The organism is Modestobacter sp. VKM Ac-2979, from assembly GCF_026967995.1.
Classification (GTDB): domain Bacteria; phylum Actinomycetota; class Actinomycetes; order Mycobacteriales; family Geodermatophilaceae; genus Modestobacter.
Genome location: NZ_JAPVBO010000001.1, coordinates 791,186 through 847,679, shown reverse-complemented (window position 1 = coordinate 847,679; position 56,494 = coordinate 791,186). Strand labels below are relative to the sequence as shown.

Here is a 56,494-nt window from a genome sequence, read left to right as displayed (position 1 = left end):
TCGGGCCTGGCCACCGCCGTCCCGCTGCTGCTGTTCGCCGCCGCCACCCGCCGGGTGCCGCTGTCGACGGTCGGCCTGCTGCAGTACGTCACGCCGCTGATCCAGCTGGCCATCGGCGTCTTCGTCTACCACGAGCCGATGCCGCCGGCCCGGCTCGTGGGCTTCGCCGTCGTCTGGCTCGCGCTGGCCGTCTTCACCGCCGACATGCTGCGCAACGCGCACAGCAACCGGCGGGCCGCCCCGCCCCTGCCGGCCGGCGTCTGACCGCTCTCCACGGGATGCCGACGCGCCCGGGTCGCAGCCGCTCCGGAGCGGCTGCCACGCGGCTACCGTCGACGGGGTCCGGAACCCGGGGCCAGGTGCGCCTGGCCGACGCCCTTCCCTCGGAGGCACGACCATGAGCGACGACCCCGTGCAGCCCGTCGGGCCGACGGCGGACGAGCGCACGGCGGTGGTCGGGACCGAGCCCGGGACGGCGCAGGCGACCGCAGCGGACGGGGCTGCTGTGACGGACGGGACGCCTGGGGACGACACGGTTGCGGGTCTGCCCGCTCGGGAACGGGAGATCCTGGCCTTCGAACGTCAGTGGTGGCGCTTCCCGGGCGCCAAGGAAGCCGCCATCCGGGAGCGCTTCGGAATGACGTCCACCCGCTACTACCAGGTGCTCAACGCCCTGATCGACCGTCCGGAGGCCCTCGTCGTCGACCCGCTGCTGGTGCGTCGGCTGCGCCGGATGCGCGCCGGGCGGCAGCGTCAGCGCTCCGGCAGGGTCCTGGGCACGGACCTCCGTCGCGACTAGCCTGTCTCACTGTGGGGAGGCATGTGGCGCCGTTCGGTGAGGGAAGTCCGTCCGAGGCGACCCCGAGCCCGGGGCGTCGACGCACCGACCCGCCCGTCGAGTCCGCGCGTCCGTCCGAGGCGGCTCCCCGCTCGGTGACCCCACGCGCGCCCCAGCGGCCCGCGCCCGACAGCGACGCGGCGATGACGCTGCCCCGGCAGAGCCGGGCCGAGCGCCGGCGCGAGGGCCTGCTGCCGGCGGGCGAGGACCCGTTGCTCCGCCGGCCGGCCGGCCGGCCCAGCGCGCCGCCCCCCGTCGGTGGCCGGCGACGCACGGACCAGGCCCCTCCGGCCACCGCCGGGGAGCGCCCTGCGGTCGCCGGCCCCCGGACCCCCGCACCGCGGCCGATGCCGCCGGTCTCCGGCCCGTTGACCGCCGCCACGCCGGCCGCGCCCGTCCCGCTCAGCTCCTCGCCGGGCGCGCCCGCCTTGGAGCCCCGCACCGCGCCGCCGGCCGCCCGCCCCGCGCCTCCGCCGTCGGGTGGCCGGCGTGCGGAGTCCACCGGCTCGACCGTGGCCCCGATGACGACGGGCATGCCGAGCTGGGCGGCCGAGCCCAGCGCACCACTGCCGGACCTCACCCAGCGCGTCTCCGGCTCGGTGCCGGCCGAGTCGGCCTGGGGCGCCTCCGTGGCCACCCCGGCAGCGCCCGTGGCTCCGCTGCGTGAGCCGCTGCTGCCCGCGCGGGGGAGCAGCGCCGCCGGGCGGACACCCACGCCCACCCCGGCCGTGCCCCGGCGCGCCGACGTCCGCACCCCCCGAGCCGAGCCCGAGACGGGCCCGGGGCCGGCGTCCACTCCTTCGCGGCGGGCCGTCGACGTCCCGGTGGGTGGTCGGGCCGCGGCCCGGCTGGAGCGGCAGGCGGCCGAGGCGGCGCGGAAGAAGGACGGCCGGCGCAGTGCTCCGCCGGCCGGTCCGGAGGCCGCGCCGGCCCGGTCCGGTCCCGGCCGTGTGGAGGTGCACCCCGACGAGGTCCCGCGGGGACCGCGCCGGGGCGTGCAGGGCCTGCTCGCCGTCGTCGTCCTCGCGCTCGTCGTGCTGGGCGTCTGGTCGTTCACCGGACCCGGTACCGCGGAGACCTCCGCACAGACCCCGCTGCCCACCGCCAGCGAGCCGGCGCCCGCCGTCGCCCCGGTACAGGAGAGCGCGCCGCCGGCGGAGGTGGCGGCCGAGACGCCGGTGGGGCCGGTGTTCGCACCGGTCACGGTGCTGAACAGCACCACCATCACCGGGCTGGCGGCCGACGTGGGCGAGCAGTTCAGCGCGAACGGCTGGGAGGTGATCGGCACCGCGGGCTCACCGGTCAGCGACGTGGCGACCACCACTGTGTACTACAGCGAGGGCGACACGGTGCAGCAGCAGGCCGCGGCCCAGCTGGTCGAGCAGTTCCCCGACGTCAGCGGCCCCGTCGCGCGCTACTTCGAGGTGCCCGGCGTGGCCGAGCCCGGCCTCGTCGTGGTCGCCACCGGCAACTGGCGGCCCTGACCCGCCGGTCCCTGGCCGGCTCGCGGAACCAGGAGACGGCGCCGTCCGTTGCCGCCCACGTGCGCACCGCTCCCGGGCCGGCGCGGATCGGCTCGCGCCTCGGCGCCCAGCCGGTGCTCGCCGCCCTGATCGTCCTCCTGCTCGCCCTGCCCGTTCTCACCGTCGTCCTCGCCGGCACCGACCAGCCTGCCCGGGCCGCCGAGGCCGTGACCACCGAGGAGGCGCGCGTCCCCTCCGGTGCGGGCGCCGACGCCGTGGAGCTGGACACCACGCTGTACCTGCCCGACACCGCCGGCCCCGCGCCGGCCGTCCTCCTGGCCCACGGCTTCGGCGGCAGCAAGCAGTCGGTCGCGGCCGACGCGCGCGTGCTGGCCCGCCGCGGGTTCGTGGTGCTCACCTGGTCCGCGCGGGGCTTCGGCACCAGCAGCGGGCAGATCGGCCTCAACGACCCGCGCTACGAGGTGGCCGACGTCAGCACCCTGATCGACCTGCTCGCGACGCGGGACGACGTCGTCCTCGACGCCGCCGGTGACCCGCGGGTGGGCGTCGCCGGCGCCTCCTACGGTGGCGCGGTCTCCCTGCTGGCGGCCGCCTACGACGAGCGGATCGACGCGATCGCGCCGCAGATCACCTGGAACTCGCTGACCACGGCGTTCTTCCCCGACCAGGCCGCCGTCGTCGCCGACGCCGGGACCCCCGCCGCCGTGCCGCGCACCGACGACGCCGGGGTGTTCAAGCGGACCTGGGCCGGGTTGTTCTTCGGCAGCGGATCGCTGCCCACCGGTGACGGGCGCCCCGGGGCCGGCGGCGACGGTGCCGCGTCCCTGGCCGACGACCTCGACCCGGCCGCCGTGCAGGCGCTGACCTGCGGGCGCTTCCGGGCCGACATCTGCGCGGCCTACGAGACCGCGGCCTCGACCGGCGAGCTCACCCCCGAGGTCGCCGCTGTCCTGGAGCGGAGCAGCCCGGCGGGCGTGCTCGACCGGATCACCGCCCCCACGCTGCTCCTGCAGGGCACCCAGGACTCGCTGTTCGGGCTGGGCGAGGCCGACGCCAACGCCCGGGGGATCGCCGCCACCGGCACCGACGTGCGGATGGTCTGGTTCGCCGGCGGCCACGACGCCTCGCCCTCCAGCCGGGTCACCGCGGAGCTGCGGGACGAGGTCGCCGACTGGTTCGAGGTCCACCTCGCCGGCGCCGACGGCGACACCGGCGGTTTCCGCTACCCGGCCCCCACCGGCCTGGGCAGCGGGGTCGGGCGGGTCCAGGGCGGCTCGCAGACGGTCTCCGTCGACGAGTACCCCGGCCTGGCCGACGGCGAGCCCGTCGAGAGCCGGGCGGTCGAGCTGGCCGGCCCCACCCAGCCGGTGGTCACGCCGGCCGGCGGCAGCCCGGCCGCGCTCACCACCATCCCCGGCCTCGGCTCTGTCGGCGCCGCGCTCGCCGGGACCACGCTGGAGATCCCGGGGCAGTTCGCCGCCTTCGCGAGCCTGGAGCTCACCGAGGCTCTCGAGGTGGTCGGGGCGCCGACCACCACCCTCGCCGTGTCGGCGCCGGACGGGACGGCGACGATGTTCGCCAAGCTCTACGACGTCGCCCCCGACGGCACGACGACCCTGCCCAGCGGACTGGTCGCGCCGCTGGAGCTGACCGGGATCTCCACGGACCCGGCCGCCCCGACCGAGGTGCCGGTGACGCTGCCGGCGATCGTCCACCGGTTCGAGGCCGGCCACACCATGCGCGTGGTCGTCTCCTCCACCGACCAGGCGTACGCGCTGCCCGCGTCGTCGGAGGTGTCGACGGTCGGGCTGGCCGAGGGGGCGGCCCTGGCCGCGCCGGTGGTGCCCGGCGAGGTGCAGGCCACCGCCGGCTCGGCCCGCTGGTGGGTGCTCCTCGCCGTCCTCGCCGTCCTCGGGCTGCTGGGCTGGCTGGCCGCCGTCCTGCTCGGCCGCCGCCGGCGCCGGCGCGTGTCGGTCTCCGCGCCCGACGGGGAGGACGTGCCGCTGCGCTTCGAAGGGGTGACCAAGGCCTACGGGGACGGGTTCGTCGCCGTCCGCGACCTCTCCTTCGAGGTGCGCCGCGGCCAGGTGCTCGGCCTGCTCGGCCCCAACGGGGCGGGGAAGACGACGTCGCTGCGGATGCTCATGGGCCTGATCCGCCCGACCGAGGGGCGGATCGAGGTGTTCGGCCACGCCGCCGGTCCGGGCGCCCCCGTGCTCTCCCGGCTGGGGTCGTTCGTGGAGGGCACCGGCCTGCAACCGCACCTGAGCGGGCGGGACAACCTCACCCTCTACTGGGCCGCCACCGGCCGTCCGCCGGCCGACGCGCACATGGAGGAGGCGATCGAGATCGCCGGGCTGGGCGCGGCCCTGGACAAGCGGGTGCGCAGCTACAGCCAGGGCATGCGGCAGCGGGTGGCGATCGCCCAGGCGATGCTCGGCCTCCCCGACCTGCTGGTGCTCGACGAGCCCACCAACGGGCTGGACCCGCCGCAGATCCACGCGATGCGCGACGTGCTCCGGTCCTACGCGGAGACCGGTCGCACGGTGATCATCTCCAGCCACCTGCTGTCGGAGATCGAGCAGACCTGCAGCCACGTCGTGGTCATGGCCAAGGGACAGAAGATCGTCCAGGGCACGGTCGAGGAGATCGTCGGAACCGGGGGAGCGGTGCTGGTCGGGCTCGCCGACCCGGCCGACACCGACCGGGCGGTCGCCGTCCTGGCCGGGCTGCCCGGGGTCGGCGAGGTGGAGCGGAGCTCGGAGGGCCTGGTCGTCGACCTCGGCCCGACGACCCGCGCGACCGCGCTGACCGCGCTGGTCGAGGCCGGCATCGGGGTCGACCAGCTCACCCCGCGCCGCCGGCTGGAGGACGCGTTCCTGTCACTGGTGGGGGAGTCATGAGCACGGACACGACCAGGGTCGGGGCCACCGCGCCCGCCCCGCAGGCCACGGGGGCGGCGGCCGGGTACCGGCCGGAGCGGACGCTGCGGCTGGGCGTCGAGCTGCGCCGTCAGTTCAAGCGCCGCCGCACCCTCGGCGTCTTCGCGCTGATGGCCGCGCTGCCGCTGATCCTCATCGGGGCCCTGCAGCTGGGCGGCACCGAGGAGGCGGAGGAGAACAGCCGGATCAACCTGGTGGACGTCGCCTCGGCGAGCGGGCTGAACCTCACCCTGTTCACCCTCTTCGCCACCACCGGCTTCTTCCTGGTCGTCGTCTTCGCGCTGTTCTTCGGCGACACCGTGGCCAGCGAGGCCTCCTGGGGATCGCTCCGCTACGCCCTCGCCACACCCGTGCCGCGGGCCCGGCTGCTGCGGCAGAAGTGGCTGGCCGCCCTCGTCCTGTCGGTCGGCGCGATGGTGCTGCTCGTGGTGGTCGCGGTGGTCGCCGGCGGGATCGCCTTCGGCTTCGGCGACGTGCAGACCCCGATCGGGGTCGCGCTGGACCAGGGGACGGCGCTGCTCCGGCTGGCCGGGATGGTCGGGTACCTCGCCGTGCACCTGCTCGTGGTGGGCACGCTGGCGTTCTGGCTCTCCACGGTCACCGACGCGCCGCTGGCCGCGGTCGGCGGGGCGGTGTTCAGCACGGTCGTGTTCGCCGTGCTGGAGCAGGTCGAGCAGCTGGGCGGGATCCGCGACTGGTTCCCGACCGCGTTCAACTACGCCTGGACCGACCTGCTGCAGACCCCGGTCGACTCCGGCGACCTGTTCCGCGGCGTGGTCCAGGGGCTGGTCTACTCGGCCGTCTTCACCGCGCTGGCCTTCCGGCACTTCGCCCGCAAGGACGTCACCTCCTGAGCGACGCGGCGCGCTAGCCGAGAGAGGCCAGCACCGCCTGGGCCCAGCCCTCGCCCATCGGGGCGTCGGTGACGACGGCGTTGGGGACGGCGTCGAGCCGGGCCGCCATGCCGTCCACGGCCGCCCCGTTCGCGGTCACCCACAGTCGGCCGACGGCCGGGGCCATCTCCAGGTCGCTCACGCTGTCGCCGACGGCCACGGCATCGGAGGCGTTCAGGCCGCGGCGCGCGAGGTCCCAGGTGATCGCGGCGCCCTTGGAGATCCCGCGCGGCATCAGGTGGTAGACGTGCGGCGGCAGGGCCTCGGCGTCCAGCGTCATCCGGGCGGTGGCCGGGACCGCACCGTTGTCGTTCAGCGTCAGCCAGCCCCACCCGCGCTCGGCCAGCCAGACGTCGACCGCCGCAGCGTCCACCCGGCCGCGCAGCAGGGCGTCGGCGGAGTGGGTCGCGTGCCAGGGCTCGTGCCACTCCAGCCGGCCGCGGTGCGCGGCGACCAGCGCGTCGACGATGCCGAGCTCGGCGAGCACGTCCATCGGCGTCCGGCCGGCGAACTGCTCGGGCAGGTCGCCGGTGAGCAGGTGGGTCTCCCGGCCGCCGTGCCAGCTGACCAGCGAGCCCAGCTCGGCGATCGCGCCGTCGACGGCGAAGATCCGCCCGGCCTCCAGCAGCTGGGCGTGGGTGCGGCCGCTGACCAGCACCAACGCGACACCGGCCCGGTGCAGTTCGAGCAGCGCAGCGGCGGGGGAGGCGGTCAGCTCGCGGTCGGCGGTGTGCCAGAAGGAGCCGCGCGGCCCCACCATGGTGCCGTCCAGGTCGGTGTAGACGATGCGGGTGGCCACCGGCCCATCCTGGCGGTGCGTCGCGGGCGGGCGGCCCCCGGGTAGAGTGATGTGCGTTCCACTCATCCAGAGGGGCAGAGGGACACGGCCCGTTGAAGCCCCGGCAACCGCGGTCTGCGCGTATGCGCAGCGTGAGGTGCCAATTCCGTCCCGCGCGGCTCGACGGCCCGGCGCGGGGAAGATGAGGAGGTAGTCGTCGAATGACCCTGACCGCTCCCGGTTCCGCCCAGGCAGACTCCACCGCCGGTGGACAGATCACCCCCAACCCGGCCCGTGGCCTGGTCTGTCGCAACTGCGGCGCCACCTTCGGGCTCATCGCCGAGCACGCCTGCGCGGAGTGCTTCGGCCCGCTCGAGGTCGACTACGACCCCGAGCTCATGCGCGCGGTGACCCGCGAGGAGATCGAGGCCGGGCCGCAGAACATCTGGCGGTACGTCGCCCTGCTCCCGGTGGGGCACGACCCGGCCTCCCGGGTCAGCCTCGACCCGGGCATGACCCCGCTGGTGCGCGCCGACCGACTGGCCGCCGAGCTCGGTCTCACCGGTGGGCTCTGGGTGAAGGACGACTCGGCCAACCCGACCCACTCCTTCAAGGACCGGGTGGTGAGCCTGGCCGCCACCGCGGCCAAGAGCTTCGGCTACACGAAGATCGCCTGCGCCTCCACCGGCAACCTGGCCAACTCCGTCGCCGCGCACGCCGCGCGGATGGGGCTGCCCTCCTTCGTGTTCGTCCCCAGCGACCTCGAGCCCGGCAAGATCACCCAGTCGGCGGTGTACGGCCAGGCCCTGGTGGCCGTCGAGGGGTCCTACGACGACGTCAACCGGCTGACCAGCGAGCTCGCCGAGACCGACGAGTTCGAGGACACCGCCTTCGTCAACCAGAACGTCCGGCCGTACTACGCCGAGGGTTCCAAGACGATGGGCTACGAGATCGCCGAGCAGCTGGGCTGGCGGATCCCGGCCCAGGTGGTCATCCCGATGGCGTCCGGCTCGCTGCTCACCAAGGTCGACAAGGCCTGGCGGGAGCTGGTCGCGGCCGGCATCGTCGCCGACACCGAGTGGAAGGTCTTCGGCGCCCAGTCCGCCGGCTGCGACCCGATCGCCACCGCGTTCGACAACGGCTGGGACGTCGTCAAGCCGGTCAAGCCCACCGGCATCGCCAAGTCGCTGAACATCGGCAACCCGGCGGACGGCCCGTACGCGCTGGACGCCATCCGGCGCACCGGCGGCTCGGTCGGCCGGGTCGGGGACGACGAGATCGTGCAGGGCATCCGGGACCTGGCCCGCACGACCGGTGTGTTCGCCGAGACCGCCGGCGGGGTGACCACCGCGGTGCTGCGGCAGCTGGTGGAGAAGGGGCTGATCGACCCCACGCAGGAGGTCGTCGTCCTCAACACCGGCGAGGGGCTGAAGACCCTCGACCCCCTGCTGCCGGTGGTCGGCCCCTCGCACCACGTGCAGCCGTCGCTGAAGTCGCTGCGCGAGGCCGGCCTCATCGCCTGAGGGAGGGCCCCTGCCGGGGCACGGGACGCCGCCGCGGCAGCACCCGGACGGGTGTATGGCGTGGTCAGGACCGTGACCTGGGACACCCCCTGCTGTACCGTTCCGCGCGGTTCGAGTTCCACGTTCGTGTTCGGCGGGCGGAAGAGCGAGACCCGGCCCCTCGAGTCTCAAGGGGCCGTCCGCCGCATGAAACGTGGGAGCACACGTGGCACAGGGCACCGTGAAGTGGTTCAACGCCGAGAAGGGCTTCGGCTTCATCGCCGTCGACGGCGGCCAGGACGTCTTCGTCCACTACTCGGCCATCCAGATGGACGGGTACAAGAGCCTCGAAGAGGGCCAGCGGGTCAGCTTCGAGGTCGTCCAGGGCGACAAGGGCCCGCAGGCGGACGCCGTCCAGAGCGCCTGAACCGGTCAGCACCACGAGGCCCGGTCCCCGGTCGGGGGCCGGGCCTCGCTGCGTCCTGGGCCCGGGGCCGCCGACCCCCCTTCTTGCACTCGCCTGGGTCGAGTGCCAGACTTTGGGCTGGCACTCGGGCTACCCGAGTGCCAGCCAGGTCGGAACGGTGAGGCACCGGGACGCGGACCGCAGGAGCGTTCGCAGAACCGGTGTCGTCCGTCGCGGGCGCCGGACCTGACCAGCCAGCGATCCACGCATGGAGGACATCACCACATGGCCAAGATGATCGCGTTCGACGAAGAGGCGCGCCGCGGACTCGAGCGGGGCATGAACACCCTCGCCGACGCCGTCAAGGTGACGCTTGGCCCCAAGGGCCGCAACGTCGTCCTGGAGAAGAAGTGGGGCGCCCCCACCATCACCAACGATGGTGTGAGCATCGCCAAGGAGATCGAGCTCGAGGACCCGTACGAGAAGATCGGGGCCGAGCTGGTCAAGGAGGTCGCCAAGAAGACCGACGACGTCGCGGGTGACGGCACCACCACCGCCACCGTGCTCGCCCAGGCCCTCGTCCGCGAGGGGCTGCGCAACGTCGCCGCCGGCGCCAACCCGATGGCCCTGAAGAAGGGCATCGAGAAGGCCGTCGCCTCGGTCTCGGAGTACCTCCTCTCGACCGCCAAGGACGTCGAGACCAAGGAGCAGATCGCGGCCACCGCCTCGATCTCCGCCGCTGACCCCGCCATCGGCGAGCTCATCGCCGAGGCGATGGACAAGGTCGGCAAGGAAGGTGTCATCACCGTCGAGGAGAGCAACACCTTCGGCCTCGAGCTCGAGCTCACCGAGGGCATGCGCTTCGACAAGGGTCACCTGTCGGCCTACTTCGTGACCGACACCGACCGCATGGAGACCGTGCTCGACGACCCGTACATCCTGGTCGTCAACAGCAAGATCTCGACGGTCAAGGACCTGCTCCCGCTGCTGGAGAAGGTCATGCAGTCCGGCAAGCCGCTGGCGATCATCGCCGAGGACGTCGAGGGCGAGGCCCTCGCGACCCTGGTGGTCAACAAGATCCGCGGCACCTTCAAGTCGGTCGCCGTCAAGGCCCCCGGCTTCGGCGACCGTCGCAAGGCCATGCTGGGCGACATCGCGATCCTCACCGGTGGTCAGGTCATCAGCGAGGAGGTCGGCCTCAAGCTGGACACCGCCGACCTGTCGCTGCTGGGCCGGGCGCGCAAGTTCGTCACCACCAAGGACGAGACGACCATCATCGAGGGCTCGGGTGACGCCGACCAGATCCAGGGTCGCGTCAACCAGATCCGCGCCGAGATCGAGAAGTCGGACTCCGACTACGACCGCGAGAAGCTGCAGGAGCGCCTGGCCAAGCTGGCCGGTGGCGTCGCCGTCATCAAGGCCGGCGCCGCGACCGAGGTCGAGCTCAAGGAGCGCAAGCACCGCATCGAGGACGCGGTGCGCAACGCCAAGGCCGCCGTCGAGGAGGGCATCGTCGCCGGTGGTGGCGTCGCTCTCGCGCAGGCCACGGCCGTCGCGTTCGACAAGCTCGAGCTCGAGGGTGACGAGGCGACCGGTGCCAACATCGTGCGCGTCGCGCTCGAGGCCCCGCTGAAGCAGATCGCCATCAACGCCGGCCTCGAGGGCGGCGTCGTGGCGGAGAAGGTCCGCAACTCCGAGACCGGCTGGGGCCTCAACGCCGCCACCGGCGAGTACGTGGACCTGATCGCGGCCGGCATCATCGACCCGGCCAAGGTCACCCGCTCGGCGCTGCAGAACGCCGCCTCCATCGCGGCGCTCTTCCTCACCACCGAGGCCGTCATCGCCGACAAGCCGGAGAAGAACGCCCCGGCCATGGCCGGTGGCGGCGACGGCGGCATGGGCGGCATGGACTTCTGAGTCCACACCGCTCGGCGTCCCGCTGAGCACTGCACCACCAGCACTGCCCGGCAGGGGCGGTCCGCTTCGGCGGGCCGCCCCTGTCGGCGTTCCCCGGCCCGGCGACGGCTGCCGGCCGGTGATCACCACGGGCTGAGGGCTGCCTCCCGCCAGCGGAGGCAGCCCTCAGCCCGTGGTCGTCGTGGGGCCGGCTCGGCCGATCGACCCGCCGCCGTCCTGGGTGCTCGGCCGCAGCTAGCCCGGGTCGCCGATCGCGGGGCCGTCGAGGTCATGGCCGTTGGTGCGCATCCGGGTCCGCAGCTCGGTGAGCCGCTCCACGACCAGCTCGCCGGCCCACTGAGCCTCACCGAGGCCGGCCAGCACCCAGGACGGCGGCTGGCCGAGCTTCCCGCTCAGCGCGCTGACCTTGCCCACCGCCAGGACGGCGAGCGTCTGCTGACTCGCACCCGCGTCGGGCTCGCCGGTCCGGCCCCGGGCCCGGTCGGCCTCCGTGCGCGCCGGGTCGCCGTCGTCGTAGCTGCGGAACGGCCGTAGCGGCGACCACGGGAGCAGCCGCCAGACCCCGGCCTGCACCAGCCGGCCGACCCATTCGTCGAAGCCCAGCGCACCCCAGTCCAGCCAGTCCTGCAGCGAGCCGTCGCCCTCGTCGGCCTGCGCGGCGACGTCGGCCAGGCCGATCGCGGCCGCCCGCTCGTGGTCCATCTCCACCGCGTCGTCGGTCAGGGTCAGGGCCCCGCAGACCGCCAGGTCGAGGATCAGCCCGCCGCGCACCACGTGGTCGTCGAACGTGAGACCCCGGGGACGGCCGCGCCGGTTCAGGCACAGCGCCGCCAGCCGGGTGGCGGCCAGGTCGGGCAGCTGGTCGCTCACGTCCGGTTCGGGGCGAAGCAGCAGAACTCGTTGCCCTCGGGGTCGGCCAGCACGTCCCAGTCGATGGTCCCGGCGTCGGGCTCGTCGTCCGGTCCGGCGTCCCGGTGGCGGACCAGGGTGGCCCCGTGGGCCAGGAGCGCCGCGGTGTCGCCGACGACGTCGTGGTGCATGCGGTTCTTCACCGTCTTGCCCTCGGGCACCGGCACGACCCAGATCAGCGGACCAGCGCCGGACCGGTCGACGATCGGCACCGGCCAGTCCGTCGGCCGGACCCAGCCCTCCTCGTCGGGCTCGACGTCGTCACGGCGGACGTAGCCCATCGCCGTGCACCACCAGTCGGCCAGCGCCTGGTGGTCCACGGCGTCGAGGCACAGGTCCTTGAAACGCGCGGGGGAGTCGCTCATGGCCGAGGAGGGTAGGCGGCTGCGGTGACGGTGGTGATCGGGACCTCGGGCTGGCAGTACCGCGACTGGCGCGGCCGCTTCTACCCGCCGGTGCTGCCGCAACGACTCTGGCTGGAGCACCACGCCGAGCACTTCGCCACCGTCGAGAGCAACAACGCCTTCTACCGGCTGCCCGAGAAGGCCACGTTCGAGCGGTGGCGGGACCGCACCCCGCCGGACTACCGGTGGGCGGTGAAGGCCTCCCGCTTCCTCACCCACCTCAAGCGGCTGCGCGAGCCGGCCGAGCCGGTGGCCCGGCTGATGGACCGTGTGGCCGGCCTGGGCGACCGGCTGGACGTCGTCCTGCTGCAGCTGCCGCCCACGCTGAAGGCCGACGTCGAACTGCTCAGCGAGTGCCTCGGCCAGTTCCCGGCGGGCACCCGGGTCGCGGTGGAGCCCCGGCACGAGAGCTGGTGGACCGACGAGGTCCGCGGCCTGCTCGAGCGGTACCAGGCCGCGCTGTGCTGGGCCGACCGCGCCGAGCAGCCGATCGCACCGCTGTGGCGCACCGCCGAGTGGGGCTACCTGCGGCTGCACACCGGAGCCGACGGCTGGGGCTACCGGCCGGAGACGCTGCAGCTGTGGGCGCAGCGGCTGGCGGAGACCTACGGCGACGACGACGTGCTCGTCTACTTCAACAACGACCCCGGCGGTGCGGCCACCGTCGACGCGGTCACCTTTGCCGACGCCGTCCGGGCCACCGGCGGTACGCACACCCGGGTGCCGACCATGGCCCAGGCCAGCGGCGCGGCCTGGCCGCCCAAGCCGCCGCCCAAGGCGCCGAGGACGCCCAGCCGTCAGAGGGCGGCCGGGTCCTCGGCGAAGGTCACGCCCAGCTGACCGGCGGCCTGCTCGAGCACCGACTGCACGGCCAGGGTGTCCGCCAGCGGCATGACGGTGCTCTCGGTCCGCCCGGCCCGCAGGCACTCGGTGACCTCGATCAGCTCGTGGGAGTAGCCGCCACCGAGCTGCGGGAGGGTGATCTCCTGCGCGTCCGCCCCGGCCCGGTGCAGCACGATCGTCTGCGGGTGGTGGAAGCGGGGGAGGACGTCGATCCAGCCCGCCGTCCCGAACACCCGGGCCTGCCCGGGCAGGGCGTTGCGCAGCGAGGTCATCAGGGCGGCCGAGCGGCCGTCGGCGTAGCCGAGCAGCAGCGAGGCCTCGGCGTCGACGCCCGTCTCGAACAGCGAACCGGTGGCGGTCACGGTGTCCGGGTCACCGAGCAGCATCTGGGCGAAGGAGACGACGTAGACGCCGAGGTCGAGGAGGGCGCCGCCGCCGAGCTCCTTGGCGAACAGTCGGTCGGTGGGGTCGAACTCGCGGGACACGCCCAGGTCGGCCTGCACGGAGCGCACCTCACCGATGGCGCCCTCGGCGATCAGCTCCCGCGCCCGGACGACGGCCGGCTGGAACCGGGTCCACATCGCCTCCATCGCGAAGACGCCGGACGCGCGTGCTGCGTCGACCACCTCCGTGGCCCCGGCGACGGTCGCGGTGAACGACTTCTCCACCAGCAGTGCCTTGCCGGCCCGGATCGCCCCGAGCGAGACGGCGTGGTGCTGCGGGTGCGGGGTGGCGATGTACAGGACGTCGACGTCCGGGTCGGCCAGGATCTCGGCGTAGGAGCCGTGCGACCGCTCGATCCCGTGCCGACCGGCGAAGGCCTGCGCGCGGTCCAGCGAGCGGGAGGCGACGGCGACCGCCCGCGCGCCGTCGACGTGCGCGAAGTCCTTCACCACCTGCTCGGCGATGCGGCCCGGCCCGACGACTCCCCAGCGGATCTCCTCAGTCACGCCCTGACCGTAGCCGGGGCACACTGTCGGGGTGGCACTGCTGATCGACACCCCCGTGTGGCCGTGGCGGGGGCGGCGGTGGTCGCACCTGGTGAGCGACACCGACTACGACGAGCTGCACGCCTTCGTCCAGCAGCACCTGGAGATCCCGCGCCGGGCGTTCCAGGGTGACCACTACGACGTCCCGGAGGAGCTCTACGCGCGGGCGGTCGCCGCCGGTGCGGAGCCGGTGGACTGCCGGGAGCTGCTGCAGCGGCTGCTCGCCGCCGGCCTGCGGGTCAGGAAGACCCGGGCCGCCTCGTCCTAGTAGGTCTCCTCCGTGGTGGACCGGCGGACCGGCTCGCCCTCGTGGCCCTCGGTGCGCACCACGCGCCGACGGCGCGGAGCCCACACGGCCAGCTCGACGACGATGGCCAGGGCACCGGCGGCCATCAGGATCCAGCCGACGACGTCGAGGTCGATGCCGCTGACCTGCGCACTCACCGCGAAGGTGAGGACGGCGCCGATGGCGAGCAGGAAGATGCCGGTTCCGAGACGCATGAGGAGCTCCTCTGTCTGGCGACCGGTCCCCTGCGGGGGTCATCGGGACGATGACGGGTCGCCGGGCAACTCTGGGTCACCGGACGGGTACGCGCGACTCCCTCGTCACCCGATCGGGTCAGGCCGAGCGCGCGCGCAGCAGGGTGAGCTCGGCGGTCAGGTTGGCCCGGGCGAGCTCGGTCCACCGCTCGGCCGCCACGGGCACCCGGAAGAGCTCCGGCAGGGCCAGCAGCTGCTCCAGCACGGCGATCCGGCCGGTGGTGAACTCGTCGTCGGAGAGGTGGCCGTACTCGGCGCGCACCGCGGAGGCGTAGCCGGCGTAGGCCGCCGGGGGGCTGGCCAGCACGGCGAGGTCGGCGTCGCAGAGCACCGCGCCGTTGGCGTCGTCCGGCTCGGGGTCGTGCCCGGCGGTCAGCAGCACCAGCCGCTCGACCTCGGCGACCGTGGCGTCGTCCACCAGCCCGAGCAGCCCGATCCGCGCCCGCGCGGCGCTGACCTCCTCGTTGTCGCTGCGCTGCGGGTCGTAGGCGATGTCGTGGTACCAGGCGGCCAGCCGGACGGCGACCGGGTCGGCGGCGTGCCCGGCCAGCTCGTCGACGATGCCGAGCACCGCCGCCAGGTGCGCGAGGTCGTGGTAGCTGCGGTGCGGCTCGGACCAGGCGCCGATGACGGCGGCCCACTCGGTGCGCGAGGTGGGGGAGTCGTCGACCAGCGCCGTCCACGCGTCGAAGTCCACCCCGCTCATGCGCCGGAGTCTGGCACGCCGTCGGGCCGGCCTGGCCAGTCGTCCGGACTGAGGGCCTCGCCACGTGTGTCGGGCCGGAGGGCGCGGGTACGGTGGACGACGTCCGGGCCGGGCGACCTGTGTCCCCGGGCTCCACTAGATAACTGCCGCCGTGGAATACCGCTCCGACTCCGGTCGGGGGCTGGAGCCGCGGATGTGCAAACCGCCGCGAGGCGACCAGCGCCCGGTCCGGACCCACCACGCGAGAACGGCCCCTCTCCTTCGACGGAGAGGGGCCGTTCTGCGTTCTCCTACTCGGTCTCGCCCAGCAGCCAGCCGTGCTCGCCGGCCAGCGCGTTCGCCGCCACCGGACCCCACGAACCCGGGGCGTAGGAGTGCACCTCGGGGCGGTGGTCCAGCACCGGCTGCAGGGCCCGCCAGGTCTGGGCCAGGCCCTCGCTGGTGGTGAACAGCGAGCGGTCGCCGACCAGCACGTCGTGGATGAGGGAGACGTAGGGCGCCAGCGGCCGGCCACCGGGCACCTTCGACAGGTCCAGGGAGACCCGCGCCGGGGCCATCGCCAGGTCCGGGCCGGGGCGCTTGGCCATGATGTCCACGTCGAGCTGACCGGCACCGGCCAGGGACAGCGAGATCACGTTCCCGTTCGGCGGCACCTCGTGGACCGGGCCCTTCGGGCGGTGCAGCACCAGGCTGACCCGCTGCTGCTTGTCCGCCAGCCGCTTGCCGGTGCGCAGCAGGAACGGCACGCCGCGCCACCGGCCGGAGTCGATGAACAGCTTGGCCGCCACGAAGGTGTCGGTCTGGCTGTCGTCGGGCACGCCGTCCAGCTCCCGGTAGCCCTCGAACTGCCCCAGGACCACGTCCTCCGGCGCGAGCGGGCGGAAGTGCTTCAGCACCGACTCACGCGCGGAGAGGATGTCGTCGGCGGAGAAGCTGACCGGCGGCTCCATGGCCACCTCGGCGGCCACCTGGAACAGGTGGGTGACCAGCATGTCCAGCGTCGCGCCGGTGGCGTCGTAGAAGTCGGCGCGGTCGGCGACGTCGAGGTCCTCGGGGACGTCGATCTGCACCTGGGCCACGTGCTCGCGGCTCCAGATGTGCTCGAACAGCCCGTTGGCGAACCGCGCCACGTGCAGGTCCTGGGTGCCCTCCTTGCCCAGGAAGTGGTCGATCCGGAAGACCTGCTCCTCGTCGAACACCGAGTGCACGACGCCGTCGAGCTCGCGGAAGCCCTCCGGGGAGTCGCCGAAGGGCTTCTCGTAGACGACCCGGGAGCCCTCGGCCAGCCCGTGCGCGCCGAGGGCGTGGGTGTAGTCGGTGAAGGCCTTGGGCGGCAGCGAGAGGTAGTGCACCAGCTGGGCGTCCTCGCCGAGCTCCTTCCGGGCTTCGGCCACGGCGTCGACGAGCTGCCCGGGGTCGTTGGCGGTGAAGCCGCCACCGGCGAACCGCAGCCGGCCGCAGAACTCCTCCCACGGGCCCTGCTCCGGGTCCGGCCCGAACTCCTCGAGGGCGCCGCGCACGTGCTCGACGAACTCCTCGTCGGTGCGCTCGCCGCGGCCGCTGCCGATGAGCCGCCAGTCGTCGGGCAGCAGCCCGTGCTGCGCGAGCTCGAAGAAGGCGGGCAGCACCATCCGGCGGGCCAGGTCGCCGGTCGCGCCGTAGAGCACGAAGACGGTCGGGGTCAGGTCGTTCGTCGTCCCGGTGTCAGGCACGGGGGCTCCTCTCGGGCACGGGCCGAGCTCCGCGGGGCGGTCGCTCGGTCCTCGTCGGCCCGTGCGCCGGTGCACGGTGTCCTGGTCGTGTGCCCACGGCGCGTGTAGGCGCACCCGCGCCATGGGCATCTGCCTTGCATGAGACCACGCGCAGCGCTGCTTTGTTCCGTGGGTGCGACCGCACTGTTGCTGACCGGCTGTGGCCAGGACGACGAGGTCGAGCCCGTCCCCGCGGTCACCACGACCTTCGCCGAGACACCGGGCAGCACCGAAGCCGAGCAGACGACGAGCCCGGCGGCCACCGGCGACGCCGCGCCGTGATCTGGCGCTCGCGGCGTGTGACCCGATGCGGCCAGGGGCACCAGCCAGGCATGACCTCGTACCGCCGGGCCCGGTGGGCCCTCCCCGTCGCCGTCCTCCTGCTGTCCGCCTGCGGGGACGGCGAGGGCGCGCCGGCCGGTGACGCACCGGCGTCGTCGCCGGCCACCGCGGGGGAGACGACGATGGCGCCGGGCGGGGAGTCCGGCAGCGGCACCATGGCCGACCTGGAGTTCGAGGACCAGACCGGCGACGGTGACCGCGTGGTCGTCGGCACGGTCAACGCACCCGGCGGCGGGTTCGTCGTCGTCAGCGCCGGGGACGAGGTGCTCGGCTCCACGCAGGTGCAGGTGGGCACGACCTCCGACGTCGAGGTCGACCTGGACCCGGCGCTGACCGCGGACACCGACCTGACCGTCACCCTCTACGCGGACACCGACGCCGATGGGGAGTTCGACCCCGACGTCGACGAGCCGGTGCCCGCACCGGTGGACGCCACCGACGACGACATCGCCGACGTCGACGACGTCGTCGAGGAGGACGCCGAGTACACGGTGGGCTGACCGTCCACCTGAGGCCCCTCAGACGCCGGCCGGTCCCGGGGCGGCCCGGGACTGCGTGGTCGACCGATGTGCCGGGCACCCCCTCAGGACGACCGTTCTCCTCGTTCGACCCGGACGACACGAGGAGACGGTCATGGCGATGCACTACCCGAACCCGGCACTGGAAGCAGAGCTCGCCTACCGGCAGGAGCTGGTCCGGGCGGCGTCCCGGCGCGACGGGAGCCGCCGCGGCTCCTGGTTCGGCACCCGGCGGCGGCCCCGCTGAACGGCCCGGCGTCGCTGTCGGTGGTCTCTGCCACGATCGGCGCCGTGCCGCGCTGGGAGGAACCCCCGCTCATCGGCCGGGCCGACGAACTGGCCCGGCTGATGATGCACGTCGACCGGGCGGTCGAGGGGCGCCCGTCCGCCGTCCTGGTCGCCGGTGACGCGGGGGTCGGCAAGACCCGGCTGCTCGACGAGCTGGGCCGCCAGGCCACCGCGCGCGGTGCCCGGGTGCTCACCGGGCACTGCGTCGACCTCGGCGACGTCGGGCTGCCGTACCTGCCCTTCGTCGACCTGCTGCGGCCGGTGGTCGCCGACCCGGAGCTGGCGCCGGTGCTCGCCCGCCACCCGGTGCTGGCCGGCCCGCTCACCGGTCGGCCCGGCGCCGAGGTGTCCGACAGCGCGGCTGCCGACCTCGGCCGCTCGCTGCCGCGATCGGCGCTGCGCCCGCCGGACGACGACGGACGCCTGCAGCTGTTCGAGTCGGTGGCCGCCCTGCTGGGCGACCTGGCCGCCCAGCAGCCGCTCGTGGTGGTGCTGGAGGACCTGCACTGGGCCGACCGGTCCAGCCGGGACCTGCTGCGCTACCTGCTGGCCCGGCTGGTCGACCGGCAGGTCGACGAACCGGTCACGATCATCGCCTCCTACCGCGCCGACGACCTGCACCGCCGGCACCCGCTGCGTCCGCTGCTGGCCGAGCTGGTCCGGCTGCCCGGTGTCGAGCGGCTGCAGCTCGACCCGTTGCCCGACGCCGAGGTGGAGGAGCTGGTCCGCCGGCTGGCCGCCGACGCCGGTGGGGCGTCCGTCGAGGACGTCGTCGCCCGGGCCGAGGGCAACGCCTTCTACGCCGAGGAGCTGGTCGCCGCGGGGCGGGCGGGCGAGGTCCTCCCGGGTGGGCTGTCCGACGTCCTGCTGGCCCGGGTCGAGCAGGTGAGCCCGGCTGCTCAGCAGGTGCTGCGGGTGGCGGCCGTCGCCGGTCGCCAGGTGCGGCACGAGCTGGTGGCCGCCGTCTCCTGGAAGAGCCCGGAGGAGACCGAGCAGGCGCTGGCCGAGGCGGTGCACCACCACCTGCTGGTCGTCTCCGACGACGGCCGCTACCGGTTCCGGCACGCGCTGCTGCGGGAGGCCGTGCTGGCCGACCTGCTGCCCGGGGAGCGGGTCCGGCTGCACGCCGCCGTCGCCGCGCACCTGGCCACCCGGCCGGAGGCGGGCACGGCGGCCGAACGGGCCCACCACCTGCGGGAGAGCAACGACCTGCCCGGTGCGCTGAGCGCGTCGCTCGAGGCCGCGGACGCCGCCCGCCGGGTGGGCGCACCGGCCGAGCAGCTGCAGCACCTGGAGGCGGTGCTCGCGCTGTGGACGGCGGTGCCCGATGCACCCGAGCGGGCCGGCCGCTCGCAGTGGGCGGTGCTGCTGGACACCGCGGCGGCGGCCCGCGCGGTCGGTGACCTGCACCGGGCCGTGGCGCTGCTCCGCTCGGCCCAGGAGCTGCTGGGCGCCGACGGTGACCCGGAGGCGCGGGCGCGGGTGCACTACACGGCGGCGCAGGTGCTGGGCCGGATCGAGGAGGCGGCCGAGGCCCATCGGGAGAGCAGCGCGGCGATGCAGCTGGTCCCGGCCCAGCCGCCCTCGGTGGTGCGCACCTGGGCGGCGGCGACCCATGCCCGCACCAGCTACAGCATGGGGCTGGTCGCCGAGGCGGACGCAGCGGCGGAGGAGGCACTGGCTGCCGCGGACGCCCTGGGGCTGGACAGCGCGTGGGCCGACACCGCCGTCTCGCTGGTCCGTGGCTCGGGCACCGGTGACCGGGTCGCCGTCCGGGCGCGCTTCGCGGAGGCCCGGGCGCGGGCGCAGCGGTCCGGTGACGCCGACGTCGAGATGCGGGTGTGGTTCAGCCAGGCGGTCACCGCGCACGACGCCGGCGAGGTGGCCGAGGCGCTGGAGCACGCCACGGCAGGGCTGGCCCGGGCCCGGGCGCTGGGCGTCGAGTGGTCGTTCTACGGCGCCGAACTCCGGCACCTGGAGGTGCTGACCCGGTACGTCCTCGGCGACTGGGACGGCAGCCTGGCCGCCGCCGACGCGCTGGCCCGGGTGCCCGACATGGCCGCGCACGTGCGCGCCGACGGGCTCCTGGTGCTGGTCGGGCGGGGCGACCCGCGTGCCTCCGAGCGGCTGGGCTGGGCCCAGGGGCCGGCCGCCCGCTGGGACAACCACGTGCTGTTGATGCTGGCCACGGTGGCGGCGGAGATCGAGCTGGCCGGCCAGGCCGGGGACGCGGCGACGGCCGGGGAGCGGGCCCGCTGGGCCGATGGCCGGCTGCGGGAGCTGTGGGGGGAGGAGCGGCTCGCCTCGGTGCGGCTGGTGGCCACCGCGCTGGCGGCGGTCGCCGACGCAGCCACCTCCGCCCGCCGGTCCGGGGACGAGACGGCCGTGGCCCGCTGGGTCGCGGAGGCCGCGGAGCTGGCCGAGATCGGCCGGTCGGCGGCCGAGGTGCAGTACCCGTTCGGGATCGAGGCGCGCGCCTGGGGCACGCGGCTGGCGGCCGAACTGGCCCGGGTGCGCGGCGAGACCGCGGTGGAGCTCTGGCGGCAGGCGGTCGCGGAGTTCGGGTACGGGCACGTGTACGAGCAGGCGCGCTCCCGGTTCCGGCTGGCCGAGGCGCTGCTCACCCTCGACGACCGCCCCGGCGCCGCCGCCGAGCTGGCGGCTGCGCACGAGGTGGCCGTGGAGCTGGGGGCGGTGCCGCTGCGGACGGCGATCGAGGCGCTGGCCCGCCGTGGGCGGCTGGAGCTCCCCGGCGTGCTGACCGTGGCGACCACCGTGTTCACCCCGCGCGAGACGGAGGTGCTGGCGCTGGTCGCGCGGGGCCGCACCAACCGGCAGGTCGGTGCGGAGCTCTTCATCAGCGAGAAGACCGCCAGCGTGCACGTCAGCAACATCCTGGCCAAGCTCGGCGCCTCCAGTCGCACCGAGGCGGTCGCCCTCGCCGCCGCCCGCGGCCTGCTCCCCTCCCACAGTTGATCATCGGCGAACGGCTGCGCCCGGCGGCGTGTCACCCAGCCGTTCGCCGATGATCAACGCGCGATGTCCGTGTTCGGCCGGGTGAAGCGGGCGCGGAGCCGCTCGACCCACTCGTCGAGCACGTTCGTGCGGTCGGTGGGGCCGGCGGGCGCGGCCGGCATCAGCAGCCAGAGCACCAGGTAGAGGGCCACCCCCGACCCGCCGGCCAGCACCAGCGCGGCGAAGCCGGCCCGCCAGAGCAGCACGTCGATCCCGGTGTGCCGGGCCAGCCCGCCACTGACGCCGCCGAGCCAGAGGTCGCTGCGGCTCCGTCGCAACGGCGGGCGCACGTTGTCGGTGCCCGGGGTGGGGGTCGGGGTCTCGGTCTGGACGGTGGCGTTCTGGACGTTCTCGGTCATGACACGAGCCTGCGCCCGGCGGCGTCCCGCCGGCATCGGGGAACCCCCGGATCCGCCCCTGGTCCTGCAGCTCAGGGTCGCGGGGTGCGGGGCGACCCGGCCGTGCCGGCGTCCTCCCGTCTGCCGCTGCTCGATCCGCCCCGTCGCCCCGCCGATCTGCGTCGAGTGACAGCAGAGCGGGCTTCCCGGCTCTGGGATCCCCGCTCAGCTGTCACTCGGTGGCGGCAGCGGGGACTTGCCCGGACTGCGGAGGACGCGACCTCAGAGCATGGTGCGGAGGCGCTCGCGGCGGGCGCGGAGGACGTCGACCGACGCCGAGGCCGACGGGGGGCCGGGCACGGACTGGCGGAGCTGGGTGTGCACCACGGCCTGCGGCTGCGAGGTCTTCGCCGCGACCCGGTTGACCAGCCGGTTGATCTCCCGGCGCAGCTCGGCCGCGTCGCGCCAGGAGCGGCCGGCCTCCTCTTCCTCGGGGTGGTCCTCGACGACCATGAAGTCGTCGTCCCCGCGGGCGTGCGAGGCGGCGATCCGGATGCGCAGTTCGTCGTCCCGCTTGGACAGCAGTTCGGCGGTCTGCGCCGGCGTCAGCAGCCCAGGGATGCCCAGGTAGTCCTCCGCGTCGGCCTCCAGCGGCGTGACGGCGCCGGTGCCCTCGCCGGTGTGCGCCGTCCCGCTGTGCAGCACGTGCGCGAACCGGGCGTCGGCCTCCAGCGCCTCCCACTGCTTCATCTCGCCCTCGCGCGGCTCCCGCGGCGGCAGGTCGAGCGCCTCCAGCTCCTCGTCGGGCTGGCTCTTCGGCGGCGGCATGACGTGGTTGCGCTGCTCCTCCATCGACGCGGCCAGCGACAGCAGCGGGCGCACGGCAGGGAGGAAGACGGTCGCCGACTCGTGCGGCGCGCGGGCACGCACGACGCGGCCGACGGCCTGGGCGAAGAACAGCGGCGTCCGGTAGGAGGTCATCCAGGCCAGGACGGCGGCGCGCGGGACGTCGACGCCCTCGGAGACCATCCGCACGCAGACCGCGATCCGGGCGCCGCCCTTGTTGAACTTCTCGATCTTCTTCGACGCCTTGGGGTCGTCGGAGAGGATCAGCTCCGGTGCCTTGCCGGTCACCCGGCGCACGATCTTCGCGTACTCGCGGGCGTCGTCCTGGTCGCTGGCCAGCACCAGGCCGGCGGCGTCGGGCATGCCGCCCTCCTCGCGGAGGTGGGTGATCCGGTCGTCCATCGCGGCTATCACGTGCGGCACCCACTGGCCCTTGGGGTCCAGCGCGGTGCGCCACGCCTGCATCTCCACCGACCGGGTGCCGGCCTCGCTCAGCGACGCGGCGACGACCTCGCCGGCGGAGTTCCGCCACCGCGACGTGCCGGTGTAGGCGGCGAAGACGACGGGGCGGACGACGCTGTCGGCCAGCGCCTCCTTGTAGCCGTAGGTGAAGTCGGCCGTCGACATGAGGCCGCCCTGGCCCTCGAACCCGTCCTCCACGTACTTCACGAACGGGATGCGCTCGTCGGCCTTCGTGCGGAACGGCGTCCCGGTCAGGCAGAGCCGGCGGGCGGCGCGGCCGTAGGCCTCCTCGACCGCCTCACCCCAGGACAGGCCGTCGCCGGCGTGGTGCACCTCGTCCAGGATCACCAGCGTCTTGACCGTGGTCGCCCGCGCCGAGTGCAGCATCGGCTTGCCGGCCACCTGGGCGTAGGTGGTCACGTAGCCCTGCGTGCCGGCGCGCACCGGGCCGACGGCGTTGGTCAGGTTCGGGTCGAGCGCGATGCCCATCGCATCGGCGGCGTCGGCCCACTGCATGCGCAGGTGGTCGGTCGGGCAGACCACGATCACCCGGGCGACCTCGCGCTTGGCGAGCAACCGGGCGGCCAGGGTCAGCGCGAACGTGGTCTTCCCGGCACCCGGGGTCGCGGTGACCAGGAAGTCCTTCGGGGACTCCTCCTCGTACTTGCCGAGGGCCGCCTGCTGCCAGGCCCGGAGCGGTCGGCTGTTCGTCTGCGGGGCCCGGGCCGCCGCCTGTATCGCAGTCGCCATGTCGGGGCCCATTCTGGTCGGCGGGGGAGCAACACGCCCAACCGGGTGCCTGCGGCGCGCCCCCTCCGGCAGGGCGTATGGGGCTCGGCCGCCGGGCCGCTGAGCTGCACGTTCGCCGTCCTGGCCAGCTGGTTGTGGTGCTCGTCATGCTCGGGTCGGACCGGCTCGTCACGCCCCGCCCGCCCCGTCGCCCCCAGGTGACCCGGCGGCCCTGGGAGACACCGCGGTGACCGATCGGACCGGCCCGTCCCTGTCCGGGCCGACCTCTCCGCGGGCGGTGACGGACCAGGTGCGGGCCGGCCGCTGGCCCGGTGCCCTCCAGGTCACCCCGGACGACCGGCGTGACGAGCTGCTCATGTCCCTGACGCTGACGGAGGCGCCCGGCGCGTCGTAAGGTGGGGGCGGCCCCTTGACCAGGAGGCCCCTCGGCGCGGATCCGGGCGGGACACCCCCCGCCCCCCAGCGCCGCCTTCCCCTCGCTGCGCCGCGCCTCCTGGAGCCCTCGTGTCTGCTGCCGTCCTCGCCCCGCCCGTCCTCGCCCCGCCCGTCCCCGCGCTCGCCCAGCGGCTGACCGGGGTCGCCAGTTCCCCGGTCCGCGAGCTGCTGGCCCTGCTCGACCGGCCGCAGGTCATCTCCTTCGCCGGTGGCCTGCCCGCCCCCGAGCTGTTCGACCTGGACGGCGTCCGCGCCGCCTACGACGCCGTGCTCTGGAGCCCGAACGCCCGTCGCGCCCTGCAGTACGCCCCGACCGAGGGCGACCGCGGCCTGCGGGCCCGGGTGGCCGGCCGGATGACGGCGCGCGGCATGTTCAGCTCCGTCGACGACCTGCTGGTCACCTCGGGCTCGCAGCAGGCCCTCACCCTGCTGGCGACCGCGCTGGTCGACCCGGGGGCGGTCGTGCTGGTCGAGGACCCGACGTACCTGGCCGCGCTGCAGTGCTTCCAGCTGGCCGGCGCCCGGGTCGTGCCGGTGGCCACCGACGGGGACGGCATGGACCCGGACGCGCTGGAGGAGGCGATCCGGCGGGAGCGGCCGGCGCTGGTCTACCTGGTCCCGACGTTCGCCAACCCGACCGGCCGGACCATGCCCGTCGAGCGTCGCGCGGAGGTCGTCGCACTCACCGCGCGGCACGGGGTCTGGCTGGTCGAGGACGACCCCTACGGCGAGCTGCGCTACCGGGGTTCCGACGTCGCACCGCTCGCCGCCCAGCCGGGCGCCGACGGCCACGTCGTCCACGTGGGCAGCTTCTCCAAGATCGCCGCTCCCGGGCTGCGGCTGGGCTGGCTGCGGGCGCCGTCCCGGCTGCTGCCGGCGCTGACCGTCGCCAAGCAGGCGGCCGACCTGCACACCTCGACCATCGACCAGGCGGCCGCGGCGGCCTGGTTCGGCACGGCCGACGTGGAGACCCACCTCGCCCGGCTGCGGAGCGCCTACCGGCGGCGCCGGGACGCGATGGTGGACGCGCTGCCGGCGGCCCTGCCGGCGGGCAGCACCTGGACCGAGCCGGACGGCGGCATGTTCGTCTGGGTCCGGCTGCCCCGCGGCGTGGACACCGCCGAGCTGCTGCCCCGGGCCCTCGCCGCCGACGTCGCGTTCGTGCCGGGGGCCGCGTTCTACGCCGGCGTCCCGGACCGAGCCACGCTGCGGCTGTCGTTCACCACGCACACGCCGGAGCGGATCGCCGAGGGCATGACCCGGCTGGGCACCGTCCTGCGCGGCTGCTGAGGCCGCGGCCGATGGGGAACGCCCCGTTGCTGGGTCCCGTGACGGGGTCCCGGCAACGGGGCGTTCCTCGATGCGGCCCCCTCGCAGGGGCCGGCCCGAGCGGCGCGAGGGGGTCCTCGTTCAGTCGGCGGGCTCGTCGACCCAGTCGGGGCCGTTGACCTCGCCCGGTCCGGCCAGGTCGGCGGCGTCCACGATCGTGTACGCGTAGCCCTGCTCGGCCAGGAACCGCTGCCGGTGCGCGGCGTACTCGCTGTCCAGCGTGTCCCGGCTGACCACGGTGTAGAAGTGCGCCTGCCGGCCGTCGGCCTTGGGGCGCAGCACCCGGCCGAGCCGCTGGGCCTCCTCCTGCCGGGAGCCGAACGTGCCAGACACCTGCACCGCGACCGCGGCCTCGGGCAGGTCGATGGAGAAGTTCGCGACCTTGGAGACGACGAGGGTGCGGATCTCGCCGGTCCGGAAGGCCTGGAACAGCCGCTCCCGCTCCTTGTTCGTCGTCGACCCCTGGATCACCGGGGCGTCGAGGGCAGCGCCCAGCTCCTCCAGCTGGTCCAGGTAGGCGCCGATCACCAGGGACGGCTCGTCGGGGTGACGCTCCAGCACCCGGCGGATCACCGGCAGCTTCGACTGCGCGGTCGCCGCGATCCGGTAGCGCTCCTCGGGCTCGGCGACCGCGTAGGTCATCCGCTCCTCGTCGTCCAGGCTGACCCGCACCTCGACGCACTCGGCCGGCGCGATGTGCCCCTGCGCCTCGATGTCCCGCCACGGGGCGTCGTAGCGCTTGGGCCCGATCAGGGAGAAGACGTCGTCCTCGCGCCCGTCCTCGCGCACCAGCGTCGCGGTCAGGCCCAGCCGGCGCCGGGACTGCAGGTCGGCGGTGAGCCGGAAGATCGGCGCGGGGAGCAGGTGCACCTCGTCGTAGACGATCAGGCCCCAGTCCTGGGCGTCGAAGAGGTCCAGGTGCCGGTACTCGCCCTTCCGGCGCGTCGTGATCACCTGGTAGGTGGCGATGGTGACCGGCCGGATCTCCTTGCGCTCCCCGGAGTACTCGCCGATCTCCTCCTCGGTCAGCGTGGTGCGGGCGATGAGCTCGCGCTTCCACTGCCGGCCGGAGACGGTGTTGGTGACCAGGATCAGCGTGGTCGCCTTGGCCTCGGCCATCGCCGCGGCGCCGACCAGGGTCTTCCCGGCGCCACAGGGCAGCACGACGACGCCCGAGCCGCCGGCCCAGAAGCCGTCGACGGCCTGCTGCTGGTAGTCGCGCAGGTGCCAGTCGGACTGGTCGAGCTCGATCGGGTGGGCCTGCCCGTCGACGTAGCCGGCGAGGTCCTCGGCCGGCCAGCCGATCTTCAGCAGCGCCTGCTTGAGCCGGCCCCGCTCGGAGGGGTGGACGACGACCGAGTCGGCGTCGATGCGCGCGCCGAGCATGGGGGCCACCCGCTTGCTGCGGACGACCTCCTCCAGCACGGCCTTGTCGGTGGTGGTCAGCGTCAGCCCGTGCACCGGGTGGTTGGCCAGGGTCAGCCGGCCGTAGCGGTCCATCGTGTCGGCGATGTCGACCAGCAGGGCGTGCGGCACCGGGTAGCGCGAGTACCGGACCAGCGCGTCGACGACCTGCTCGGCGTCGTGGCCGGCGGCGCGGGCGTTCCACAGCGCCAGCGGGGTGACCCGGTAGGTGTGCACGTGCTCGGGGGAGCGCTCCAGCTCGGCGAACGGGGCGATCGCCGCCCGGCACTCCTTGGACGACGGGTGGTCGACCTCGAGCAGCAGCGTCTTGTCCGACTGGACGATCAGGGGGCCGTCACTCACGCGTGCGCATCCTCTGTTCGGGGGCTCCGGCGCAGACGTGCGCGCCGGACTGTCCACGGTAACGCCGGAGGACGAGGTCCCCTTCCGCGCCGGGATGTGGGCCGCATTGCACGCTCTCCGAGTCCTTCGCACGCGGTGCAGCACGTGCAGAGCGCACGGAGAGCGTGCGATCCGCCCCGGTCAGACCCAGGCGGTGCGGCGCAGCGGCGGCTGGCCGCCGCCGGTCTTCTGCAGCAGCACCTGGTTGACGCCCATGTCCCCGGCCTCGAAGGCCAGCGCGCAGGCGGCCATGTACAGCCGCCAGACCCGCGCGCGGCCCTCGCTGGAGGCGGCGACGGCAGCGGACCAGTTCTGCTCCAGCAGTCGTACCCAAGCGCGCAGGGTGAGCGCGTAGTGCTGGCGCAGCGCCTCGACGTCGAGCACCTCGAGGTCGGCGGACTCCAGCAGACCGACCGTCTCGCCCAGCCCGAGCAGCTCCCCGTCAGGGAAGACGTAGCGCGCGATGAAGGTGTCCGGGTCGGGGGTGGTCGTACCGGCGTTCCAGTTGATCGCGTGGTTGAGCAGCCGGCCGCCGGGGCGCAGCAGGGCGCGCAGCTGGGCGACGTACTCGGGCATCTGGGCCCGGCCGACGTGCTCGGCCATGCCGATCGAGCTGATCGCGTCGAAGGGCTCGTCGTCGACGGACCGGTAGTCCTGCACCCGGATGTCGATCCGGTCGGTCAGCCCGGCCTCGGCGACCCGCTTGCGGGCCATCCGGGCCTGCTCCTCCGACAGCGTGATCCCCACGACCTCGGCGCCGTACCGCTGGGCTGCGTGGATGGCCATCGAGCCCCAGCCGCAGCCGACGTCCAGCAGTCGCGCGCCCTCGGTGAGGCCCAGCTTGCGGCAGACCAGGTCGAGCTTGGCCTCCTGGGCGGCGTCCAGCCCGGTCTCCGGGGTGGCCCAGACGGCGCAGGAGTAGACCATCGAGGGGCCGAGGACCAGCTCGTAGAAGTCGTTGCCGACGTCGTAGTGGTGGGAGACCGCTGCCGCGTCGCGGGACCGGGAGTGCCGTCGTCCGGCCCGCCCCAGGTCGACCTCCTCGGCCGGGGGTGCCGGTTCGGGGCCGATGGCCCCCAGGGCCACCGCTGTGCCGAGCAGGCCGAGCCGCTCGCGCCAGGTGGGCGGGGCCATCGGGCCGGTCTCGGCCAGCCGGCCGGCGGAGCGCAGTGCGGCGAAGGTGGCGAAGACGTCACCCTCGATGTCGATGTCCCCGGCGACGTAGGCCCGGGCCAGACCGAGCTGGCCGGGTGACCACACCAGCCGCCTCAGCGCCCGCCGGGAGCGGATCGCCAGCACCGGTGCGCCGGGCGGACCGGCCAGGGAAGCGTCCCAGCCGCGCAGTCGCAGGGGTGGCTCCGCCGTCCCCAGCACCGCACCCAGTGCCGCTGCCAGCCGATCGGCGACCGTTCGCTGCCTCGTCATCTCCACGCTCCTCAGCCGTGGCGGCAACCAGCGGGCCTCCGGGGACCTGCAGCCCGGCAGCTGGTTGCACATGCCAACTGATCCGCGCAACGCCGGGCGGGTGGTTGATCATCCCGGACTCACCCGATCAAGGGAACAGAGATCAGGACGGCGCGGCCGCGTCCTCCGCGCCGACCAGGGCGACCGAGGTGATCCGGTGGACGGCGAAGGTGCGGCTCTCCCCGCGCCCCTCGTCGAACCCCTGCAGGAACCCGCCGGCCAGCGAGACCGGCTGGACGACCCGCTGGCTGCCGCTGCCCTGCGCGTCGACGTAGCCCAGCCAGACGGCCAGGCCCTCGCGCACGGCCCGGCTCAGCAGCTCCAGCGTGCTCGCGGTGGTCACCCCGGGCACCTGGCGCACCGGTTCGGTGCGCCGGGCGGCGAGGGCGGCGTCCCCGGCCCGGATCTCGCGCACCGTCGCGGCGACGTCGTCCGGCGCGAGCGGGCGGGGGCCGACTGCAGCCACCGTGCCAGGACGACGACCGGCCGCCCGCGGGGGCGCCTTCGGCCGGGTCAGCACCGCGCCACCGGAGGACTCCCCGGCCGGCGCGTACCCGGCGGCCCGCAGCACGGTGAGCACCTCGTCGGCGCCGAGCCCGCTGACCAGCACCCCCGGGGCCAGTCGGCGGAGCTCTGCGCCGGCGGTCCGCCGGTCGCTGAGCACCTGCGAGACCAGGCCGTGGTCGTCGGAGCGGACGTAGCACTCGATCGCGCCCACCCGCAGCCGCCCGTGCTGGCGGGCCACGTCGTCGATCAGGAACTCCAGCGCCTGCGGCACCGGCGTGCGCGAGGCGCGGGTGAAGAGGTCCTGCAGCTCACCGGCCGACCAGCCGGAGTCCAGTGCCCGCCGGATGCTCCCGTCGGACACCCGGTACACCGTCGCCCCGCCCGAGGACTCGACGTCGGCGACGACCGCGAGCGTGGCGGCCAGCTCGGCCACCAGCGGACCGGGGGCGATCAGCGACAGGTCGGGCTGGGCGAGCACGTGGTCGACCGGGGCCGGCAGCAGCCCGCGCATGGCGTCCGCGGCGTCGTCCTCCCCGCCGGTGAGCAGGGCGCGCCCGCCGCTGCTCAGCACGCCGCCGACCAGCACCCCCAGGCGTTCGGCCTCGGCCAGCAGGTCGGGGACGGGGGCGAGCCGGTCGGCCCGCCGCGGGGTGCGCCAGCGCAGCAGTGCCACCAGCTCCGGGGCGGTCAGGCCGTGCCCGCGAGGGAACTCGGCCAGCACGCCCAGCGCCGAGCGCCGCAGCGTGGGCGCGGTCTGCCGCACGACGTCGGGGGACAGCACGTTGACCGCCTTGCCGGCCACGTCGCGCTGGCCCACCAACGAGATCAGCCGGACGCTGGCCAGCCAGCCGGCGGCGAGCAGCGCCCAGCGGTCGGCGAGGTCCTGCTCGCGCCACGCGTCGTACCCGCGGGTCGGCAGCCACTCGTCGCGCTGCGCGCCGCCGACGTCCAGCAGGCCGGCGGCGTGCGCGACCTCGACCAGGAAGGCGAGGTCGGCCTCGCCGATGCGCAGCTCCTTGGCCAGCCGCTTCTGGTCCCGCACGCCGAGCCCGCCGCTGCGCAGCAACCCGGCCGGTTCCTCCTCCAGTGCGGTGAGCACGTCGTTCACCCGGCTGAGCACCTCGAGTGCGGCACCGGCGGCCTGCCGGTCGGCGATCGCCGGGTCCCGCTCGCTGACCTCCGGCTCCGGACGCAGCCTCGGGGGGCCGAGCGGGCGGTCGCCGCGCAACGCCAGGCCGATCTCGCGGGGCAGCTCGACGTTGACCGCGTCGATCCGGGCCAGCAGCCCGGCCTGCAGCAGCCGGCGGGCCGGGCTCAACGCCCCGTCGCTGCTGTCCGGGAGGTGGCCGACCGGGCGGTCGCCGGCCAGCCGCTCGAGCACCGTGCGCTCGTCGGCGGCCAGGTCGGCGAGCGTGCCGGGCAGGTCGCGGGGGAGGGGGACCCGCAGGTCGGTGGCCCGGCGGCCGAGCCCGGCGGGGTAGCGGACCGCCCGGCGCACCGGCTCGGGGGCGTGCAGGTCGGCGTCGCCCCAGAGCAGCGCCCGGCCGGTCAGCGTCTCGACGGCGGCGTCGACCACCTCGGCCGGCACGTCGGGCAGCAGCCCGGGCAGCTCCGTGCGCGGGACGCCGTCGGTGGGGGAGAGCAGCACCGCATCGAGCACCTGCAGGGTCGCGGCGTCCAGCTCGTCCAGCGCGCGGTCGACCGAGACGGGCACCGCGAGCCGGGTCGCCAGCCCGACCACGTCGGAGGGGGCCGGGCGCGCGACGTCGGGCCGGGCCACCAGGAGGGTGCCCAGCTGCTCGTCGGTGCGGGTGCGCAGCCAGGCGGCGAGCGTGGCGGGCTGGTCCGTGGGCATCCGCTCCACGCTACGTCGGCCGGTGCCGGTGCTGCTCCCGCGGCCGGTGCAACTCACTCGCCCGGTGGGGCGGGCAGTGGCTAGCGTCGCGCCCGTGGAGCCCCGACCGCCGTCCCGGGCTGTGCTGTCCGCCTTCGGGTTGAGTGGGGAGCCGGTGCTCCTCACTGGCGGCCAGGGTGGCACCTTCACCGCCGGTGACGCGGTGCTCAAGCCGTCCACCGATGCCGTCCTCGACGAGTGGACGGCCAGGGTGACGACCGACCTGACACCGCACGGGTTCCGGGTCGCCCGTCCCCTGGCAGCTGGGACGGCTCACGTCGTCGATGGCTGGACCGCCTGGGAACGGGTCGCCGGTGAGCACCGTCTCCACGGCGGGCCGTGGCGGGAGGCCCTGGCCGTGGCCGGCCGCTTCTCCGCGGCGCTCCGGGCCGTCGACCGGCCGCTGCCCGAGCTCCCCGACACGGTCTGGAAGCAGGCCGACCGGATGGCCTGGGACGAGATCCCGCCGGCCTGGTGGGGCCCGGGGACGGAGGTGCTGGACCGGCTGCAGGCACGGAAGCGGCCGGTTGCGGCCGCCGAGCAGCTGGTGCACGGGGACCTCGCCGGGAACCTGCTCTGGCACCCGGCACTGCCGCCGGCGGTCATCGACCTCACCCCGTACCGCCGTCCCGCCGGCTACGCCAGCGCCCTGCTCGTGGTGGACGCGGTGGTCGCGTACGGGGCCGACCCGGGCCTGGTCGACGAGGTCGCCGACCGGGCTGACTGGGACCAGCTCGTGCTCCGTGCGCTGCTGTTCCGGCTGATCACCGACGACCTCTTCCTCCGCGAGTCGGCACCCGGGGGACCGGCCTCGGGGAGATGGGGTGAGCGGGACGTCCACAGGCGCATGGCGTGCGCCCGGCCTCTCCTCACGTGGCTGGACGGCTGAGTCGACAGGTGCGGTGGCGGGCTCTGTCACCATCCCGGGGTGCCCGCGCTCGACGACCCGCAGACCCGCACCGACCTGGCCGCGCTCCGGGCGGGTGCGCTGCGCTGGCTGGCCGGTGGTGTGGTCGCCGTCGCCCTGGGGTGGCTGATGGGCGCCGCCGTCATCCGGATCACCGCCGACGGCGGGGCGCGGCCGCCGTTCGCCGGGCTGATGGTCGTGCTGCTCGCCGTCGGCGGGCTGGTCGTGGCCGTCGTCGGGCTGGGCGCCTGGCTGCGCGCCCGCCGGTGGACCGCCGCCCTGGCCCGGGTGCCCTGGCAGCACGGGCGGTTGCGGATCGCCGGCCCGGCGCTGCTGCAGGTCGAGCCGGCCGGGTACGACGAGCTCACCGACGAGCCGCTGCAACTGCAGCTGATGTCCACGGCGGTCTGGCGCACCCGTGCGGTGCAGCGGCTGGACGGCGCCGAGGTGCGCTACGCCGAGGTCTCCCCGCGGGAGTGGCTGCTCACCGCCGACGGTGCCGGCACGGTCTACGGCGCCCGGCGGGCCGGCCGGCGCTGACCCCTCCCAGCGACACGGTGACCCCGTGGCGTGCGTGAGCCGGGTGCGACGCGGGAAGATGACGACGGAGACACCCGGGCAGCACTCCCTGGCCCGGCAGAGCAACTGGAGGCGTCATGTCCAAGCGCAAGGCGAAGCACGCCCACCTGGTCGAGCCGACCTGGGGGCAGTCGAGCGGCGACGGTCCGCCGGTGACCGAGCTGGTCAGCGAGATGGCCGGCGGTCTCTCCCCGTTCGGTGAGGACCACGCCTTCCCGCTCCCGCCGGAGCGGCTGCGCTACGCCCACCCGGTCGACAAGCCCAACCGGGCCGGCCTGATGGCGGGCGAGGGCCGGTGACGGCTCCCGCGCTGCCGTCCTACAGCAGCGGCACCTCGACGGTGCCCCTGCTGGGCGACACGATCGGGGACGACCTCGATCGGACGGCAGCGCGGGTGGGCGACCACGAGGCGCTCGTCGAGTGCGCCACGGGCCGCCGCTGGACCTACCCCGAGCTGGTCACCGAGGTCGACGCCTGCGCACTCGGCCTGGACGCCCTCGGCGTCGCCAAGGGCGACCGGGTGGGCATCTGGGCGCCGAACTGCGCCGAGTGGGTCTTCGTGCAGTACGGGACGGCGAAGCTCGGTGCCGTCCTGGTCAACATCAACCCCGCCTACCGCACGCACGAGCTGTCCTACGTGCTGCGCCAGGCGGGCATCTCGGTGCTGGTGGCCGCGCCGGAGTTCAAGGGCAGCGACTACCGCGCCATGGTCGACGAAGTGCGCGGGGACTGCCCCGACCTGCGCGAGGTCGTCTTCCTCGGTGACGAGGAGTGGACGCAGCTGCTGGACACCGGCCGGGCGGGCGACCGGGCCCGGCTGGCCGAGCGGGCGGCGCAGCTCTCGCCCGACGACCCGATCAACATCCAGTACACCTCCGGGACGACGGGCTTCCCCAAGGGCGCCACGCTCACCCACCACAACCTGCTCAACAACGGGTTCTCCGTGGGCGAGGGCTGCGGCTACACCGAGGCCGACCGGGTCTGCATCCCGGTGCCCTACTACCACTGCTTCGGCATGGGGATGGGCAACCTGGGCTGCACCTCGCACGGCGCGACGATGGTCATCCCGGCGCCCGGCTTCGATCCCGCGGCGACGTTGCGGGCGGTGCAGGACGAGCGGTGCACCTCGCTCTACGGCGTCCCCACGATGTTCATCGCCGAGCTGGCGCTGCCGGACTTCGCCTCCTACGACCTGTCCAGCCTGCGCACCGGGATCATGGCGGGCTCGCCGTGCCCGGTCGAGGTGATGAAGCGGGTGGTCGAGGAGATGGGGATGGCGGAGGTGACCATCTGTTACGGCATGACCGAGACCTCGCCGGTGTCCACCCAGACCGCCGCCGAGGACGACCTGGAGCGGCGGACGTCGACCGTCGGGCGGGTGCACCCGCACCTGGAGGTCAAGGTGGTGGACCCGAACACCGGGCTGACCGTCCCGCGCGGGCAGACCGGTGAGTTCTGCACCCGGGGCTACTCGGTGATGCTGGGCTACTGGGACGAGCCGGAGAAGACCGCCGAGGTGCTCGACGCGGCCCGCTGGATGCACACCGGCGACCTGGCCGTGATGGACGACGCCGGCTACCTCAACATCGTCGGGCGGATCAAGGACATGGTCATCCGCGGCGGGGAGAACGTGTACCCGCGCGAGATCGAGGAGTTCCTCTTCACCCATCCCGACGTCGTCGAGGCCCAGGTGATCGGCGTCCCGGACGAGCGCTTCGGCGAGGAGTTGATGGCCTGGGTGCGCCTGCGGGCGGAGGCCGAGCCGCTCACCGCGGAGGGGCTGCGCGCCTTCTGCGCCGGCAAGCTGGCCCACTACAAGGTGCCGCGGTACGTGAAGGTCGTCGACGCCTTCCCGATGACGGTGACCGGCAAGGTGCGCAAGGTCGAGATGCGCGAGACGTCGATCGACGAGCTGGGCCTGCAGGCAGCAGCCGCGCACCGGTTCGCCTAGCCGGCCGCCCGCTCCCGGCCCGGAAAGAGGTGGCCGCGGGGTGGCCGGCCGTGGTTAACCTGGCGGGCGCGCAGCCCACCGCGGCTGCCGACGCCACCGGCCGCGACGGCCGGGACCAGGAACGACTGACTGAGGGATCGACGTGCCCAGCGGCAAGGTGAAGTGGTTCAACGCGGAGAAGGGCTTCGGCTTCCTCGCCCACTCGGACGGCCCGGACGTGTTCGTGCACAAGGACGCGCTGCCCGCCGGCACCACCGAGCTCAAGCCCGGCCAGCGCGTGGAGTTCGGCATCGTCCAGGGCCGTCGGGGTGACCAGGCGCTGCAGGTGCAGGTGCTCGACCCGTTGCCGTCCGCGGTCGCCGGCACCCGGAAGAAGCCCGACGACCTGGTGCCGATCATCGAGGACCTGATCACGCTGCTGGACGGCGTCTCGGAGGGTCTGCGGCACGGGCGTCACCCCGACAAGCCGATGGCCCGCAAGGTCGCCGCGGTGCTGCGCGCGGTCGCCGACGACCTCGACGCCTGACGGCGGACCCCACTGCCCCCCGCCACTCGCAGGCCCGCGGCGGGCTCCTGTAGCGGGGCCGTCAGCCGGCGGGGCTGGTGGTCGTGTCGGCGCGGATGAAGCCCACCGGCCAGGCGCCGGAGAGCCCCTCGCAGGCGTCGGTGTCGGAGTCCTCCACGATCACCAGGTAGTAGGTCGGGGGGACGACGTCGGAGGTGTTGATGTCGTCGAGGACGGCGGTGCCGGCCGGCACGTCGATGTCGCCGATCCGCTCCTCGAGCCGCTCGTCGAACACCTGGACGCTCCAGCCGGCCTCGGCCACCACGTCGGGCACCTCCAGCACGATCTCGGTGTCCGGCGCGACCTCCAGGTACGTCGGCTCGGTCCGGTAGCGCTGGCCCTCCCCGTCCAGGCAGTACTGGGTCGGGTCGACGGTGATCGGGTCACCCCCGGCCTGCACGGTGACCGAGGGGGCGGTCCCGCCGTCGTCCTCGGCAGTTCCGCCGGAGCTGCTGGAGTCCCCGCACCCGGTGAGCAGCAGCACCCCGCTCAGCAGTGCCGTCCCCGATGCCCGTGCTGCCCCGTTCACGCTGTTGCCTCCCGATCGGTGGTGCGGATGACGCGGCGGCTGCGCAGGCTCCCGAGGGTGCGGCCGACGGCGAGCACCGGCAGCGCCGCAGCCGCGGTGGAGCCCCGTCGGCCGGTGGTGGCCGGCGCGATCCCCAGCTCCCCGCGTGCGCGGGGTGGGGGAGTCGGGCACACGCCCATGGTGCCGCAGCCGCCTGTGCGCGCGGCGGGGGGAAGACGCCTCCCTGGCCGGGACGCCCTTGCCGTCATCGGCGACAATGGGGGACGTGTCCGACTCAACTCCTGCCGCCGCGTCCCCTGGCTCCTCTCCCGACGAGGTGCTGGCCGCTGCGGTCGAGCAGGCCCGGGCCGCCGCGATCGAGGTGGCCGGTGACCCGGCGGCGGTCGGCGAGCACCTGGGGGTGACCCCGGAGGCGCTCGGTGAGCAGGCCGACCCCGCGCTCGGCGTCGTCGGCACGCACTCCTTCGCCGCCACCCTGCTCGGTTACGCCGGGTGGCACTGGGCCGTGACGCTGGCCGCCGTGCCCGGCGCCGACGAGGTCACCCTCGACGAGGTCGTGCTGCTCCCGGGTGACTCGGCGCTGCTCGCCCCGGCGTGGGTGCCGTGGCACGAGCGGCTGCGCCCCGGCGACCTGTCGGTGGGCGACGTCCTGCCCTCCACCGAGGACGACGCCCGGCTGGTGCCCGCGTACCTGGCCGATGACGACTCCGCCGAGGACCCGGCCGGCCGCGTCGTGGCCGAGGAGCTGGGCATCGGCCGGGAGCGGGTGCTCTCACCCGAGGGGCGGATCGAGGCCGCGGAGCGCTGGCGCGACGGGGACTTCGGGCCGCGCTCGTCGATGGCCCGGCACGCCCCCGGCCCCTGTTCGACCTGCGGTTTCTACCTGCCGCTGGCCGGTTCGCTCCGGCTGTCGCTCGGCGCCTGCAGCAACGCGTACGCCCCGGCCGACGGGCACGTCGTCACCGCCGACTACGGCTGCGGTGCGCACAGCCAGGCCAGCCTGGAGCGCACCGACGGCGAGCCGGCCGAGTTCATCCCCACGGCGCGCTACGACACCGCGGACTTCGACGTCATCTGAGCGCGGCGCATCGCACGCTCTTCGTCCGCGCTGCACGTCCTGCAGCACGTGCAGTGAGTGCGCTGGGCGTGCAATGGGGCCGGTCGTCTCAGCGCTGGCCCTGCCAGCGCATGAGCGCCAGTCCGAGGCCGGGCAGCACGACGCCGGCCACGCAGGTCCAGGTCCAGACCGGGTCGACCCGGTCGCCGAGCAAGAGCAGCACCACGAGGGCGATCGCCCACAGCGCGGTACCCGTCAGGACCACTCGCACCGTGTCGACCTGCAGGGGCGGCGGAGAGGGCCGGGTGGGAGCGGGCACTCCCCGACCCTAGGCCGCTGAACTGCAGGTCGGAACGGTGGTCCGTCCGACGCGCCCGGGCGGTGTGGCACGCTGTCGCCGCTCGATGCCACCCGCACCGGGCGGCCCGCCGGGGACGTCGACCCCGCCGGAGCCGCGCCGGTCGCCGTCCCCGGGGGTCCACCCATGCCCGACAAGTCCCGCAAGCGTGCCCGCAAGGTCGTCAGTGGCACCGGTGCGACCGCAGTCGGCTCCGCGCCCGCACCGGCCGACGCCGGGACCCCCGCGGAGGTCGTGACCGGCCCCCGGCGCAGCGCCGGACCGAGGGTGCGCCCCAAGAACGGGCTGGACCGCTACTTCTCGATCACCGAGCGGCGGTCCACGGTCGCCCGTGAGGTGCGTGGTGGCTTCACGACGTTCTTCGCGATGGCCTACATCGTCGTGCTGAACCCGATCATCCTGTCCGGCGCGGACGTCAACGGGAACACCTTGCCGTTCGCCTCGGTCGCCGCCGTCACGGCGTTCGTGGCCGGCGTGCTGACCATCGCGATGGGCATCGTGGGGCGCTACCCGTTCGCGCTGGCCACCGGCCTGGGCATCAACGCGATCGTCGCCGTCTACGCCGCCACCCAGCTCACCTGGCCCGAGGTGATGGGGCTGGTCGTGCTGGAGGGCCTGCTGATCGCCGTGCTGGTGCTCACCGGCTTCCGCCGGGCGGTGTTCGAGGCGATCCCGGCCCAGCTGAAGATCGCCATCGCGGTCGGCATCGGCTTCTTCCTGACCATCATCGGGCTGTCGGACGCCGGGGTCATCCGGCCCGGTTCGCCGCTGATCAGCTTCGGCGTCGGAGGCCAGCTGGCGGGGTGGCCGATGCTCACCTTCGTCGTCGGCCTGCTGCTCACCAGCGTGCTCGTCGTCCGGAAGGTCCGGGGCGGCCTGCTCCTCGGCATCGTGATCACGACGCTGTTCGCGATCGTGGTCGAGGCGATCGCCGGCATCGGGCCGCGGGTGGGCCCCGACGGCAACGAGCTGGACCCGCGGGGCTGGGCGCTGCAGGTGCCCTCGTGGCCCGACGACTGGTTCGGCCTGCCCGACCTGTCGCTGATCGGCAACTTCTCGCTGTTCGGGGGCTTCGACCGGATCGGCGTCCTGGCCGCTCTGCTCATCGTCTTCTCGATCATGATCGCCGACTTCTTCGACACCGTCGGCACCGTGACGGCGGTGGGCGCCGAGGGTGACCTGCTCGACGAGGACCGCAACCTGCCCCGCTCCCAGCCGGTCCTGCTGGTCGACTCGCTGGCCGCGGCGGCCGGTGGTGCCTCCAGCATCTCGTCGAACACCACCTACATCGAGAGCGCCGCCGGCGTCGGGGACGGCGCCCGCACCGGCCTGGCCAGCGTCGTCACCGGCCTGGTGTTCCTGGTGGCCGCCTTCTTCACGCCGCTGGTGCAGGTGGTGCCCTCCGAGGCCGCCGCACCGGTGCTGGTGATCGTGGGCGCCATGCTGATCAGCCAGATCCGCGACCTGTCCTGGGACGACATGTCGCTGGTCATCCCCGCCTTCCTGACGATCGCCCTCATGCCGTTCACCTACTCGATCACCAACGGGATCGGTGCCGGGGTGGTCAGCTTCGTGCTGCTGCGGCTGGCGGTCGGCCGCGGTCGCGACGTGCACCCGCTCATGTGGGTGGTGGCCGCCGTCTTCGTCGTCTACTTCGCACTCGAGCCGATCCAGCAGCTCCTGTGAGCGATTGCTGGTCGCATCTCGTTAGGCAGGCTTTCTACTCCGGTTAAGGTGGCAGACGTGGCACGGACGACGCTGGACACCGCGGCGCTCGCCCACGACCTGCGGCTGGCCGTCATGCGGTTCTCCCGGCGGCTGCGCAACCAGCGGGTGGACACCTCGGTGACCCTCACCCACCTGGCGGCGCTGTCGACCCTCAAGCGGCACGGTGCGATGAGCCCGGGTGAGCTGGCCGCGCACGAGCGGGTGCAGCCGCCGTCGATGACCCGGGTGGTCGTCGCGCTGGAGTCCCGTGGGCTGGTCACCCGCACCCCGCACCCCACCGACGGCCGGCAGGTGGTCATCGACCTGACCGCGGAGGCCGAGGAGCTCCTGACCGAGGAGGTCCGGGCCCGCGAGGCGTGGTTGGCCGGCCGGCTCCAGGAGCTGTCCGCCGAGGACCGCACCGTGCTGCGCGAGGCCGCGGTGATCATGGAGAAGCTCGCCAGTGGGTGACCTCGACGCCTCCTGACCGCACGGAGCGCGCCGGCATGTTCCGGGCGCTGCGCGTCCACAACTTCCGGCTCTACGTCTCGGCCAACCTGGTCAGCCAGACCGGTACCTGGATGCAGCGCATCGGCCAGGACTGGCTGGTGCTGCAGCTGTCGGGGGACAGCGGCGTTGCACTGGGCATCACCACCGCTCTGCAGTTCGGGCCGACGCTGTTCTTCAGCTTCTACGGCGGGGTGCTGGCCGACCGGTACGACAAGCGCCGGGTGCTGATGATCACCCAGGCCGTCATGGGCGCGCTCGCCCTCACGCTTGGCCTGATGGTCGCCGCCGACGCGATCGCGCTGTGGCACGTCTACCTGCTGGCCCTGGGCCTGGGCGTGGTGTCCTCGCTCGACGTCCCGGTGCGCCAGTCGTTCGTCTCGGAGATGGTCGGCTCGGACCTGCTGGCCAACGCGGTGAGCCTGAACTCCACGGTGTTCAACAGCGCCCGGCTCGTGGGCCCCGCGGTGGCCGGGGCGCTGATCGCGGTCTCGGGCGGGGACACCGCCCCGGCGTTCCTGGTGAACGCCGCCACCTACGCGTCCACCATCGCCGCGCTGGCCGCCATGCGGGTCGGGGAGCTCAGCCGCAGCACGCCGGTCGCCCGCTCGCGCGGCCAGCTCCGGGAGACGCTGGTCTACACCCGGCAGCACCCGGACCTGCAGCTCGCGATGCTGCTCGCGTTCTGCGTGGGCACCTTCGGCTTCAACACCCAGATCACCATCGCGCTGATGGCCCGAGAGGTGTTCGACCTGGGCGCCGGGGCGTTCGGGCTGCTCTCCACCGCCTACGCCGTCGGCTCGCTGTCCGGTGCGCTGCTGTCGACCCGGCGCAGCACCCGGCCGCTGCAGCGGTTCCTCATCGTCTCCGCCGTCGCGTTCGGGTTGCTGCTCGTGGTGAGCGGGCTGATGGGCAACTACTACGCGTTCGCCGCCGTCCTCATCCCGACCGGCGCGGCGGCGCTGGTGTTCAGCGTGGCCTGCAACAGCTTCGTGCAGCTGGGCGTGGACCCGCACATGCGCGGCCGGGTGCTGGCGCTGTACTTCATCTGCTTCATGGGTGGGACGCCGGTCGGTGCGCCGCTGATCGGCTGGGTCTCCGAGCGTTTCGGTGCGCCCTGGGGGTTCATCGGCGGCGGCCTGGTCGTCGTGGTGACGGCGGTCGCGGCGGGGGCGGTGCTCTCCCGGGGCCGGCAGGTGCGCCTGGAGCTGCACGTCCGCCCACCCAGCATGCAGCTGCACGTCGCGGCTGCCACGTCGCCGACCCGCGCCGCCGGGCTGGCCGCGCTGGCCGACGGCGAACCGCCCGGGGAACAGGGGACGCCCGGCCAGGTGCGCTGAGACGCGCGCATGTGAGTGATCGATCGCTCGCATTGCGTGACCGGCGCGGTAGCGCACAGCGTTCGCATTGTCACAGGGCGGTGTCCGACGTACTTTCGGTACGTGCCCTCGGGAGGGTCTGTCTCCGCGCAAGCCGGGGCGTCGTTGCTGCAGCTGGGTGGCACCGTCGCCCTCTTGGTCGTGGGCGTGACCGTCCTGGTCCTGCTGCTCCGCTGGGCCACCGGCCAGCTCCAGGCCGACCGGGCGGCCCGCCGCCGCGCCCGGGCCCTCCCCGAGTCCGCCGCCCGCCCGGCCGCCCGCCTCCCCGCTGCGGCACCGCCCCGCCGCCGGGCCACCGGCTCCCATCCCGCCGGGCGTCGGGTGCCGCGGAACACGCTGGCGAGCGGGCCGACCGAGCGCCCGCATCGGCCGCTGGAGCGGGTCGCGGCCGACCTCCGCCGGCTCGCCCGCGAGCTCGCCATGGTGCCCGGCGGGATGCCGATGGAGCGCCGCCGCGGCCTGCTGGCCGCCTACGACGACCTGCTCGTGGAGGCCGCTGTGCTGCTCGAGGTGCCCCAGCAGCTGACGGAGGTCCCCGAGGAGGCCCGCGAGTTCGAGCGGATCCGGCTGCTCGGGGCGCTGGAGGCCGCCGGGCTGGTGGTGACCGGCTGACCGAGTCGGCACCCCGGCTCCCCTCGGCCGGCCGGCTGTTCCTCGCCGTCGACCCGCCCGCACCGGCCGTCAGCGACCTCGACCGGGCGCTCCAGCCACTGCGTCCGGCCCCCGGTGCGCCCCGATGGACGCCGACGTCCCGCTGGCACCTGACCCTGGCGTTCCTCGACGAGGTGCCGGCGCCGCTGCTGACCCCCTTGCGCGCAGCGGTGGCCCCTGCGGTCGCCCGCACGCCGCCGATGTCCCTGCAGCTGGCCGGTGGTGGGCGGTTCGGGTCACGCCGCCGTCCCACGGTCTGCTGGGTCGGGCTGGGCGGTGACGTGCCGGAGCTGACCGCGCTCGCCGGGCGGCTGGCCGCGGCCGCCCGGGCCGTCGGCCTCCGGGTCGAGGACCGGCCGTTCCGGGCGCACCTGACCGTGGGACGGTGGCGGCCCGGCCAGCCGGCGGACGGCGACCTGCCCGACCGGCTCGCCGGCTACCGCGGCCCGGTCTGGCCGGTGCGCGAGGTGGTGCTGTGGCGCAGTCACCTCGGCTCCGAGCCGCGCTACGAGCGGACGGCAGCCTGGCCGGTCGGATGAGCCCTGCACCTGCGGTCGTGGTCGGCCTGGCACGCTGTCCGCCGTGCCGCAGACCGATCCCCGTTCCGCGTTCGACACCGCGACCGCCGTCGCCCGCACCGAGGGCGGTGGCCTGGTCGCCGAGCTCGACCCGGGGTGGGACGTCGGCGGCGGCATCCTGAACGGCGGGTACCTGCTGTCCGTCGCCGGCCGGGCCGCCGTCCTGGAGTCGCCGCACGCCCACCCCGTCGCACTGTCGGCCAGCTACCTGCACGCCGCCGCGGCCGGTCCGGCGACGCTCACCGTCACCCCGGGGCCGGCCGGCCGGACGCTCGCCCACTCGGCCGTCGTGCTGGCCGACGCCGCCGGGCCGGCGGTGACCGTCCAGGCGACGACGGCGACGCTCACGGCCGATGACGCGGCCTTCTCCTCGCCGATGCCGACCGCGACCCCCGTGCAGGCCTGCTTCTCCATCGCCGAGAACGCCCACCTGGCGCCGTCGTCGGTGTCGGTGCCAGGGCTCACCCAGCGGGTCGACGTCCGGCTGGACCCGCTGACCGCCGGCTGGGCGCTGGGGCAGCCGGGGGAGGAGCCGATGATGCGGGCCTGGCTGCGGTTCGCCGACGGCCGCGAGCCCGACCCGCTGGCGCTGGTCACCTTCGCCGACGCGCTGCCGCCGACGTCGTGGGCGATCGGGCTGTTCGGCTGGGCGCCCACGGTGCAGCTGCAGGTGCTGGTCCGTGCGCTGCCGGCGCCGGGCTGGTGCCTGGTCGAGGCGCGGGCGAACGAGATCGCCGGCGGCTGGCTGGACGAGGACTACCGGATCTGGGACTCCACCGGCCGGCTCGTGGCGCAGAGCCGCCAGCTCGCCCGGGCGCCGCGCAGCTGACTCAGGCGTCCTCGCGGAGCACGCTCGCCGGATCGGCGCGGTCGGCGGCCCGCTGGGCGTACAGCGCCGCGAGTCCGGCGACGACGACGGTGGCCACCGCGGTGCCGGCGATCGCCGCCCAGGGCACGTCCAGCAGTGGCGTGGGCGGCCGCAGCAGGTCGACGTCCAGCCGCCGGTACACCAGCGCCACCGCCCCCGCCGCCAGCAGCGCGCCCAGGAGCAGCCCGGCCACGGCGACCCCGACCAGCTCGACGAGCAGCGAGCGCAGGTGCTCGCCCCGGGAGAGCCCCAGCCGGCGGGCCATCACGTACCCGGAGACGCGGCTGCGGGAGCGCGCCTCCAGGTACAGCAGCAGCCCGCCGACGGCGATCACCCCGACGAAGACGGCGAGGGCGGAGAGGTAGCCGAACGTCCAGGTGATCCCCAGGAAGTTGGCGGTGTTGAGCACGACGGTCGGGGTGATCTCCCGCCCGGGCAGGCCACCGGCGTCGACGAGTGCGTCGACGGCGGGGGCCAGCGGGCCGTTGGTCCAGACCTCCGACATGCGGCCGGACCCGGCCGTCCGTTCGATGGGCGGCACCCGGTCAGCAGCGACCAGCAGCATCGGGTCGACGGTGCGCCGGCCGGGCAGCACCCGGGCCTCTGCGACCACCTCTGCCGCCAGCGGGGTGGTGCCCAGCCGGAGGTCCGGGTCACCCAGGGGCACTCCCTGGGCCACCACGGGCACCCGGCCATCGACCGCCGGCCCCGTCAGCGCAGCCACCAGGTCCTCCAGCGATGCGTCGGCGAACGAGTCGTCCCAGAACGCGGTGTCGGCGAACGTGTCCGGGTCGACCGCGAGGACCTGGACGTCGGTGCGCACGCCGTCCGCCCCGGTGACGCTGCCGTCGTACCGGACGACGAACGTGCCGAGCGCCGCGACCCCGGGCACCGAGTCGATCCGGGAGACCGAGGTGAGCACCCGTTCCGCGCCGACCTGCACCCCGACCTTGGCGTCCAGCGTGGCCTGCGAGCTGGCGGTCAGCGTCGCGGTGTACCCGAGGACGGCGACCGGCAGCGTCACCGCGACCAGCAGGGTCGCGGTGGCCAGCCGGGCGGCGGCGAGCCGGTTGACGGCGAGGAAGACGGCGGGGGAGCGGCGGCTCGCCCAGCGTCGCAACCGGGGGAGCAGCGCGGTGACGAGGCGGGCCAGCAGCGCGGCGGTGCCGGCGACCGCCAACAACGGGAAGGCCACGAGCAGGCCGTTGACCTGGGCGACGTTGCCCTCGCTGACCACGGCGTCGCGGCCGGCCAGCAGCACCCAGCACCAGCCGGCGGCCAGCAGCAGGGCCAGCTCCCAGGGCACCGTGGCCGGCCAGCGCGGAGCCGCGCCCAGCGGCCGCTCCGCGGTCCCCCGTGCGCGCAGCCCGGCGACGGTCGCCGCTGCGCCCAGGCCGACGACCAACGCGGCCACGCCGGCCCAGACCGCAGCGGTGGTGGCCGACGCGTCCAGGTCGTCGGCCGGACCGAGGGCGGCGATCAGCAACCGGGACGCCGCCCACCCGGCGGCGGCGCCGGCCAGCGCGGGCAGCCCGAGTTCGAGCGCGGCCTTGCCGGCCAGCGGCACCGGACCGACCCCGCGGGCCGCCAGCAGCCGTACCTCGGTGGCCCGCCGGTCGGCCCAGAAGCTGCCGGCGGCGGCGACCAGGACGAGGGCCAGCAACGCCCCGGCGATGGCGACCGGGACCACCGGCCCGCGCAGCCCCCGCTCGATGAGCTCTGCCCGGTCGGCAGCCTCGCCCAGGCGGGGGTTGGCCGCAGCGCCTGGCGCTGAGGGATCGACGCCGGTGGACAGCTGGGCTGTGGCCTGAGCGTCGATCAGCTCCCGGGCCTGGGAGATCGACAGGTCGTCGGCGTCCACGGGCACCTGCGCCACCTGGGTGACGCCGCCCATGGCGACGGACAGCCGGTAGAAGACCTCGGGGTCGGTGGCCAGGGCGAGCGCCGGCGGTGGGACGTTCGCGTTCGTGTCGTTCGCGTACAGCCCTCGGTAGTCGCACCAGAACGGCCCGGGGTCGACGCTGTAGAGGGCCGGGTAGAGCCCGACCACGTCGACCGGCACGCCGGCCACGGTGATCCGGTCACCCAGGGCGATGCCGGCGCCGTCGGCGTAGTCCGCCGGGAGCCAGATGCCCGCGCCCGGGCGCTGGGCCACCACGTCGACGTGCTCGGTGGCGGCCGGCCGGTGGAAGAGCGTCACCCGGAGGGACACGGGCTCCCCGGTGGCGGTGGCGACTCCGCCGGTGCCTGCGACGAGGACCGGCTGGCTGTCCCGGCCCTGTTCCCGCCATGTGGCGGCCAGGGCCTCGTCGGTGTCCGGGGTGGCCGTCGCGCCCGAGAGATCGCCGTTCTGGTCGTACTGCCTGGTGTAGATGCCGGCCTGGACCCAGCCGGCCTCGGCGCACAGCGGGGCCAGCTGCTGCTGCAGGGCGGCGGAGCGGGCGGAGGAGAGGAACAGTGGGGCGGAGGCGACCGCGCAGGCGAGGATCGCCGAGGTCACCAGCACGGCGATGACGGCGGCCGGCTGGCGCAGACCGAGCCACGGCGCGCGGGTCCACGGCGCCAGCCGCCACAGCGGCGGCCGGCTCACGAGGGGGTGCCTTCGGTGACCACGCCGTCGCGCATGGACAGCACCCGGTCGGCGCGGCCCCAGGCGATCTCGTCGTGCGTGGCGATGAGCACCGCCGACCCCTCGCGGGCCGCGTCGGTGACAGCGTCGAGCAGCCGGTCGGCGTGCCCGCGGTCCTGGTGGGCGGTGGGCTCGTCAGCCAGCAGCACCGCCGGGCGCAGCAGCAGCGCCCGGGCGACGGCGATCCGCTGCTGCTCGCCGAGCGAGGCCTGGTGCGGGTAGCGGTCGGCGAGGTGGTCGACGCCGAAGGCGGTCAGCAGCGACCGGGCGCGGGGCTCGTCGGCGGCCAGGGTGCCGCTCAGCCGGGCCGGCAGCAGCACGTTGTCGGCCAGGCTGAGGTCGGCGACCAGCCCGAGGGCCTGGGGCACCAGCGCCAGGTCCCGCCAGCCGAAGCCGGCGGGACGGCGGTCGGCGAGCGGCCCCAGGTAGGCGAGCTCGCCCTCGTCGGCGGTCTCCCAGCCACAGAGCAGCGCGAGGAGGGTGCTCTTCCCGGACCCGGAGGGGCCGACGAGGGCGACGAACTCCCCGGGGTCGACCCGCAGGTCGACCCCGGCCAGCGCCGAGACGGTCTCCGCGCCGCGCCGGAACCGCTTGACCAGCCCGGTGCCGGTGAACCCGCCGGCCGGCTGCCGGCCCGGGGTCACGAGGTCACCAGCCGGCCGTGGTCAAGCCGCACGAAGCCGTCGGCGATGGCCATCACCCGGGGGTCGTGCGAGGAGATGACGAAGCCGACCCCGGCCGCGGCGAGGTCCTCCATCGCCACGAGCACCCGCTCGGCGGCCGCGGTGTCCAGCTCCGCCGTGGGCTCGTCGGCGACGACCAGCGCCGGGTCGCCGACGACGCCGCAGGCCACCGCCAACCGCTGCTGTTCCCCGCCGGAGAGCTGGGCGGGGTGGTGGTCGGCGCGCTCACGCAGTCCCAGCCGGTCGAGCAGGGCGAGCGCCGCGGCTGCGGTGACCGGGGCGCCCCGCAGCGATGCGGCCAGCCGGACCTGGGCGACCGCGTCCAGGTAGGGCAGCAGGTTCTCGCCGGGGCGCTGGAAGAGGTAGGCGACCTGTCGCTGCCGCAGCGCCCGGCGGGCCCGGGCGCCCAGCTGGTCGACCCGCTGGCCGGCGATGAGCACCTCCCCGGCATCGGGGGAGTCGATGCAGGCCAGCAGCCGCAGCAGCGAGGACTTGCCCGACCCCGACGGGCCGACGACCACGGTCACCTGGGCGCGGGGGATCGCCACGGTGACGTCGTCCAGTGCGGTCACCGACTCGCTCGCCGTCCGGTAGGTCTTGCGCACGCTGCGGCAGACGGCTGCCGGGGGGGTCTCGGGCGCGGTGAACACCGGGTCGGCCAGCGGGTCGGCTGCGAAGGAGGAGGCCTCGTCGCTGGTCATCGAGGCGAGAGCCTAGGTGCTGGGCGGCGAGAGCCTAGGTGCTGGGCGCAACGACACCGGGGAGGTCGATGTCCCCGGTCAGGTACCGCTGCACCGTGGGGCCGATCGCGGCGACCAGCTCGTCGGCCGACGCCGACGCCAGCGGCTCCACCCGCAGCACGTAGCGGGCCATCACCACCCCGATCAGCTGGGAGGCGACCAGGGAGCCCCGCGCCTCGCCCTCGGCGCGGGGCAGTCCGAGCGTGCCGACCACCCGGCGCAGCACCTGGGAGACCAGGAACTCCCGGAGCAGTCGCGCGGTCCACTCGTTGGTCACGGCCGACCGGACCAGGGCGAGCCCCGCCGCCCGGCCGGGGCCGTCCCACACCTGCAGCAGCAGCCGGACGACGTTGGCGCCGAGCTCCGTCGGTCCGCCGGCCAGCGCTTCGGGCAGCAGCTCCTCGGGGTCGGCCGGGGCCTCGATGGCGGCGAGGAAGAGCTTGTCCTTGCTGCCGAAGTAGTGGTGCACCAGCGCCGGGTCGACCCCTGCCGCGGTCGCGATGACGCGGATCGAGGCGGCGTCGAAGCCCCGCTCGGCGAAGGTGGCCCGGGCCGCGGCGAGCACCGCCTCCCGGGTGTCGGGGTTGCCCGGACGTCGTCCGGTCGGGCGGGTGCGCCGTGGTCGTGCCGCCGGGTCGCTCAGCTGGTCCTCCTCCGCAGGGTGGCCGCCGCGAGCCCGAGGGCCAGCAGCGTCGCGCCGGCCACCACGCCGACGTCGACCCACATGGTGCCCGTCGCCTCCGCCGAGGCGCCCACCTCCTGCAGGGCCGCCACCGCGTAGCTCAGCGGCAGGACGTCGCTGACCGCCTGCAACCAGCCGGCCAGCTGGTCCCGCGGCACCAGCAGCCCGCAGAGGAAGAACTGGGGCAGCACGACCACCGGCATGAGCTGCACCGCCTGGAACTCGCTGCGGGCGAACGCACTGGCCAGCAGGCCCAGCGCCACTCCCAGGGCGGCGTCGACGACGGCGATGAGCACGACCAGGGACAGCGAACCGGTGACGTCCAGGTCGTAGACCGTGGTCGCGATCGTCACGGTGACCACCGCCTGCGCCGCCGCGGCCAACCCGAAGGCGAGGCCGTAGCCGAGCAGCAGGTCCAGCCGGGACAGCGGGGTGGTGAGCAGCCGTTCCAACGTGCCGGAGGTGCGCTCCCGCAGCATGGCGATGCTGGTCACCAGGAACATGACCACGAACGGGAAGACCCCGAGCATGGTCAGCCCGACCCGGTCGAAGGTGTCCGGCTGCCCGGGCGGGGTCGGCACGTCGGCCCACAGCAGGTAGAGCAGCCCGAGCAGGGCGCTGGGCAGCACCAGCAGCATCGCCACCGTGCGGTGGTCGTGCCGCAGCTGGCGGAGCACCCGGCCCGCGGTGGCGGAGGTCAGCCGCGGGGAGATCGCGGTGGTCATGCCGCCACCTCCTGCACCAGCGAGAGGAACGCCTGCTCTAGGTCGTCGGTGCCGGTCCGGGCGCGCAGCTCGGCCGGGGTGGAGTCGCTGAGCAGCCGGCCGTCGCGGAGCAGGAGCAGCCGGTCACAGCGGCCGGCCTCGTCCATCACGTGGCTGGAGACGATCAACGTCGTGCCGCCTGCGGCGAGGGCGTGGAAGCGGCTCCACAGCTCCACCCGGAGCACCGGGTCCAGCCCGACGGTGGGCTCGTCCAGCACGAGCAGCTCCGGTTCGCCGACCAGGGCGCAAGCCAGGGAGGCCCTGCCCCGCTGCCCGCCGGAGAGGTCACCGACCAGTTGGCCGGCGGCGTCGGCCAGCCCGACGTCGGCGATGGCCGCATCGGCGGCTGCCGCTCCCCGCCCGTACAGGGCGGCGAAGTGGCGGGCGTTCTCCCGCACCGTGAGGTCGGCGTAGACGCTGGGCGCCTGGGTGACGTAGCCGACCCGGGACCGCAGCGCGGCCGAACCGGCGGGCCGGCCGAGCACGGTCACGGTGCCCGACCGGACCTGCTGGGCGCCGACGACGGCGCGCAGCAGCGTGCTCTTCCCGCTCCCGCTGGGCCCCAGCAGGCCGGTGACCTGCCCGGACGGGACCGAGCACCCCACCTCGTGCAGGACCTGCCGGGCACCGCGGTGCACGACGAGATCGGTGACGGTGACGGCGTCCATGACGGCCTCCGAGGAACTCAACGGCTGATGAACTCAACGGTAGGTGAGTTCCGCGTCGAGCGTCAAGGCCCGCTGGTGCGGGACGGGTCAGGAGCGCTCGGCGGGGGAGCGAGCGGCGCTGCGCAGCCAGTCGGTGACGTCGACGGCCGTCCGTGGCACGGAGAACAGGTGGCCCTGGACGACGTCGCACCGCAGGGAGGCCAGCGCCTCGGCGGTGAGCGTGTCCTCCACGCCCTCGGCCACGACCGTCATCCCCAGCTCGTGGCCCAGGTCGATGACCGAGCGGACCACGGCGGCGTCCTCGGTCGAGGAGGTCATCTCGGCCACGTAGCTGCGGTCGACCTTGATCTCGCTGACGGGGAGGTGCTTGAGGTGGCTCATCGCGGAGAAGCCGGTGCCGAAGTCGTCGATCGAGATCGCCACCCCGGCGGCGTGCAGCCGCCCCAGCACCTCCCGGGCCCTCTCCGGCTCGGTCAGCAGCGCACTCTCGGTCACCTCCAGCCGCAGCATCGCCGCGGGGACGCCGTGTGTGCGCAGCCGGCTCAGCACCCGGTCGGGCAGGTCCGCGCGGATCAGCGAACGCGCCGACAGGTTCACCGACACGGGTACGGCGATCCCCTCCGCGCACCACTCCCGCAGCTGCGCCAGGACGGCGTCCAGCACCGCGTCGGTGAGCGGCTCGATCAGCGCCGTCCGCTCGACGGCCGGGAGGAACTCCACGGGGCCCAGCAGGCCGCGGACCGGGTGCTGCCAGCGGACCAGCGCCTCCACGCCGGTCACCCGGCCGGAGTCCAGCGACAGCTGCGGCTGGTAGTGCACGACCAGCTGGCTCTCGGCCAGCCCGAGGCGCAGCTCGGAGAGCAGCAGCAGCCGGCTCCGGTCGTGGTCGTCGGCGCTGGGGTCGTAGAGCTGCACCCCGCTCTGCCGCTCCTTGGCCGTGTACATGGCGATGTCGGCCTGGCGCAGCAGCGCCCCGATCTCCAGCGACTCGGCACCGGCCACGGCCACCCCGATGCTGACGTCGACGTCGAGGGCGAGGCCGTCGACCAGGAACGGCGTCCCGAGGGCGGCCTGCAGGCGGGCGGCCGCGGCGCAGGCCTCCGTCGCGGTGACGCCGGGGAGCAGCACGGCGAACTCGTCGCCACCGAGCCGGGCGACCAGGTCGACGTCGCGCACCAGTGGTCGCAGCCGCGGGCCGACCTGGGCGAGCAGCCGGTCGCCGTAGCTGTGCCCGAGGGTGTCGTTGACCTCCTTGAACCGGTCCAGGTCCATCAGCAGCACGGCCAGCCGGGCCGGCCCGGTGAGCAGCTCCGCGCCCCGGGCCAGCAGGGCCGCGCGGTTGGGCAGCCCGGTGAGCGCGTCATGCGTGGCCTGGAAGGCCAGCCGCTGCTGCAGCTCCAGCCGGTCGGTCACGTCCCGGGCGGTGATCAGCAGCCCCCCGATCACCGGGTCGCCGCGACGGTCGGAGGAGCTGACCTCCAGGTGCCGCCAGCTGCCGTCGCGGTGCCGGGCCCGGACCACGAACACCTGGGACAGAGGCTGACCGTCCGGGGCGATCGGTGCACCCGAGTCGGTGAACAGGCCGGCGTCCTCGGCGTGCAGCAGCCCGCCGACGTGCCGGCCCAGCAGCTCCTCGCGGGTCCAGCCGAGCACGTCGGCGACCGAGTCGGAGAGGAAGGAGATCTCCCCGGTCGGCGTCAGCAGGGCCATCACGTCGTTGCTCGCGTGCACGGCCGACCGGAATCGGCGCTCGAGGTCCAGGGCGGCCAGCAGGGCGTTGAACGCGGCCGCCGTGATGCCCAGGTCGTCGCGCGAGCCGACCGGGAGCGCCAGGTCGGCGGCCGGCCGCGACGGGCCCTGCGCCGAGGCGACCGGGTTGCCGACGGTGGTCGCGATGTCGGACAGCCGGCCGGCCAGCACCCGCAGCCGGGAGCCGATGACCTGCCGGACGAGCAGCCAGTTGGCGCAGCCCAGCACGAGACCGGCGGCCAGGCAGGCGGCCCGGAACGTGGGGGCGCCGGTGTACCGGGCGGGTACGCCGAGCAGTTCGGCGAAGGACGGGAAGACCGCACCGACGGCCAGGCCCAGCAGTGCCATGCCCACGGCGAGGACGGTGAACGCCGACCATCGGACGGGGGTGTCCCCGTCGTCGGTCGTGTGCTCCATGCGGACGGATCGGCGCCCTGACCTGCGCACTTCAGTGCGGCAGTGCGTGTCTCCCCCAGGAGGGTGGGTCACCGGGACCTGCCGTGCGCAGCGCTCGACGGCGAGGGCAAGGCGCTCCCTTCCGGGGTGGTCCGGTCCGGCAGGGAGAGCCGGTGCTCAGGTCAGGCGGGCGGCCGGCCGGCCAGTGCCCGGCCCAGCGCGTCGCCAGACTGCCATGCGCCGGCGACCTTGGACGGCGCCGACCAGCCGTCACCGCACAGGCCCACCCCGTCGGTCAGGGCGAACGGCTCGTCGCGGGGGGCCGTCGGCTTCGCCCAGCTCCACCGGTGGACGTGGGTCCACTCCGGGTCCTCGTCGATCCCGAGCACGGCGCGCACGGCGGCGACCACGGCCGGGACCGCGCCCTCGGGGGAGTCCAGGTGGGCGGCGGCGGCCTCGGGCGTCGTGTGGGCGACGAGCACCGGGGCGCCGTCCCCGCGCCGGTCGCCGTCGTCGGCCAGCCAGTCCAGCACCGGGGAGTCGTGCACGAAGACGCCGTGCAGGTCGGCGGGCCAGCGGCGGTCGGGCCAGCCGAGCGCCACCGCGAGCGTCGGCTGCCAGCCGCCGGTGTCCAGCGCGCCGGCGGTGGCCGAGCCGGTGGGCAGCAGCCGGGCCGCCTGCGGGTCGGGCATGGCCAGGACGACGGCGGCCGCCGGGTCGCCGTCGACGGCCGGGCGCCCGCCGGACCCCGGGGTCACGGCCTGCACCGTGCGCTCCAGCTGCACGTCCAGCCCGGTGGCGAGGTCGACGACCAGGCCGCGGAGGCCGCCGGCGGTGCCGTACCGCAGCGGCCCGGACGTCGTCCGCTCGATGCCGGCCGGGCCGGCGACCGCGAAGGTGTCGGTCCACGGCCGGGCCAGGCCGCGGTCCACCCACCCGGCGACGACCTGGGCGAACCCGCCGTCCTCGCCCACGGTGAAGTAGGAGGCGCCCAGGTCGACGGTGCGGCCGTGCAGGGTGCGACCGCCCATCCGGCCGCCGAGCCGGCGGCCCCGGTCCAGGACCTGCACCGGCAGCCCCCGGTCGGCCAGGGCCCGAGCGCAGGCGATGCCGGCGATGCCGCCGCCGACGACGGTCGTGGTCTCCGCGTTGCTCACCCGGTCGATCATCCCCGGCCACCGGATCGTGCGCGTCGGGGGCCGGGGATGATCGTCGGCGTGCCCGTCCCCCCAGTGCTGATCACCGACCCGGCCGACGAGCGGGTCGCCGACTTCCGCGACCTGATCGCCGGCGACCGCAAGCCCGGGACCGAACGCGGCACCGGACCGGTGATCGTGGAGGGGGTGCCGGCGGTCCAGCGGCTGCTCGCCTCGCCCTACCCCGTGCGCAGCGTCTTCGGCATCCCCGGGCGGGTGGCCGACCTGCAACTGCCCGACGACGTGCCGGCCTACGAGGCCGACCGGTGGGTGCTCTCCGAGGTCATCGGGTTCCGGCTGACCCGGGGCGTGCTCGCCTCCGCCGACCGGCTGCCGCCGGCGGACCTGGACGAGCTGCTGGCCGGCCCCGACCCGGCCGCGCCGCGCCGGCTGGCGGTGCTCGAGGGGCTCAACGACCACGAGAACATCGGGTCGATCGCCCGGTCGGCGATGGCCCTCGGGGTCGACGGCCTGCTGCTGGACCCCACCTGCGCGGACCCGCTGTACCGGCGGTGCGTGCGGGTGTCGATGGGGCACGTGCTGTCCCTGCCGATCGCGGTGCTGGGCACCTGGCCGGCGGACCTGGACCGGCTGCACGACGCCGGCTACCTCACGGTGGCGCTGACCCCGGCGGCCGACGCCGTGGACCTGGGCGACGTCGACCTCGCCGCCCACCCGCGCACCGCCGTCCTGCTCGGCGCCGAGGGCCCCGGGCTCACCGACGCGGCGAAGGCAGCCGCCCGGGTACGCGCCCGGATCCCGATGCGCAGCGGGGTGGACTCCCTCGGGGTGGCCGCCGCCGCGGCGGTCGCGTTCGCCACGCTGCGCTGACCCTCGCGGCGAGGCGCTCGCGCTGCGGCGTTCCGGCCCCTACCGTTCCGCCATGACGTTCCTGATCGTGACCGGCGCCCTGCTGGTGGCGCTGCTCGCGGCGGCGGCCCTGCTGGACCACCGCGCCAAGGCCCGCCGTGCCCGGATGTCCGCTGACGGTCCCCGGCTGCGCGGTGACGCGGGCTCCAGGCTCCGCGGGGCCGCCGTGCACGGCAACGCCGACGCCTACCGCGGCATCGACGGCCCGGGGCAGCGCTCGGGGCTGGGGGGCACCGGCGGCACGTGATGCCGGCGGTGCGCCTGCTGCCTCAGCCGCGCAGCGAGAGCTTGGCGAGCTCGGCGCGGGCCTGCTCGGCGTGCTGCGGCGCGCACATCACGTCGTAGCGGCTGGCCACCACCTTGCTGGTGCTGGTGAAGTCGCGCTGCCCGCGGCTGGTCGAGTAGCCGACCGCCCCGAAGACCGCGCCGAAGACCAGCCCGATCAGCAGACCGGTGAGCACCGAGCCGATCCAGCCGCCGCCGTCGGCGGCGAAGATGCCGAGCAGCAGGCCCACGAAGAGCCCGAACCACGCGCCGCTGGCCGCACCGGCGGCGATCGCCCGGCCCCAGCTGAGCCGGCCGGTGACCCGCTCGACCATCCGCAGGTCGGTGCCGATGATCGTCACGTTCTCGACCGGGAACTTCTCGTCGGAGAGGAAGTCCACCGCCCGCTGGGCCTCCTGGTAGTCGTCGTAGGACCCCACCTGGACGCCGCCGAGCGGCATGGACACCGAAGCTGACATGTCTGTCTCCGTTCCGCGCCGGCCTGCTGGCGGAGGCCGGACGTTCCGGCCACCCCTCGCATCCCGCAGGACGACGACCGGTGTACTACCCGGAACGACCTCCGCGGACCCCCTGTTCCACGGCCCCCTTGCAGGGGCCCGCCCTGAGCCTGCAAAGGGTGGGGGGCAAGGGGGTCCTTATTCAGACGAGGCTGTCGGCCCAGGCGCGGTGCAGGTCGGCGAACCGGCCGGCCCCGCCGACCAACTCGGCGGGGGAGCCGTCCTCGACGACCCGGCCCGCCTCCATCACCAGCACCCGGTCGGCGATCTCCACCGTGGACAGCCGGTGGGCGATGATCAGCGCCGTCCGGTCGGCCAGCAGCGTCTGCAGTGCCCGCTGCACCAGCACCTCGCTGGGCACGTCGAGGGAGCTGGTGGCCTCGTCGAGCACCAGCACCGCGGGGTCGGCGAGGAACGCCCGGGCGAAGCTGACCAGCTGGCGCTGACCGGCGGACAGCCGCCCGCCCCGCTTGGCGACCTCGGTGTCGTAGCCCTCCGGCAGCGCCCGGATGAAGGCGTCGGCCCCGATCGCCCGGGCCGCCGCCTCGATCTCGGCCCGGCCGGCGTCCGGCTTGCCGAAGGAGATGTTGTCGGCGATCGACCCGGAGAACAGGAAGCTCTCCTGGGTCACCATCACCACCGCCCGGCGCAGGTCGGCGTCGGCGAGCCGGTCCAGCGGGACGCCGTCCAGCCGCACCTGCCCGGCGCCCGGGTCGTAGAACCGGGCGGCCAACCGGGCCAGGGTCGACTTGCCGGCGCCGGTCGCCCCCACGAGCGCGACGGTCTGCCCGGCCGGGATCGTCAGGTCCAGCTGCGGGAGCACGGTCGCGCCGCCGTAGCCGAAGCGGACGCCGTCGAAGACGACCTCCCCGGCGGTCGGCGAGCGCAGCGGCAGCGGATCGGCGGGCTCGGGCACGCTGGAGCGCTCCTCCAGGACGCCGGACAGCTTCTCCAGTGCCGCACTCGCCGACTGGTAGCTGTTGTAGAACATCGCGATGTCCTGCAGCGGGTCGAAGAAGCGGCGCAGGTAGACCAGGAACGACACCAGCAGGCCGACCTCGAGGTCGCCGTCCATCACCCGCAGCGCGCCGTAGCCGAGCACCGCGACGGTGACCAGGTTGCCGATCAACGTCACCGTCGGCACGAAGACGGCGATCAGCCAGAAGGCGCGGTGGTGGGCCGCCCGGTTGGCCTCGTTCAGCTCGGCGTGCAGGCCGTCGTTGCGCGGCTCCCGGCGGAACGCCTGCACCGCCCGGATGCCGCCGAAGGTCTCGGTGAACTGCACGATCAGCGCCGCGATGGTCTGCCGGGTGCGCCGGTACGCGACCGTCGAGCTGCGCTGGAACCAGCGGCCGATCAGGTAGAGCGCGGGGAGGCCGAGCAGCGCCACCAGGCCCAGGGGCAGGTCGAGCACCAGCATCAGGACGCCGATGCCCACCACGCTGAACAGGGCGGTGAGCAGCCCGTCGAGGCCCTCGTCCAGCAGCTCCGCGAGCGCCTCGACGTCGCTGGTGAGCCGGCTGATCGTCTTGCCCGACGTGTACCGCTCGTGGAAGGACAGCGGCAGCCCCTGGACGTGGGTGAACACCCGCCGCCGCAGGGTGAGCAGGACCGCCTGGCCGACCTGCCCGGAGCCGATCAGGAACCGGTAGCGCAGTGCGGCGTCCAGCACGGCCGCGGCGACCATGGCCGCCGTCGTCCAGACCAGCGGCCAGGGGTCACCGTCCAGCAGCGCCGGGACGGCGACGTCGATGCCGATCCCGATCAGCAGCGGGCCGGCCAGCCAGGCCAGGTTCTGCACGACGAGCACGGCCAACAGCTGCCACACCACCCGCCGGTGCGGACGCAGCAGCTCGCCGAGCAGCCGCCGGGAGCGGCCACGGAGGAACGAGCTGGCCGAGGTGTCGAGGTCGTCGGCGTCCTCGCCGGCCACGCCTCGCCAGTCGGCGTGCGCGTCCGCCGGTGCGCCGGTGGTGGTGGTCACGGCTGCGCCGGTGCCCGGGGTGGTCATGGGCAGCCCACCCCGCTCAGGTCGGGATCGGCGAACCCGGGATCGGTCAGGCTGGCCAGCTCGGACTCCGAGGAGAGCAGCGCCCGGTAGGCGGGCACCTGCGCGAGCAGGTCGGTGTGCCGCCCGACGGCGGTGATCCGGCCCTCCTCCAGCAGGGCCACCCGGTCGGCGAGCAGCACCGTGGAGGCCCGGTGGGCGACCACCAGCGCCGTCGTCTCGGCGAGCACCTCCCGCAGCGCACGCTCGACGAGGGCCTCGGTGTGCACGTCGAGGGCGGACAGCGGGTCGTCGAGTACCAGCACCGACGGCCGGCCGAGCACCGCCCGGGCCAGCGCCAGCCGCTGCCGTTGCCCGCCGGACAGCGACAGCCCCTGCTCGCCGATCCGGGTGTCCAGGCCCCAGGGGAGGTCGTGCACGAAGTCGGCCTGGGCCACCCGCAGCGCCTCGGCGACGTCCGCGTCCCCGGCGTCCGGCCGGCCCAGCGTGACGTTCTCCCGGACGCTCATCGAGAACAGCGTCGCCTCCTCGAACGCCGTGGCGACCACGGTGCGCAGCTGGGCCAGCGGGAGGTCGCGGACGTCGTGCCCGTCGAGGGTTACCCGCCCGCCGGTGACGTCGTAGAGCCGGGCGACCAGCGCGGTCATCGTCGTCTTGCCCGACCCGGTGGCGCCGACCAGCGCGATCGTCTCGCCGGGCTCGACCTCGAGGTCGACGTCGGTGAGCACCGGGTCGCCGGCGCCGGGGAAGCGGAACCCGACGTGCTCGAAGCGCAACCGGGCGGGCGTGCCCACG

General features: G+C 74.7%; 56 protein-coding genes and 1 riboswitch (2 of these 57 cut by a window edge). Of the genes, 30 read left to right on the top strand and 26 right to left on the bottom strand.

The window, feature by feature from the left end; translation table 11 throughout:
- The 5 genes from rarD to O2W15_RS04160 form a co-directional block, all read left to right on the top strand.
- Positions 1-264, top strand: the 3' end of a protein-coding gene (gene rarD / locus O2W15_RS04180; RefSeq protein WP_269178479.1) for an EamA family transporter RarD. Its footprint begins 648 nt before the window's first position; only the last 264 of its 912 coding nucleotides appear in the window; its start codon lies off the left edge, out of view; the stop codon is at positions 262-264.
- Positions 265-397: 133 nt separating this feature from the next.
- A complete protein-coding gene (locus tag O2W15_RS04175; RefSeq protein ID WP_269161468.1) occupies positions 398-799 on the top strand; it encodes a DUF3263 domain-containing protein in 402 nt (133 codons plus the stop codon).
- A 182-nt stretch (positions 800-981) separates the two neighbouring features.
- Positions 982-2,322 carry a LytR C-terminal domain-containing protein gene (locus O2W15_RS04170; RefSeq protein ID WP_269178478.1) on the top strand — a complete coding sequence of 447 codons (1,341 nt, stop codon included), beginning with the start codon at positions 982-984 and terminating at the stop codon, positions 2,320-2,322.
- Positions 2,323-2,381: 59 nt separating this feature from the next.
- Complete coding sequence (locus O2W15_RS04165; RefSeq protein WP_269178477.1) at positions 2,382-5,225, top strand: alpha/beta fold hydrolase; 2,844 nt, start codon at positions 2,382-2,384, stop codon at positions 5,223-5,225.
- Positions 5,222-6,118: an ABC transporter permease gene (locus tag O2W15_RS04160; protein WP_269161471.1), complete on the top strand. Its 897-nt coding sequence runs from the start codon at positions 5,222-5,224 to the stop codon at positions 6,116-6,118. The genes O2W15_RS04165 and O2W15_RS04160 overlap by 4 nt, the downstream gene beginning before the upstream one ends.
- A 13-nt stretch (positions 6,119-6,131) precedes the next feature.
- On the opposite strand, the gene O2W15_RS04155 is transcribed toward O2W15_RS04160, so the two are convergent.
- Entirely contained in the window at positions 6,132-6,956 is an 825-nt protein-coding gene (locus tag O2W15_RS04155; protein WP_269178476.1) for an HAD family hydrolase, read from the bottom strand.
- A gap of 59 nt (positions 6,957-7,015) precedes the next feature.
- A riboswitch (SAM riboswitch) is annotated at positions 7,016-7,144 on the top strand.
- A 12-nt stretch (positions 7,145-7,156) separates the two neighbouring features.
- Between O2W15_RS04155 and thrC the strand changes: the two genes are divergently transcribed.
- The 3 genes from thrC to groL all read left to right on the top strand — a co-directional run bounded on the left by thrC (position 7,157) and on the right by groL (position 10,760).
- Positions 7,157-8,458: a threonine synthase gene (gene thrC, locus O2W15_RS04150; protein ID WP_269161473.1), complete on the top strand. Its 1,302-nt coding sequence runs from the start codon at positions 7,157-7,159 to the stop codon at positions 8,456-8,458.
- 205 nt (positions 8,459-8,663) lie between these two features.
- On the top strand, positions 8,664-8,864 hold the full coding sequence (locus O2W15_RS04145; protein ID WP_036334654.1) for a cold-shock protein: 201 nt from the start codon (positions 8,664-8,666) through the stop codon (positions 8,862-8,864).
- A 264-nt stretch (positions 8,865-9,128) separates the two neighbouring features.
- A complete protein-coding gene (gene groL, locus O2W15_RS04140) occupies positions 9,129-10,760 on the top strand; it encodes a chaperonin GroEL (RefSeq protein WP_036334655.1) in 1,632 nt (543 codons plus the stop codon).
- Between the two features lie 234 nt (positions 10,761-10,994).
- Here the strand turns inward: groL and O2W15_RS04135 are convergent, their stop codons facing one another.
- Together O2W15_RS04135 and O2W15_RS04130 are read right to left on the bottom strand one after the other, a co-directional pair.
- A complete protein-coding gene (locus O2W15_RS04135; RefSeq protein WP_269178475.1) occupies positions 10,995-11,630 on the bottom strand; it encodes a hypothetical protein in 636 nt (211 codons plus the stop codon).
- Complete coding sequence (locus O2W15_RS04130; protein WP_269161475.1) at positions 11,627-12,034, bottom strand: VOC family protein; 408 nt, start codon at positions 12,032-12,034, stop codon at positions 11,627-11,629. Before O2W15_RS04130 ends, O2W15_RS04135 begins: the two co-directional genes overlap by 4 nt.
- Before the next feature lie 24 nt (positions 12,035-12,058).
- Between O2W15_RS04130 and O2W15_RS04125 the strand changes: the two genes are divergently transcribed.
- The gene (locus O2W15_RS04125) at positions 12,059-12,913 is read left to right on the top strand and encodes a DUF72 domain-containing protein (protein WP_269178474.1); all 855 of its coding nucleotides are present in this window, start codon (positions 12,059-12,061) and stop codon (positions 12,911-12,913) included.
- On the opposite strand, the gene O2W15_RS04120 is transcribed toward O2W15_RS04125, so the two are convergent.
- Positions 12,871-13,866, bottom strand: coding sequence for a Gfo/Idh/MocA family protein (locus O2W15_RS04120; RefSeq protein WP_269178473.1), 996 nt, complete (start codon positions 13,864-13,866; stop codon positions 12,871-12,873). The genes O2W15_RS04125 and O2W15_RS04120 overlap by 43 nt on opposite strands.
- 31 nt (positions 13,867-13,897) lie before the next feature.
- Here O2W15_RS04120 and O2W15_RS04115 point away from each other — a divergent pair, with 31 nt between their 5' ends.
- Positions 13,898-14,173, top strand: a complete 276-nt coding sequence (locus tag O2W15_RS04115; RefSeq protein WP_269178472.1) for a DUF4031 domain-containing protein — start codon at positions 13,898-13,900, stop codon at positions 14,171-14,173.
- Here O2W15_RS04115 and O2W15_RS04110 read toward each other — a convergent pair.
- From O2W15_RS04110 to O2W15_RS04100, 3 genes are all read right to left on the bottom strand, one after another.
- Complete coding sequence (locus tag O2W15_RS04110) at positions 14,170-14,406, bottom strand: DUF6458 family protein (protein ID WP_269178471.1); 237 nt, start codon at positions 14,404-14,406, stop codon at positions 14,170-14,172. The two genes, O2W15_RS04115 and O2W15_RS04110, sit on opposite strands and share 4 nt — an antisense overlap.
- A gap of 118 nt (positions 14,407-14,524) precedes the next feature.
- Entirely contained in the window at positions 14,525-15,151 is a 627-nt protein-coding gene (locus tag O2W15_RS04105) for an HD domain-containing protein (protein ID WP_269178470.1), read from the bottom strand.
- 290 nt (positions 15,152-15,441) lie between these two features.
- Complete coding sequence (locus O2W15_RS04100) at positions 15,442-16,863, bottom strand: glucose-6-phosphate dehydrogenase (protein WP_269178469.1); 1,422 nt, start codon at positions 16,861-16,863, stop codon at positions 15,442-15,444.
- 168 nt (positions 16,864-17,031) lie between these two features.
- Here O2W15_RS04100 and O2W15_RS04095 point away from each other — a divergent pair, with 168 nt between their 5' ends.
- From O2W15_RS04095 to O2W15_RS04080, 4 genes are all read left to right on the top strand, one after another.
- Positions 17,032-17,184, top strand: coding sequence for a hypothetical protein (locus O2W15_RS04095; RefSeq protein WP_269178468.1), 153 nt, complete (start codon positions 17,032-17,034; stop codon positions 17,182-17,184).
- Positions 17,185-17,234: 50 nt separating this feature from the next.
- A complete protein-coding gene (locus O2W15_RS04090) occupies positions 17,235-17,744 on the top strand; it encodes a DUF7282 domain-containing protein (RefSeq protein WP_269178467.1) in 510 nt (169 codons plus the stop codon).
- Between the two features lie 133 nt (positions 17,745-17,877).
- Complete coding sequence (locus O2W15_RS04085) at positions 17,878-18,009, top strand: hypothetical protein (RefSeq protein WP_269165780.1); 132 nt, start codon at positions 17,878-17,880, stop codon at positions 18,007-18,009.
- A 44-nt stretch (positions 18,010-18,053) separates the two neighbouring features.
- Complete coding sequence (locus O2W15_RS04080) at positions 18,054-21,026, top strand: helix-turn-helix transcriptional regulator (RefSeq protein WP_269178466.1); 2,973 nt, start codon at positions 18,054-18,056, stop codon at positions 21,024-21,026.
- A 53-nt stretch (positions 21,027-21,079) separates the two neighbouring features.
- Here the strand turns inward: O2W15_RS04080 and O2W15_RS04075 are convergent, their stop codons facing one another.
- Positions 21,080-21,424: a PspC domain-containing protein gene (locus O2W15_RS04075; protein ID WP_269178465.1), complete on the bottom strand. Its 345-nt coding sequence runs from the start codon at positions 21,422-21,424 to the stop codon at positions 21,080-21,082.
- A gap of 261 nt (positions 21,425-21,685) precedes the next feature.
- Entirely contained in the window at positions 21,686-23,461 is a 1,776-nt protein-coding gene (locus O2W15_RS04070) for a DEAD/DEAH box helicase (RefSeq protein WP_269178464.1), read from the bottom strand.
- Positions 23,462-23,687: 226 nt separating this feature from the next.
- Here O2W15_RS04070 and O2W15_RS04065 point away from each other — a divergent pair, with 226 nt between their 5' ends.
- Positions 23,688-23,855, top strand: coding sequence for a hypothetical protein (locus O2W15_RS04065; protein WP_269178463.1), 168 nt, complete (start codon positions 23,688-23,690; stop codon positions 23,853-23,855).
- Between the two features lie 110 nt (positions 23,856-23,965).
- On the top strand, positions 23,966-25,186 hold the full coding sequence (locus O2W15_RS04060; protein WP_269178462.1) for an aminotransferase-like domain-containing protein: 1,221 nt from the start codon (positions 23,966-23,968) through the stop codon (positions 25,184-25,186).
- Between the two features lie 120 nt (positions 25,187-25,306).
- Here O2W15_RS04060 and O2W15_RS04055 read toward each other — a convergent pair whose 3' ends face one another.
- The 3 genes from O2W15_RS04055 to O2W15_RS04045 form a co-directional block, all read right to left on the bottom strand.
- Positions 25,307-26,992, bottom strand: a complete 1,686-nt coding sequence (locus O2W15_RS04055; protein ID WP_269161490.1) for a DNA repair helicase XPB — start codon at positions 26,990-26,992, stop codon at positions 25,307-25,309.
- A gap of 180 nt (positions 26,993-27,172) precedes the next feature.
- A complete protein-coding gene (locus O2W15_RS04050; RefSeq protein WP_269178461.1) occupies positions 27,173-28,456 on the bottom strand; it encodes an SAM-dependent methyltransferase in 1,284 nt (427 codons plus the stop codon).
- Between the two features lie 142 nt (positions 28,457-28,598).
- The gene (locus tag O2W15_RS04045; protein WP_269178460.1) at positions 28,599-30,857 is read right to left on the bottom strand and encodes a helicase C-terminal domain-containing protein; all 2,259 of its coding nucleotides are present in this window, start codon (positions 30,855-30,857) and stop codon (positions 28,599-28,601) included.
- Between the two features lie 94 nt (positions 30,858-30,951).
- Between O2W15_RS04045 and O2W15_RS04040 the strand changes: the two genes are divergently transcribed.
- From O2W15_RS04040 to O2W15_RS23955, 5 genes are all read left to right on the top strand, one after another.
- Positions 30,952-31,785, top strand: a complete 834-nt coding sequence (locus O2W15_RS04040; protein WP_269178459.1) for a hypothetical protein — start codon at positions 30,952-30,954, stop codon at positions 31,783-31,785.
- Between the two features lie 39 nt (positions 31,786-31,824).
- Positions 31,825-32,343, top strand: coding sequence for a hypothetical protein (locus O2W15_RS04035; RefSeq protein ID WP_269178458.1), 519 nt, complete (start codon positions 31,825-31,827; stop codon positions 32,341-32,343).
- Positions 32,344-32,459: 116 nt separating this feature from the next.
- Positions 32,460-32,681: a hypothetical protein gene (locus O2W15_RS04030; RefSeq protein ID WP_036334673.1), complete on the top strand. Its 222-nt coding sequence runs from the start codon at positions 32,460-32,462 to the stop codon at positions 32,679-32,681.
- On the top strand, positions 32,678-34,333 hold the full coding sequence (locus O2W15_RS04025) for an AMP-binding protein (RefSeq protein WP_269161495.1): 1,656 nt from the start codon (positions 32,678-32,680) through the stop codon (positions 34,331-34,333). The genes O2W15_RS04030 and O2W15_RS04025 overlap by 4 nt, the downstream gene beginning before the upstream one ends.
- 142 nt (positions 34,334-34,475) lie before the next feature.
- Positions 34,476-34,859 carry a cold-shock protein gene (locus O2W15_RS23955; protein WP_442928855.1) on the top strand — a complete coding sequence of 128 codons (384 nt, stop codon included), beginning with the start codon at positions 34,476-34,478 and terminating at the stop codon, positions 34,857-34,859.
- 61 nt (positions 34,860-34,920) lie between these two features.
- On the opposite strand, the gene O2W15_RS04015 is transcribed toward O2W15_RS23955, so the two are convergent.
- Positions 34,921-35,427 carry a DUF2771 family protein gene (locus O2W15_RS04015; protein WP_269178457.1) on the bottom strand — a complete coding sequence of 169 codons (507 nt, stop codon included), beginning with the start codon at positions 35,425-35,427 and terminating at the stop codon, positions 34,921-34,923.
- Positions 35,424-35,600 (bottom strand): hypothetical protein, encoded by a 177-nt coding sequence (locus O2W15_RS04010; RefSeq protein WP_269178456.1) that lies wholly within the window; start codon positions 35,598-35,600, stop codon positions 35,424-35,426. The genes O2W15_RS04015 and O2W15_RS04010 overlap by 4 nt, the downstream gene beginning before the upstream one ends.
- 83 nt (positions 35,601-35,683) lie before the next feature.
- On the opposite strand from O2W15_RS04010, the gene O2W15_RS04005 reads away from it, so the two are divergent.
- Positions 35,684-36,505 (top strand): DUF3027 domain-containing protein, encoded by an 822-nt coding sequence (locus O2W15_RS04005; RefSeq protein ID WP_269178455.1) that lies wholly within the window; start codon positions 35,684-35,686, stop codon positions 36,503-36,505.
- An 88-nt stretch (positions 36,506-36,593) separates the two neighbouring features.
- On the opposite strand, the gene O2W15_RS04000 is transcribed toward O2W15_RS04005, so the two are convergent.
- Positions 36,594-36,803 (bottom strand): DUF2530 domain-containing protein, encoded by a 210-nt coding sequence (locus O2W15_RS04000; RefSeq protein ID WP_269178454.1) that lies wholly within the window; start codon positions 36,801-36,803, stop codon positions 36,594-36,596.
- 165 nt (positions 36,804-36,968) lie between these two features.
- Between O2W15_RS04000 and O2W15_RS03995 the strand changes: the two genes are divergently transcribed.
- The 6 genes from O2W15_RS03995 to O2W15_RS03970 all read left to right on the top strand — a co-directional run bounded on the left by O2W15_RS03995 (position 36,969) and on the right by O2W15_RS03970 (position 42,493).
- Positions 36,969-38,528 (top strand): NCS2 family permease, encoded by a 1,560-nt coding sequence (locus O2W15_RS03995; protein WP_269161499.1) that lies wholly within the window; start codon positions 36,969-36,971, stop codon positions 38,526-38,528.
- A gap of 57 nt (positions 38,529-38,585) precedes the next feature.
- Positions 38,586-39,020, top strand: a complete 435-nt coding sequence (locus O2W15_RS03990; RefSeq protein WP_269161500.1) for a MarR family winged helix-turn-helix transcriptional regulator — start codon at positions 38,586-38,588, stop codon at positions 39,018-39,020.
- Positions 39,017-40,396, top strand: coding sequence for an MFS transporter (locus O2W15_RS03985; RefSeq protein ID WP_269178453.1), 1,380 nt, complete (start codon positions 39,017-39,019; stop codon positions 40,394-40,396). Before O2W15_RS03990 ends, O2W15_RS03985 begins: the two co-directional genes overlap by 4 nt.
- Before the next feature lie 102 nt (positions 40,397-40,498).
- Positions 40,499-41,047: a hypothetical protein gene (locus O2W15_RS03980; RefSeq protein ID WP_269178452.1), complete on the top strand. Its 549-nt coding sequence runs from the start codon at positions 40,499-40,501 to the stop codon at positions 41,045-41,047.
- Entirely contained in the window at positions 41,044-41,625 is a 582-nt protein-coding gene (gene thpR, locus O2W15_RS03975) for an RNA 2',3'-cyclic phosphodiesterase (protein WP_269178521.1), read from the top strand. Before O2W15_RS03980 ends, thpR begins: the two co-directional genes overlap by 4 nt.
- 43 nt (positions 41,626-41,668) lie before the next feature.
- Positions 41,669-42,493, top strand: a complete 825-nt coding sequence (locus tag O2W15_RS03970) for a thioesterase family protein (RefSeq protein ID WP_269178451.1) — start codon at positions 41,669-41,671, stop codon at positions 42,491-42,493.
- Between the two features lies 1 nt (position 42,494).
- Here the strand turns inward: O2W15_RS03970 and O2W15_RS03965 are convergent, their stop codons facing one another.
- The 8 genes from O2W15_RS03965 to O2W15_RS03930 form a co-directional block, all read right to left on the bottom strand.
- Entirely contained in the window at positions 42,495-45,122 is a 2,628-nt protein-coding gene (locus O2W15_RS03965; RefSeq protein WP_269178450.1) for an FtsX-like permease family protein, read from the bottom strand.
- Positions 45,119-45,805 (bottom strand): ABC transporter ATP-binding protein, encoded by a 687-nt coding sequence (locus tag O2W15_RS03960; protein ID WP_269178449.1) that lies wholly within the window; start codon positions 45,803-45,805, stop codon positions 45,119-45,121. Before O2W15_RS03960 ends, O2W15_RS03965 begins: the two co-directional genes overlap by 4 nt.
- Positions 45,802-46,545, bottom strand: coding sequence for an ABC transporter ATP-binding protein (locus tag O2W15_RS03955; RefSeq protein ID WP_269178448.1), 744 nt, complete (start codon positions 46,543-46,545; stop codon positions 45,802-45,804). Before O2W15_RS03955 ends, O2W15_RS03960 begins: the two co-directional genes overlap by 4 nt.
- A gap of 34 nt (positions 46,546-46,579) precedes the next feature.
- Positions 46,580-47,149, bottom strand: a complete 570-nt coding sequence (locus O2W15_RS03950; RefSeq protein WP_269178447.1) for a TetR/AcrR family transcriptional regulator — start codon at positions 47,147-47,149, stop codon at positions 46,580-46,582.
- 74 nt (positions 47,150-47,223) lie between these two features.
- Positions 47,224-47,991 carry an ABC transporter permease gene (locus O2W15_RS03945; RefSeq protein ID WP_269178446.1) on the bottom strand — a complete coding sequence of 256 codons (768 nt, stop codon included), beginning with the start codon at positions 47,989-47,991 and terminating at the stop codon, positions 47,224-47,226.
- Positions 47,988-48,698 (bottom strand): ABC transporter ATP-binding protein, encoded by a 711-nt coding sequence (locus O2W15_RS03940; protein ID WP_269178445.1) that lies wholly within the window; start codon positions 48,696-48,698, stop codon positions 47,988-47,990. The genes O2W15_RS03945 and O2W15_RS03940 overlap by 4 nt, the downstream gene beginning before the upstream one ends.
- 87 nt (positions 48,699-48,785) lie before the next feature.
- Positions 48,786-50,864: a putative bifunctional diguanylate cyclase/phosphodiesterase gene (locus O2W15_RS03935; protein WP_269178444.1), complete on the bottom strand. Its 2,079-nt coding sequence runs from the start codon at positions 50,862-50,864 to the stop codon at positions 48,786-48,788.
- 161 nt (positions 50,865-51,025) lie between these two features.
- Positions 51,026-52,000 carry an NAD(P)/FAD-dependent oxidoreductase gene (locus O2W15_RS03930; RefSeq protein ID WP_269178443.1) on the bottom strand — a complete coding sequence of 325 codons (975 nt, stop codon included), beginning with the start codon at positions 51,998-52,000 and terminating at the stop codon, positions 51,026-51,028.
- A gap of 60 nt (positions 52,001-52,060) precedes the next feature.
- Between O2W15_RS03930 and O2W15_RS03925 the strand changes: the two genes are divergently transcribed.
- On the top strand, positions 52,061-52,870 hold the full coding sequence (locus tag O2W15_RS03925) for a TrmH family RNA methyltransferase (protein WP_269178442.1): 810 nt from the start codon (positions 52,061-52,063) through the stop codon (positions 52,868-52,870).
- A gap of 52 nt (positions 52,871-52,922) precedes the next feature.
- On the top strand, positions 52,923-53,156 hold the full coding sequence (locus O2W15_RS03920) for a hypothetical protein (protein ID WP_269178441.1): 234 nt from the start codon (positions 52,923-52,925) through the stop codon (positions 53,154-53,156).
- Positions 53,157-53,178: 22 nt separating this feature from the next.
- Here the strand turns inward: O2W15_RS03920 and O2W15_RS03915 are convergent, their stop codons facing one another.
- From O2W15_RS03915 to O2W15_RS03905, 3 genes are all read right to left on the bottom strand, one after another.
- Positions 53,179-53,652 (bottom strand): general stress protein, encoded by a 474-nt coding sequence (locus O2W15_RS03915; RefSeq protein WP_269161514.1) that lies wholly within the window; start codon positions 53,650-53,652, stop codon positions 53,179-53,181.
- Positions 53,653-53,833: 181 nt separating this feature from the next.
- Positions 53,834-55,702, bottom strand: a complete 1,869-nt coding sequence (locus tag O2W15_RS03910; protein WP_269178440.1) for an ABC transporter ATP-binding protein — start codon at positions 55,700-55,702, stop codon at positions 53,834-53,836.
- Positions 55,699-56,494, bottom strand: the final stretch of a protein-coding gene (locus tag O2W15_RS03905) for an ABC transporter ATP-binding protein (protein WP_269178439.1). Its footprint extends 1,028 nt past the window's final position; only the last 796 of its 1,824 coding nucleotides appear in the window; the start codon falls outside the window, past its right edge — the gene reads right to left on this strand; it ends in the stop codon at positions 55,699-55,701. Before O2W15_RS03905 ends, O2W15_RS03910 begins: the two co-directional genes overlap by 4 nt.

Coding starts and splice junctions, on each gene's coding strand:
- O2W15_RS04175 (WP_269161468.1), top strand. CDS start 398: ATGAGCGACGACCCCGTGCAGCCCGTCGGGCCGACGGCGGACGAGCGC.
- O2W15_RS04170 (WP_269178478.1), top strand. CDS start 982: ATGACGCTGCCCCGGCAGAGCCGGGCCGAGCGCCGGCGCGAGGGCCTG.
- O2W15_RS04160 (WP_269161471.1), top strand. CDS start 5,222: ATGAGCACGGACACGACCAGGGTCGGGGCCACCGCGCCCGCCCCGCAG.
- thrC (WP_269161473.1), top strand. CDS start 7,157: ATGACCCTGACCGCTCCCGGTTCCGCCCAGGCAGACTCCACCGCCGGT.
- groL (WP_036334655.1), top strand. CDS start 9,129: ATGGCCAAGATGATCGCGTTCGACGAAGAGGCGCGCCGCGGACTCGAG.
- O2W15_RS04130 (WP_269161475.1), bottom strand. CDS start 12,034: ATGAGCGACTCCCCCGCGCGTTTCAAGGACCTGTGCCTCGACGCCGTG.
- O2W15_RS04110 (WP_269178471.1), bottom strand. CDS start 14,406: ATGCGTCTCGGAACCGGCATCTTCCTGCTCGCCATCGGCGCCGTCCTC.
- O2W15_RS04105 (WP_269178470.1), bottom strand. CDS start 15,151: ATGAGCGGGGTGGACTTCGACGCGTGGACGGCGCTGGTCGACGACTCC.
- O2W15_RS04090 (WP_269178467.1), top strand. CDS start 17,235: ATGACCTCGTACCGCCGGGCCCGGTGGGCCCTCCCCGTCGCCGTCCTC.
- O2W15_RS04085 (WP_269165780.1), top strand. CDS start 17,878: ATGGCGATGCACTACCCGAACCCGGCACTGGAAGCAGAGCTCGCCTAC.
- O2W15_RS04075 (WP_269178465.1), bottom strand. CDS start 21,424: ATGACCGAGAACGTCCAGAACGCCACCGTCCAGACCGAGACCCCGACC.
- O2W15_RS04070 (WP_269178464.1), bottom strand. CDS start 23,461: ATGGCGACTGCGATACAGGCGGCGGCCCGGGCCCCGCAGACGAACAGC.
- O2W15_RS04050 (WP_269178461.1), bottom strand. CDS start 28,456: ATGACGAGGCAGCGAACGGTCGCCGATCGGCTGGCAGCGGCACTGGGT.
- O2W15_RS04045 (WP_269178460.1), bottom strand. CDS start 30,857: ATGCCCACGGACCAGCCCGCCACGCTCGCCGCCTGGCTGCGCACCCGC.
- O2W15_RS04030 (WP_036334673.1), top strand. CDS start 32,460: ATGTCCAAGCGCAAGGCGAAGCACGCCCACCTGGTCGAGCCGACCTGG.
- O2W15_RS04005 (WP_269178455.1), top strand. CDS start 35,684: ATGGGGGACGTGTCCGACTCAACTCCTGCCGCCGCGTCCCCTGGCTCC.
- O2W15_RS03995 (WP_269161499.1), top strand. CDS start 36,969: ATGCCCGACAAGTCCCGCAAGCGTGCCCGCAAGGTCGTCAGTGGCACC.
- O2W15_RS03955 (WP_269178448.1), bottom strand. CDS start 46,545: ATGACCAGCGACGAGGCCTCCTCCTTCGCAGCCGACCCGCTGGCCGAC.
- O2W15_RS03945 (WP_269178446.1), bottom strand. CDS start 47,991: ATGACCACCGCGATCTCCCCGCGGCTGACCTCCGCCACCGCGGGCCGG.
- O2W15_RS03940 (WP_269178445.1), bottom strand. CDS start 48,698: ATGGACGCCGTCACCGTCACCGATCTCGTCGTGCACCGCGGTGCCCGG.
- O2W15_RS03935 (WP_269178444.1), bottom strand. CDS start 50,864: ATGGAGCACACGACCGACGACGGGGACACCCCCGTCCGATGGTCGGCG.
- O2W15_RS03920 (WP_269178441.1), top strand. CDS start 52,923: ATGACGTTCCTGATCGTGACCGGCGCCCTGCTGGTGGCGCTGCTCGCG.
- O2W15_RS03915 (WP_269161514.1), bottom strand. CDS start 53,652: ATGTCAGCTTCGGTGTCCATGCCGCTCGGCGGCGTCCAGGTGGGGTCC.
- O2W15_RS03910 (WP_269178440.1), bottom strand. CDS start 55,702: ATGACCACCCCGGGCACCGGCGCAGCCGTGACCACCACCACCGGCGCA.